Origin of the sequence: Paenibacillus sp. BGI2013 (assembly GCF_002843485.1) — a bacterium.
Classification (GTDB): Bacteria; Bacillota; Bacilli; order Paenibacillales; family Paenibacillaceae; genus Paenibacillus; species Paenibacillus amylolyticus.
The window spans coordinates 230,687-288,357 of the sequence record NZ_PJFA01000007.1; the positions used below are offsets into that span (position 1 = coordinate 230,687).

The following is a 57,671-nucleotide window of genomic DNA, read 5'->3' on the forward strand; positions in this document are numbered from 1 at the left end:
GTTGGCGACAGATTAGAGAGATCTGTAATAGCGTGTTCTCGGTCCGTTAGAACACATTTGAAGCGAACAAGGGGTGTCCTCAGTCATTCATATGACAGATGGGACACCCCTTGTTTGATATTTTCGGCATGTTATATGAAGACGGCATATCATCCGACGTCTCAATCTTTTGAATTCATGATTGCCATCGATGCAGGATCGGGAAATACATATCCTTTAGGCAGCTTCTTCATCAATTCATTCATTACAGCGTAGTCCACGTCGATGTGAGGTGTGGAAACTGGAGTCGAAAACCAGCGGTTGTATAGATCACTCGGTACAAGTAACGTCATATCGTATGTCCTCCTCTGTAGATGGCTTCTTGGTAGACTTGAAATGTACGAAATCCCATCACTTCCAGTGAACGATGTTGTTCAGCCCAAGCTTTCGCCGCCGCCCCCACTGTTCTTCGGGTAACATCATCCTCAAGTAGTGCATCCAACAGTTCACGGAGCGAGTCGACATCCTGCGGAGGAACAACCCATCCCGTACGTCCAGGTTCAACCATCTCGGGCATGCCGGCTGTGCCACTGACGATAACAGGTACACCCGCCAGTTGCGCTTCAGTAACGGAGAACGGCTGGGTGTCCTGCAGACTGGGCTGGACATAGATATCTGCATGGCGCAGGAAGGAAGGAATATTGTCCAGCTTGCCCCAGAACACAACATCAGCTCCAATCCCCGCTGACGCGGCCTGTGACCGCAATTCATCAGTTAAATTGCCTTCTCCTGCGATCCAGCAGACCCAATCGGAACGTTTATTTTTCAGACTGGCTAAGGCCTTGATTAACACATGAACGCCCTTGATGTATTCAAGTCGTCCGGTAAAGGCAATGACTTTCTTGCCCGCAGGTGGTCGCTGGCGGAACTTTACAGCTGCTGAGGCACGGTAGGCTGGGAGATCTACAGCATAGGGAATCTGTCTGAACTTTGATTCAGGAACGGCAAGCTCTGTAAGCGTACTCTTGATCCAGTGGCTTGACACGAGAATGAGCTCGGACTGTGCTGCACTTCGCTCTTCCAATGAGAGAAAATAACGTCCACGCTTGGATTGCAAATATGAAGGGAGAGTAAGTTGTGGGTTGGAATTTTGAGCATCGTAAAAGGCTTCGCGTGCAAGAGCGCCATGATAGCTTGTAACCAGTGGGATATTGCGGTTCAAGATGCGTTTTATGGCTACGGCAGCTACCGGATCTTGCGCATGAATAACGTCATAGTGGTCCACCCCCAGATAAGCGGCTGCCATCTCGAAGGCATATCTATTCAGTTCATAATAAGCGAGAAGAGGATCGGCAGTGAATTGTGGCAGATCAGTCGGATTGAGTTTGGCTTGCAGCATGGGCCACACCTTATCCTTGGAGAAAGCGCGGTTCAGATTACGAACATATACTTCGTTATTGGCACCATTTGTGCCCATGATATCAACCTCTACACCAAGTGCGATTAACCTGTCGGCCAGTTGTTTAACATATGTCCATATGCCTCCCATATGTGTAAGCTCCCAATACGTAACGAGCAGAACTTTCATAGCTACCTCCTTGTCACGGCCTGCACCGGCCGAGCTTCTATCCTTTTATTCTATGAAAAAAGAGGACCGGAAGGTCGGGCATTTCCGTGTAATTGGTCGAAAATGGGTGAATGCAAATGGCAATGGACGAGAGGAAGCATATCCTATGTACAGGAAGGTTCGTGTGCTCCGAAGGAGGGATCTACAGTGGCGGTATATTTACTTGAGATTCATGAGAATCTGTTACAGACATTTGTTCCCGTCAAGTACATGGATGTGGAGTTGGCCTATGTGGGCGGCGAGGAAGGGACGGATGTATTTGTTGGTGGAGCCAGTATTCACGGAGAACTGTATCGACACCTTTTTCACCTAACGTCAAATTCGGGGGGAGCGGGCGGTAATCAGGTCATTCATAATCTGGATGTGTCATCCGAGCCTTATGAACTGAGAATCATCAGCAACACTTCTTCACCGAAGCATCTGGTTATTCGAATATATTGCAGAAGTATTCACGGTCAGACATTGGGCATACTGTCAGAATATCAGATGATGAAGCTTGCAGATTGATATGGACATCATTGCATAATCATGATTAACCAACGTGTGGAGCAGGGAAGGTGCCTGTTCCATTTTTTTGTGGTGCATCCATAGTAGAATTGTCTGAAAAAATAGCTTGACAGCAAAGGTATTTTCATTAGAATTAGATCAGTATTAAACGAAAGTTTAAAACGACGATTTAAAACGATAGTTTGAAATTAGTCGTCAATATAGGCTGAGTGAGACGCATTGATAAGCCTGCGATCTACTGGCTGGAAAAGAGTGTGGAGAACGTGAAAGAACAAACAGCAGTACCCCAGGAGCCGGCAGAGTTTTCGCTTAAAGCCATTATACTGCCACTCCTGGCAATTATCGTCGGAATGATTATGGTTATTCTGGACAGCACGGTGGTGAACGTGGCCATTCCAAATCTGGTTCAATATTTTGAGACGGATCTTAAAACGATCCAATGGACGGTTACGGGTTACACTCTGGCTTTGTCTGCGGTTATTCCACTGGCTGGCTGGTTAACGGACCGCTTTGGTGCCAAAAGAGTATTTTTGTTCACGATTGCCATGTTTACCTTGGGTTCTGTATTATGCTCGATTGCCCAATCACCTGAGCAATTGATCATTTACCGTATCATTCAAGGCCTTGGTGGAGGCATGGTTGCTCCTATTGGTATGGCGATGGTCTTTCGTCTGGCTCCGCCTGAGCGAAGAGGTTCCATCATGGGGATGCTGGGAATTCCGATGTTGCTTGCCCCCGCATTGGGTCCGGTGTTGTCCGGGTGGTTTATTGAATCACTGAGCTGGCACTGGATCTTCCTGATTAACTTGCCCATTGGTATTGCAGCTTTCATTCTATGTATCAAGTTTTTGCCGGATACAGATCGTGGACGCACACCTGCACTGGATCTGCTCGGCATGATTCTGGCGCCAATTGCGTTCTCGATGCTCGCTTACGGTGTGAGTGAGGGTGGAACGAGCTGGACGTCTGCAACAACTTTGACGGGTGTCATTGTGGGTGGTGTAGCGCTCATTTTGTTCATTATTGTGGAGCTTCGTCATCAAAATCCATTGCTCGAACTCCGGGTATTCAAATCATCTGATTTCTCACGGGGAATTATTCTCGCATGGGTGTCACAAGTGGCGCTGTTCGGTGCGATGATCCTGATCCCGCTTTATTTGCAGCAGATTAAAGGGTATACTGCACTGGAAACAGGATTGATTCTACTGCCACAGGCGTTGGCTTCCGGAGTGGGTATGCCGCTTGGTGGTCGATTGTTTGATAAAATCGGTGCTAGACCTCTGGCCTTTGTGGGTCTGGGTATTATCTCGGGAGCATTGTTTATTCTGTCCTCCATTACGGCAGAGACAGGTCTTGGCCTGATTATAACGGCTCTGGTCATGATGGGTCTGGGTATGGGCTTGTCCATGATGCCACTCAATACGCATGTATTAAATGCTGCTCCGCGTAAGTTGGTTGGACGGGTGACACCGCTCACGGCCGCTGCACAGCAAGTGGTCGTGTCCTTTGCGGTTGCAGGGCTTACAGGCTTCCTGACTTCAAGAATCGCAGACAATACAACGAGTACAGAGCCGACCGCTATCGTTCATGGTTTGGTAGCTGGTTTCAATGATACGTTTTTCCTTGCCGCTTGTATTGCATTGTTCGGATGTTTGCTCAGTCTGATTCTGCGCAAACCTAAGCCGATGCCGGAAGAAGAACTTCAAAATGGCGATAAGCCTGATCCCGCGATGATGATGGGACACTAAGACTCTGTAAAAACCATACTAAGGCAGTTCAGAGAAATTTTGCTGAACTGCCTTTTTTGCTATGCTCAATGGAAAATTCGTAGTGCTGTCATCATTTCACGGAAAGAAATGGCATATCGATCTGGTGAAAAAGACAAGCTCATATGCTGTCTGCCCTGAATGCGAATATACTCACGCAGTTTCTTGTTATTCATAAGGTCCCTTGCTTCGGCTACAGCGGCCTCTACATTTCCAATTGGATAAAACTTACCAGTCTTATTATGTGTGATAAATGAACGCACACCATCCGAATCCGTGCTGAGCACCGGGCAGCCACAAGAGATGGCTTCAGCGACGGCATAACCGAATCCTTCAAGCAGGGAAGTGGATAACATGATGCCCCCTGAAGCGGCAATCATGGAATAATATGCAGGCATCTGAGAATGAGGAACATTGATAAAGATGCCAATCCGATCCTCTAGCCCGTATTCTGCCAGCATGTGCCGGAACATGACTTCATCTTCTGGATTAGCCAAAGTTGGATCGTGGAATAACCATAGTCTGGCTTCCGGATTTTTTTTGACGATTTCACTCGATATGATTAGATATTCACGCCAGTTTTTGTTGTGTTCAAGTCGTCCTACCCAAGCCAGCACCGGATAGGGTGGGGTATCCACCAAGATTGGTGCGAAGGTGTCTGTATCCAGCATATTGGGAATAACAAACCGATGAAGCCAGGGACAGATATGAATGAACATATCCAGCAGGTGGTCTGTGGGAGGTATAACGGCAGCATCACAATGAGCTTGGAGGTATGGGACACCCATCTGTATCGTTTCCAGAGCTTGATCGCGCGCTCCGAGTCCCTGCGCTTCAAAAATAATCCGTCCGGTATAACCAAGTCCTCTCAAGCGGCCGGGCATAGCGATGTCTGAAGTGGCAATGATGGCATCATAATGATGAGTATGGATGATATGATGGATATCCTCGTCACTGGACGCGGTGAAAATGGGTGTATCACTGTTGTTCTGCAATCCCGAGCCTGTGCTGAGATACAATAGGTGCGCTTCAATGCCATGGCGTTTCAGAACAGCGGTGCGCAGTCGATTTAACGTATCCACGCCACCGCTCGGAACATAAAACGTGAATAATACTTTCACACGATTCACCCTCTGACTTTTGGTCAGGAGCACATTCTCCTGTACTCTATGTTACGTTGGCTTTAAGCGCAGGGTGTGGGTGTTGGTCAGAATGTTCACATTTTGGACAAATATTTTTAAGCTGCCTTTTAAGTGTCATTAAGCTGAGGCTAGGATAGCTCACGTAATATACAAGGAACTTCCCGTGCCCATCATCTATTACATAAGTTCAACATAACATTTACACGATAACGGAGAGGGCAGAAATAACTTGAAGAAGCGAAGCGTTCACCTTTATCAGCGGATTTTTCCTTCTGAAATGAAGGAATCAAAAAAATCTGGGGATAACAGTGATCGGAAGGTTATTCTGTCATCGGAGTGCAAGTGTAATATTTTCAGTTGAATTTATATAACGAACGATGGTGCACGGGTATTTTAACGGGAAAGGATGAATGATGTGCTCGAAGTGAAACAGGTCAGCAAAGTCTACGAAGGACAACGCGGCGTACATCAACTGGATTTCACCATGGAACGTGGTGAGATTGTTGGCTTTCTGGGACCCAATGGTGCCGGAAAAACAACAACGATGCGTATGATTACGGGTTATGTGCATCCAACCGCGGGTTCCATTATGGTGGATGGAATGTCGGTGCATGAGCAGGGTCAGCGTGTTCGTTCCAAGATTGGGTATCTGCCTGAAACTCCGCCACTCTATCCGGATATGACCGTGCAGTCCTATCTTAAATTCGTAGCCAATTTGCGAGATGTCCCGGCACGTGAGGTTAAGCTACGGGTCAGTGAGATGGTTAGCAGACTTGGACTTCAGGGTCGGGAAAGGCAAATGGTACGTGGGTTATCCAAAGGATACAAGCAACGCCTCGGGCTAGCAGGAGCCATTATTCACAAGCCGGATCTGCTGGTTCTGGATGAGCCAACATCGGGCCTTGATCCAAATCAGATTATTGAGATCAGAGATCTGATTCGAGAACTGGGGGAGAACCATACGGTGCTGCTCAGTACGCATATTTTGCCTGAAGTGAGCACGCTCTGTAATCGAATGTTGATCATCAATCAGGGACAGCTCGTGCTGGATGGTTCACCTCAGCATTTCGGATCAGCAATGGGGGATCAGTTCAAAGTGTCGATTGAAGTGAAGGCCACTGCGGAGCAATTACATAATGTGCTGACACCATGGGAGAAGGTGCGGAGTGAAGTCATTCAAGCGTCGGATGCGAATATTGCCAAAGATACTTCACTTAATTCAGATTCGGCGAATACGGTTAAAATGCTGCTTACTGGAGAAAACTCGGAAGATTTCCGGGAGGAGCTGTTCTACCTTTTGTCAGGTGCAGGATTACCGATACTGGAGATGAAAAAGGAGAACCTGAGTTTGGAGCAAATCTTCCTGAAGCTGACCACAACCGAGGCAACAGACACAGACGCAAATTCGGCAGATGTGGATAAGGTTGTTGGGGCAGAGATGGATCAGGACGTAACTTCGGACATCGACTCTTCGAGTATATCGGGAACATCAGTTAGTACAGCAGCCGATGCTTCGCCCCAAGCTCGCAAAGGGGAGGACTCCAAATGAGACGAATGATGGCGGTATGTAATAAAGAGCTGCAAGCTTATTTTCTGTCACCAACGTCCTATTTTGCTTTTGCCGTATATGTACTGATGACCAGTCTGCTGTTCTATTCAAGCTTTGTATATTACCAGCCGAGTATTGTTGATTATCGTCTCGTGTTGGGCGATACGTTGTCCATGCTGCTATTTGTCGTGCCATTGTTAACGATGCGACTGGTTGCAGAGGAATTTAGACAAGGAACGGATGAATTGTTGCTGACTTCTCCGGCACGAGTAACAGAAATTATTTTTGGCAAATATCTTGCTTCTCTGGCCATTCTGGTCGTGCTCATCCTGTGCAGTCTCGTGTACCCTTTCATCATGTCGTTCTATGGGACATTGGATATGACGACGGTATGGATGTCTGCGCTGGGGTTATTTTTCCTGGGCGGAAGCATGATGGCGATTGGACTGTTCGCTTCTACATTATCCCAGCATCAGATGGTGTCTGCAGTGGCGGGTTTTATTATTTTGCTCGTTTTGTGGATGCTTGATTCATTCGCAGGCAATACAGGTTCTGTTTTACAGCAGTGGCTGGACCCGTTTGCTCTGACCAACCGGTTCGACAGCTTCATGAAAGGTGTGCTTAGTGGGCCGGATATCTTGTATTATGTCACCCTTTCGGGTGTGTTTCTGCTGTTAAGCATTCAAATTGTGGAACGGAAGCGGTGGAGGTGAGAAGATGAAAAAATGGTTAAGTCATACCAACAGTACCGTGCTGTCCGTAGCGGTGATTGGCATCTTTATTTTGCTAACACTGTTCCTGAATTCACTTGGCGGCTTCCAGCTGGATCTGACCTCGAACAAACAATACACGTTATCTGACCAGTCTCTTACTGCGATCAAAAATGTGAAGGATGACGTCAACATTCTGGTGTTAACGGTCGAAAATGCCAACAACACCGTCTTGAACCGTGAGGTCACGGATATGGTTGAGGAATACACGAAACGCAATAGCAAGTTGAAGCTAAAACAGTATAATCTGACGCAGGAACCTGCGCTTGCATCCAAATACGGCATAACAGGCAGCTCCATTGTGCTGGAGCAGGGAGATCAACACAAAGTGATTGATATCGCCAGTCTGTTCACCGCGACAGGGGACGGAAGTGACGGATCATATCAATTCACAGGTGAGGAAAAACTTACGCAGGCGCTCATGAATATGTCATCCACGGAGATGAACAAAATGGTCTTTTTGACTGGGCATGAAGAGCTGAGTCTCGCTCAGATGACTACGCTGCAGTCCTCCTTGGAACAAAATAATCTGCAGACGGAAGAGTTGCAGCTGAATCAAGCTGGTAAGGTTCCAGAAGATGCAGATGTGCTCGCCATTATTGGTCCACAACGTGATCTCAGTGATACGGAAATGAAAGCCATTCGCACATATCTGAGTAATGGAGGCAAGCTGTTATTATCCCTCGGATTTGTAGAAGATATGAAATCCAGTTGGAAAAACATCGATGCCCTCATGGCTGACTATGGTGTCGTTGATGAGCATGCGGTCATGGTGGATAATCAGCAAGCCAGTACGATGGGGCCACTCTGGGTGGTGCCGGAGTATGGTACACATGCAATTACGGACAAACTCGCTGCGAGCCAATTGTATCCGATGTTGTCGCTGTCGATTGCGTTGACCAGCAAAGAACAGGATAAATATACCCTTTCACCGTTAATTCATTCTTCGAATGACAGTTATGGGGAGACGAATATCGGCGGCTTATTGCAGAATGAAACAACCAATGATGCCGAAGAGGACATTCAGGGACCCGTTGAATTAGGATATGCAGCCGATACGACGGATGGTAAACCGAAGGCAGTTATTCTGGGTTCGTCCATTTTCATGCAGGATTCGGAAATTGCGAATGGTGGCAATCGGGACTTTATTTTGAATACGGTAAACTATTTGAGTGAGAAAGAAAATGGATTGACGATTCGTCCACGGGTGCAAGCCGGGTATGAGATGGCATACCTGAATGGCGAACAAGCCAGAACGATTTTCTTCGTGGCTATTGTAGCATTCCCACTCATCTTTGTTATCATTGGTGTACTCTTATGGTGGAGGCGCAGACGAGTATGAGAAAATGGGTCCCAACGATTCTGGTGGTCATCGTACTAATTGTGGGCTGGGTGTACGCGGCCAGTCAAAATTATTTTCGGGAAGAAGAAGCGGTTCAAGCCAAGTTGCTTGGTATTCAATCCGGGGATGTTCAATCTATTACAATACATGACACAACGGAGGAGACATCCGATGTAGCAGCAACTTCGACTTTAACGCTTGAAAATGGCGTATGGCAGATGGTTGAGCCAAAAGCCTATCCTCTGAACGGTTACAGTGTAAGCAGCTGGCTGGATGCTCTGAGTGATGCAAATCAGGAACTGGTGGTGGAAGAAGCGCCGAAGGATCTGAATAAGTACGGATTAGGAACAGATGCTAGACGTATGGATATCAAACTCAAAGATAATCGGGAGATCAAACTGGCTATTGGTGGCCAGCTTCCAGCAGATGATGCACGTTATGTGCGTGTTGATTCGGGCCCTGTGGTTGCAGTGCAGACAGAGGCGATTACCAGCATAGCTTTGTCTCGTCGTGATTTGTTGGACACTACACCTTTCAATATGGATGAGACAAATGTTGGGTCTCTGGAGTGGGAGGGTGAGGCAGCTACCTGGATGTTAAAAACGACATTGGAGAACGATGCGGCAGAACAGACCTGGACACTGAATGGAAAAACGATTGAAGCCACAGATGCCGTATCTCTTATCGGCAAAATCAAAAACCTTTCGACAGCAGATGATGTGCGCAAAGCGTCTGAGCTGAAGAATTCGGTTCCCCGATTCACCCTGTCTGTTGAACAGACGGTCAATGGGCAACAAGTTCGAGATGTGTATCGGGGACTTACGGTGCCATCCGAACCTGATCAGATCTGGGTCATTACACCGGATGGTCAATGGGCATATGGCATGGATGCGACAAGTCTAACGGAAGCCGAGAAATTCCCGGATACAATTAAAGCATCCACAACTTCTTCAGAAGAGTCATCGAGTTCTCCAAAGGACGAAACGACTTCCTCATCAACAGACGGGAAATGAGCGGGGCGGAGGATAAGTGATATTATTGCGTTGAGATGCAAATATTATTTCCAGGCAGTGCTGCGAACTAGCAGCACTGTTTTTTTTTTTTATTGGTGAAGCCCTTGAAGCCCTCACTGTCCAGAGATCAAAACCCAAAGATCAATAAATAAAGACCAAAACCAGAATACCTGAATCTACAGGGTAAGGTACCATATCCTTTCAGCATATCGGCACGTACAGAAGCGCATCCTATCTTTGTGACCAAAACCAACAAACATTGGAGGATGAGTACATGCCAGCAGTCAAAAAGGCAACAGCTATTACGTTATCATTATCTACTGCAATCTTTGTAATGGCCGGTTTGACAGGTTGTGGCACGAATCGGGATACCAACAATATGCATACGCAAAGTGTTCGTCAGCAAGCCAACGGCATTAACCGTTATGGTGTGGAAACAAATGGAATGGATGGCATCCGTGCGAAAAGTTATCGCATGCATAATGTCACTGACCTGAAATCCAGTGAAGAGCTGGCAAAACGCATCACGGAGATGAAGGAAGTAAAATCCGCCCGTGTCATGTTAACGGATCGTAATGCTTATGTGGCTGTTCGTTTGGCAGATGGTCATGCAGGCAAGTTGGAAAGCAAGTCCAATGGTCGTACGAGCATGCTGAATGGAACGATGCGTAATCATGCCAGTGATACCATGCGTGGAGGCAACATGAATCACGATATGGGTGGTATGCGTGTGAATGGTGGTACGGGCACAATGTCTCCGTACAGCACTAGTGGAATTGCTCCAGGACTGAACACAAATTCGGCAACGGATCGCAGCCATATGGGGAATGACCGCAGCATCTATGGAACCATGGGCACAGGCGCCGTTGGTATGATGCGTGGTCTGACAAACAGCGGCAAAGCACGTGGGACGGACGATGGGCATTATGGTATGAAAAGTGAAGGACAACGTGTAGATAGCACGGACGATAACACATCAGCTGAGATTAAGGGTAAGATTTCAGCCAAAATCAAACAGTTTGCACCGAACATCGAGAATGTATATGTATCAGCCAATCCGGATTTTGTGGAGCATGTCGAGAACTATGCCACAGATATTCGTAACGGTAAGCCCGTTAGTGGCATGATTGATACGTTCCAATCGATGGTGGAGCGCATTTTCCCAACGAACGGAACAGATACGAATAACCGTGATGGCATCCTTGACGATGGCCTGATGAACCGTAATCACAACGGTGGTGTCATGAATCGAATGAATCGGTAGTTTTTTGACATGAACAAGTGTGCCTTTGCGCAGATGGTAACATCTGCTGCAGGGGCATGTTTGTCTTACATAATCTCAAATATATAGACAACTGCTCACGTTCTCTTTGGACAATGAATCACATGTTTACTGCCCATTTTTCTTATAAAACTGAACCAACGCCCTTGACCTGACATAAGATGAGTTGACTGTATCCCCTTAACCTTGTTACACCAACACAACCCGAGCAAGGAGGGGTGAACATTGAAGGGTATCGATCATAAAAGCAAATTTTTGTTGACCCACCGTGAACGCGAAGTATTCGAATTACTGGTTCAAGACAAAACAACGCGTGACATCGCAGGGCAGTTATTCATCAGCGAGAAAACGGTGCGTAACCATATTTCGAATGTGATGCAGAAACTCAATGTTAAGGGTCGTTCGCAGGCAGTTGTCGAGCTGATTAAGCTTGGAGAACTGAAGATTTAGTTGCGAATTACAGTTAGGATTAAGTAGCAGCATGAAAGCCTTTCTCTATTCTTTGTTATGAAGAATGGGGCAAGGCTTTTTTGCTGCTGATTTATAGTTTATTACATCAGATGATCCGCTGCTCCGGGATTGAGTCACCCAACCATGGTGTACAAAAATAAGCCACGCAACGACAACCATCAAAGGTTATCATTACATGGCTTATGTTGAAAATTGGACATTCATTAATTCAAAGTCATTTTTGCATGAGGCTCCTGAGAAAAATTCTTCTACAACCTCAACATCGCTTCTGCTCGTATGAAATACATATAACTCGCGTGTCGGATGGAGCTTGTGCAGTTCTTTATAACCGCTCCAGGCTTCTTGAGGATTATCATAGTTTTGAATAACCGCTATATCCTCTAGTTGACGGACACGGTTGCTGGAACTTGCCTTGATTGCTTCCACAAGCACAAAACGATCTGGGTGTAATTCAGTAATCTCTCCCCATTTCATCGGTGTCACCTCGCTTGGATAGTCGTATTTTTATTATAGCATAGTTGTTTAAGGGTGTAAGAAGTAAGCACGTTATTTGTAATTATGTGGTACCTTGTAGTTATTGAGAGACCTATATAGCAACAGGGCGGGGATATGAATATCTCGTTAAAGTTTTTGGGCCCAATTAATTTATGGTTTGAACAGACAATTGAATCTTAAACTGTATTAGCATGAAAGGATGAGCTGAGTGGACCGTTTTTTAAATGAATTTGAAAACCAATTTCGAGCGGGGTTTCTACCCGATCTGGAACAAACGCTGTCTAAAGTGCAGGATGAGAAAGTATATGCTTGTGCCTTTGGAACAGACAGTGATTGGGTTACCCTGTTTTTGGCGGTAAATACAGAGGAATCCCTGGCTGGGCATATTTCGAGTATGAATGAGCAAGGGCTGTGTGATAGCGAGCAGGACGAGATCTATTACAGATGGGGCTGCTCCGAATATCAATATGGCGAGGAGACACACTTTAACCATATCAGTCGATTGTTGTATGCAACAGAGGATGTCCAGAAGTATAAAGATGAGATCATTCGAATCATTGCCAAAGTTGTGAATGAGACAGCAGATGAAGTTTTTGCCCGATATGGTCAAACCAAAGCAGACATTACGTTCTTCGTTTCTCTCACAGATGACGATTTGGCGGAGGAGATTGAGAATCAATCGGTTCATCACATGACTGTCCCCAGCTTAGCTAGCAAGTTCTTAAAACGATATGATGGCATCAATTAGAACGAGCTAACTTGAATCAAAATGAATTGAATCGTTGTACCCCGAAAGTCTTTCCTATTCTTTCATTCAAAGAAGGGAAGAGGCTTTTTTGTTTTACGTGAAAAAATGAAACAACCGCTCCATAATAGTTTATCACTTATAGATTCCTATTCATTTGAATGAACTTCCTCCATCTTTTCTTCGAAAATGGCTGATAAAATAGCTGCTCCAGCTGCTCAAACTGGGCTTCGTTTAGATGAAGATGGAGTGCTCTTTTCGCAATTTTGGCAGCAGGCTGGGAAGAAGATTTTCGGCCTCCGGCTTTTCGTTTGATCGGAATATGAAATTGCAGCATGTCTTCAAGTTGATTCCAGCCTTCCCAACTCAGCCGACCTCCGCGTTTCCAGTCAATAGCATAGAGGGTATAATAGGCGCGTCCTTCTGTTTGTTTGGTGGCAATAATCCAGGTGGAAGGAATGAACTTTCTCCGTTGTCTTCGATTCATTGAATTGCTCCTTCTTTTGATATTGCAAAAGCCATGGGAAATTCCTCTTGATTTGCAGGATCGTCTTGATTAGAATAAACTTATAAAAATGATTTTCTTAATTTATTAAAAATAAATAAAAATAATTTTCATAAAGTGAGGTCCTCATGGCAGCCATATTACGTGCGTTGCAGCAAGAACTGAATAACCTTCCGTCTCAGGAGCGACGTATTGCCGAAGTCATTATGCAATCTCCATCGGACATTCCAGGTTGGACGATTAGTCATCTGGCAGAGCAGAGTGGCACAAGTGCGGCGACGGTAACCCGCTTTTGCAAGTCGTTTCATTTCAAAGGTTTTCCCGATTTCAAAATGAAACTCGCCGCAGAATTGTCCCACGCATCTGATGAAACGGCGTATCAGGATATTGTAGCGGGCAATTCCCTATCCAAAATTGTTGAAGCTATCGAAGCCAACCACCTCGCGTCTATTGCAGATACCACCCGTTTGCTGGATTTGGGCAGATTGGAGCAAGCCGTTCAATTATTGTGCCAGGCTCGCCGCATCGACCTGTACGGTGTGGCCACCTCTTCGATTGTTACACAGGATTTCTATCAGAAACTTGTGCGGATCGGCAAGAGCTGTACGGCTTTCTCCGACTCACACATGCAGATTACATCCGCATCTTCGCTCGCCGAGGGAGATGTGGCGATGGCCGTATCCTATTCGGGCGAAACACCAGAAACCATCGATGCCCTGCATTGTGCCAAACAGGCCGGAGCTTCTACGATTTCACTGACTTCCTACGGAAGTAACACACTCGCAACGGTAGCGGATATCCCATTGTTCACCTCTTCTCTGGAAGAAGGCATGAGGCGTGGAGATATGGCTTCCCGTATTGCACTCCTGCATGTGGTCGATATTTTGTTCACAGGCATGGTAAGTGCCGACTTCGACCGTTTTATCCCCAGACTGGAACAATCCTATCACAATGTGCAATCTTATCGAGTCCAACACAACGGAGGTGCCTGACAGATGAAGATGAATATACGCATTTTTGAAAATGAAGAAGATTTGAACGCCACAGGTGCTGGCCTCATTGCCAGCTTGTTGCAGACCAAACCACGGGCTGTATTGGGGCTTGCTACAGGAAGTTCTCCTGTAGGCATATATAAACAGCTTATCACGTTATATCAGAAGGGGCTTGTCAGCTTTTCACAGGCTTCTTCTTTTAATCTCGATGAGTATGTTGGACTTCCAACAGAACATCGTGAAAGTTACCGTAGTTTCATGAACGAACAATTATTCAATCATATCGATGTAGATATTGCTAGAACGCAAGTGCCTGATGGTCAGGCTGCAGATCTGGAACAGGAATGTAATTCCTATGAACAACGGCTGGACGATCGTGGACCGGTAGACCTTCAACTGTTGGGTATTGGACATAATGGTCATATTGGCTTCAATGAACCGGGAACTGAACTTACAGGACGAACACATGTCGTGGATTTGAAAGAAGAGACGAGAAAGGCAAACGCACGCTTCTTTGACAGCATTGATGAAGTTCCGGCTCAGGCGATTACAATGGGTGTCGGTACCATTTTGAAAGCCAAACAGATTCTGCTCATTGCCCGTGGCGAGGAAAAAGCCGAGATTATTCGCGAAGCTTTTATGGGCCCAATCACAACGGCCTGTCCTGCATCGCTTTTGCAATGTCATCCAAATGTGGTGGTGTTGCTGGACCGTGCGGCAGGGAGGCTGGTGAGATGACCGAGGAGAATAGCCATGTTAGCTGGGGCCAGCGTGATGAAAATATTTCTCTTCTTCGGGGCAAGCTGCTCCTTGCAGATGAAATACTGGAAGACGGTGTAATAGCCTGGAGGGATGGGGAAATCCTTTATGCCGGGATACCGGAAGGTCTTCCTGAACGGATTCGAAGCGAGGCTTTTCCGCTGTCAGTACCGGAATGTGGTCTCATTGTGCCTGGATTCATTGATATCCATGTGCATGGTGGGAACGGAGAAGACTTTATGGACGCAAGCCCGGAGGTGCTGGACAAGATCTCTTCTTTTCATAGTACGCAGGGAACAACAGCGATGCTTGCAACTTCCATGACGGCTCCGAAAGAGCGACTGGATAACGTACTTGCTGAAGTGGACCGCTATCGTTCGAGTGAAATGCCCTATGCACAGCTTGAGGGTGTGCACCTGGAAGGTCCGTTTTTTAGTCCGAAATGGCCTGGAGCGCAAAATCCGGAACACATCATTCTGCCTGATGTATCTTGGCTCGAAGCATGGGAGAAGCAATATCCTGGCCTGATCCGTCAAGTTACGTTGGCACCGGAACGTGAAGGCGCGTTGGAAGTCATTTCATGGCTGCGAGAACAACGGATTACAGCGGCACTCGGCCATACAGATGCGACCTATGAAGAGGTGGAGCGGGCAGTGGAAGCCGGACTGCATCATGCGGTACATACATTCAATGCCATGACACCGTTGCATCATCGGCTACCCGGGGCTGCCGGAGCCGTGCTGAGTGATCCGCGCATCAGTGCTGAGGTGATTGCCGATGGTATTCACGTACACCCTGCGGCGATCTCGATCCTCGCTCAGCTGAAGCAACATGATGATCAACTCGTGTTGATTACAGATGCCATGTCTGCTACGGGATTGGATGATGGGGAGTACAAAATCGGCGACCTGCCCGTAATTGTGAAGCATGGCGAGGCCAGACTGAAGGACGGCGGCGCACTGGCGGGAAGTACGTTGACAATGATTCGCGGTTTCCGTTACCTGATACAGGAAGTGGGCTTGAGTCTGAACGCTGCATCACGTGCAGCAAGTCTGACCCCGGCACGCCTGCTGGGCATTGATCATCGGACAGGTTCCCTGGCTCAAGGCAAGCAGGCAGATATCGTTTTGCTGAATGCGGAGCTGGATATTGAGGGTGTGTGGGTGAAGGGAAGGTCAATAATATAACATTTATTGTGATATTATTTTGTTCTAGTGGTTTAGCAATAAAAAGTTAAGTACAAATAATATTAATAACATTTAAAAAAGAGACAGGAAGTCTCTTTTTTTTTTAACTTTTGTTCCAACTCTAGATGAATTTTCTGAATTCATCTTTTCTATTCCTGAAATAAAAATCCTGATAGGATAAATAAGTTGAATTAAAAATCTACATATAGTATATTCTTATTGTATTTTATACTATATTTAGATCGTGAGGGGAACTGATGTCAATATTCGAGGCGGTTTTTAGAGATGCATATGCAGATACAGAGGAACTAATATTTGTCGATTCGATTGAAAAACACAAAGAATTTAATAGAGTAAGAAGTAGTATTTTTTGTACATATGAGAACTGTGAAGCCCAGTTAGAATATGTGCCTCAGGGAAAACGCAAAGCTCATTTTAAGACATGGCCCAAGCAGGACCATACTCCAGATTGTATTGATTATTTTGAACGAGAGAAGAAAGCTAGAGGGCAAAAGAACTCAGCTACCACAACCATGGCGCTTTCAGATAAGCATATTGCCGATGTGCTTAATGATATGAAGCGTAAACGGAAAAGCCAAGAAGATGATTTCAATGGGCAAAGTAGAAAAACAAAGAAAAATAAAAAAAATAAAACTGTTGATCCATCACAACCTTCAACCAATGGAGTTAACATTGTGCCAACTACAGGATTAGGAGCAGATATGCAGGAAGGCGAAGTTAAGGGCAAGTCGCCATCTGTTAGGAGAAGAACTTTGTTACTCCTTAACGATGATGATATCGGGTTTACAAGGGCAATTCCTGATGGATTAATTGAGTCTATTGATATTAATACAGACAGGGTGGTTATCGCAATAAGTAGTGGTAGTAAATCTTGTAATATTTATTTTGAAGAGTTTTTCTTTTCATCGGCTCCTGCTAATTTTATCGAAAGATTCAAAGATCTGGAGAAGATAGTTGATTTGAATATAAAATTAAATTTAAGTTGTGTTGGTGAAGTAGTTCGAAGAAATAATGAATTACATTTACTTGTAAACAAGCATATAGCTTTTAGAGTAGAAGATTTATATTTAACAATTTTTTTAGATAATTATAATCGCGGTCAATAATGGTAAACTTCGAGTTTAGGATCTTTTGAGGATATTCAGTAGTAAGCTGAGTTCCAACAATTACTGTCCCACAGGCAACACCCTGCACAATATGTTAAAATAGATCTCAAAAAGACGGGATCTGCGGATCACGCATAACGGAGGCGTGAAACATGGAACGTAACGCTATGCTCGAACATGATCCGTTCATCACAGTGTTGGCGGAGAAGTTGCACATACACGGATATTATGCCTTTTATGGCGAGCATTACAATGAGACCGATATGGAGCTGTACCGCAGGCATCTGTTCACATCATTCAGCAACATCGTATGGGTAGAGCTGGATTCACGCAAAAAGTATATGATTGTCGATCATCGTGGACGCAACACAGTCATGAAACTGATCGAGGGTATGCTGAATACACGTAGAACGCTGCGAGCAAATCAGGCAATGGCAGGTACGGACACCTCTGGAGTCCAGCAGGAGATCGCACATTTATCCAAGCTAGTGCACATGCTGAAGTTCACAACATTCCGCACTTAAGCGAAGTGTGATATGTAGGCTGTAATAAGCAGCGTGAGTAGTGCTAACGAATCTGTGAAGCCTTATTCCAATGATTTGGCAGTCATAGAAAATGTAACGAATCTCAGACACGCTATTTAATGCAATTTAACGATATTTCGTTACTTAAACATGTCTAAAGCGCAAATAAGATGTCTACGATTCGTTAGATTTTCAAACCTGCGAAATTTCAAGTAATAAGGTTTGTGAGGTTCTTTAGACGACAGTTGGCAATCTCGATGAAAGCTATGGGTTGGACTTAGATAGTACACGAGTAAACGAAAGAGAGAGTCCTGTCATAGCTGACGGAACTCTCTCTATTTTCTTTATACAACGACTAATCAGTTCAGCAACAACCATATTCACTCATTATCTCGTTCAACGGGGATGCAAGCTTCTGAAGCTAACTCATGTAGTAACTCATATCTTACTAACTTGGCACAATCCATAGAATTAAGATAACAAAGCTTCCTAAAGATCACAAAGTTACTCACCGAATTCTATAGATATCTCCAAAGATCTATCCCCATCCACAGATCCATCCAACATTTTTCATTCATCTAATGTCTGAATCCTCTTTGAAGTGGTCATCTAAACGAAGTCACAAAACTACTGAACAGCGTCCGAACATCATACTGATACTTATTGATCGGCTCAATTGGCCGGTTCTCTCCGAGAAGAGTGTAGACGGCGATCCGTGCTGCCCGGACCGAATATTCTTCTGTGAATACCACGTCATCGGGAATTTCGCAGAATTGGCTGATAAAGGCCAGATTGGTGGAGCCTTCAGGTACAACCTTCGGTCTGTCGCTGTTTAGTCTAGGCATGAATTGCGCTGTAATGTATGGCATCATGCAAGGAATGCAGTTGGCGGTAGCCATGATGTCCTCTTGATGTTCCTGAAAATGAAGATGGCCGATCAACTCCTGCATAATCTCTTCCCCTGTACAGTCGCACATTCTTTTCTTCACGTAATCGCCCACGTTATCCGGGTATAATCCGTATCCCCAGAATACGTTGACATGCTCTGGCTGACCGCGGAAGTGCGGTTGAAAGGCTAGAACGACAGACATGAACCAGCTGGAGTCCTTGAAAGTAATCAGAGCACCAGTACCTGCCCGGTTACGTGTTAATTTCTCCATCAGATCGAAGAAGACCGAATCCTGGAAGGTGACCGTAAACGATTCCCATTTGGACTCATCCACATGATCATTAAAAGAAGAAGGGTTGCCCAGCAGTGGTTTCTTGGCGGCAATGTTCTCCCACAGCTTCCATGAGCTGCCCTTGCCGTTCAGTTTCGGTGCGGAAGTCATGGAGCCGATATCAGCCCCTTCGGTCATCGAACCATTTGTGACAATGACCAGATCACCTTCGAGGATGTCAATGACTTCCTCTTCACCTCCCCTGAGCACATGCATCCGACTTACCGTAATGCCGTCTCCGTCTTTGAAATCCAGATCGGTAACCGTACATTTCAGCGTGAAATCTACGCCAAACGGCTCCAGGTAGTTATGCAATGGCAGGATAATCGAGTCATATTGGTTGAACGGTGTGCGGGTGACACCTTCCAGCGTTTGAATTCTTGGGAATTCGTGAAAAAAGCGAAGCATGTATCTTTTGAATTCCACGGCGCTATGCCAAGGCTGGAAAGCGAAGGTGGTCGCCCACATATACCAGAAGTTTGTTTTGAAAAAATGAGGGCCAAACCAGTCGTTGATTCGCAATTTACCCAGTGTGTCTTCAGGAGTAATAATCAGTTTGCCCATCGACAAACGGTCCGCCATATCAAAACCCATGGAGAGCACATCTTCGATCTTGCCGTCACGGTTGATGAGCCGCGCATTGGAATGTGTGGGATTGGCATCGTCAAATTCAGTGATTTCCTGTCGGACAGATATGCCCGGACGGTCGATGGAAGGGATGGAAGCCAGCAACTCCCACAGATTCTCATAGGCCTCGTCATTGAGCATCCGTCCGCCGCGGATGATATATCCTTGATCGGGATTACCAGCACCGTCATTGCTGCCGCCGAGAATCGGCATTTCTTCGATAATGTGAATATGTTCTCCGGGAAAGTCACAATCTCTAACCAGATAAGCTGCACCCGCCAAAGATGCAATGCCGCCGCCTACAAAATAGACCTGTTTATTACCATGTTCTTTCTTCACGATCATTCGCCTCCAAAAGTTACTGTAATCACATCCCTAATGTAAACCTTGCAGGTTCCGTAAGGTATGATCAAAAGAACGGTGGTGTCCAATTTTTAGTCACTTTTGGAAAAGTGTCTAAAAATCAGGCTTAGATCACATGTGAAAAAAGCCGCGCATCCTTAAGTGGATGGCAGCTTATTCTCATACCTGTGCAGTGCTCTCAGGACATTGCCTTCGATTAGCTTACTGAGCTTCTCAATAATCTGTTTTGGCGGTTCTTGCATGTTGCCCCTCATCCATTGAATGATCAGCCCAGTGAAAGCCAGGGTATAGAAGTTGGCAACGAACTCTTTGTCTTCACCGCAGACCTTAATCCCGCAGGCCAGCTCATCAATAACACCCATGATCAGATCATGGGTTACTTCATAGAGGTATACATCCAGGTGGGTACGCCCGAGCGAGTTGAGTGTGTTGCAGCAGAACGTTTTGTTGTTCTCGATGTAACAAAAGATTTTATAGAATCCGTCCGTCCATGTGCTGTAGCTTCGGTACTCCGTAAGACTCTCCACCGCTTCAGTCTGATAGATCCACCCAAGCAGCGCGTAAATATCCTGAAAATGATAATAAAAGGTTTGCCTGTTCACTCCGCAATTCTCCACCAGATGTTTGACCGTAATCTTGTTCAATGGAGTATGCTCCATCAGTGATTTGAGCGAGTGAGCCAGCGCATTTTTGGTCAGGTGAGAAGCAGACACAACATTCACCTCATCATTTTGGATTAGCTTGCCGGGGCGCAACAGCACGTAAACACTCATGGCAAAAGCCCCGCGCCGAAGTCGCTAAGCACAAACAAGTCAAAATGCAGGAATCCCGAAAGACCCTCCCATCCACAAAACCCCTTTAGCTATCAACATCTTCGTTACCCGATCCACATCATACTCCATAAGGTTCATTCTAAGTACTGAATATCAATCGATTCAAACAAAACTCCAAAGGCCAACGCTTGAGTTATCTCTATCAAAACCCTTAAAAGTTAGCCGTCGTCTAAAACCAGTCACAATAAAGTAGCCCAGTCAGGGTAAAAGCTGAAACCTAGTGAAGGATACCGATCAATCTAAAAAAACGGCCGATAAGCCGTCGCGTATGTTATCTCCCATACACTAAACCATTAAAACTGAGACTACGTCTATAAAATCAGTCATAGGAACAACGATAACGAAATGATCGAGAAAAAAATCGAAAAAGTGTTCAGTAGCCCATCGTTAAGGTAATCTATCACACTAACCCATCAAAGTGAGACCCAATCCTTCGAAGCAGCCGCGATAAGGCTACAACGTAACGATCGCGACAAAATCCAAAGAAACGGCCTATAAGGTCACCATGTTGTTAGCTCTAATACACTAACCCATTTAAAAGTAAGTCTTCATCGTCTCCATAATAAAAAGCAGCCATAAAAAAAACTACAATTTCACCAAAGAAACAAGAAACAAGAAACAAGAACCAAAGAACCAAAGAACCAAGAACCAAAGAACCAAGAAACAAAATCAAAAAAACAAAAAAACAAAATAAATCAAAAAAACGACCCGAAGGCCGTCCTTTTGTTCTCCTAATTACACTAACCAATCAATAGTTAGCTCAATCTTAAAATCAGTCATGCGAGAAGCTGCAACGTAGTGGAGGGGACGAAATCGATTCTGAAGAAGCGGAGCGTTCGCCTTTATCGTCGGATTTTACCCTTTGAGAAGGGGAATCCAAAAAAATCCGACGATAACAGCGATCTAAAGAACGATTCGGCCCCGGAACGTCCACTCAGCACGCCCTCATGAACTGGTTTTAACACGATGAGCCCTAACTATTACAAACTCTTCAAAAACTGAACAATCGTCAACAACCCTTTATCAAAGTTCTCCAGGTTGAAGTGCTCGTTTGGTGCATGCAGGTTCTCATCCGGCAAGCCAAAGCCCATCATAACAGCAGGGATTTCGAGTACACGTGAGAGTTTCTCAACAATCGGAATGGAGCCGCCATCTTTGGTAAAGAGGGCACGAACGCCATACACGTGCTCATACGCATCTGCTGCTTTTTGCAGAATTGGATTGGAAGGATCGGTATTGAAAGCAAAAGCTTTCTCGATCTGTTTCACATGCAATGTTGCACCCGGTTGAACGTTAGCGCGCAGATGTGCTTCGATACGATCCAATACATGTTGTGGATCTTGATCCGCAACGAGGCGGCATGTAATTTTGGCATGAGCTTCCTTCGGAATAACCGTTTTGCTGCCTTCGCCCTGGAAACCACCCCATACGCCGTTGAGTTCCAATGTTGGACGAGCGCCTACACGTTCCACGAACGAGTAACCTTCTTCGCCGTACAATTGCTCCAGCCCAAGGTCTTGACGAAGCTGTTCTTCATTGAAGCCTTGTTTCACAAATTCTTCTCTCATCTCAGGAGACAGTGGCAGTACGCCGTCGTAGAAACCATCTACACTTACACGGCCTTGCTCATCATGCAACGAAGCGAGCAGGGATACGAGTGCGTGCAGTGCGTTAGGTACACCACCACCAAATGAACCGGAGTGCAAGTCGGTATTGGCTGTGTTCAGATCCACGTGAAGCGAGCAAAGGCCTCGCAGGCCAGTGGAGATAGCCGGTTTACCTTTTTCAAGCAGGGACGTATCCGAGATCAGTACCATGTCTGCACGCAGCTTGTCTGTATGTTCATTCAGATAGATGGGCAAGTTCGGGCTGGAGATTTCCTCTTCGCCTTCGATACAGAACTTGATATTAACTGGCAGTTCTTTGTTTTCGGCGAGAATGGCTTCAACTGCCTTGATATGTAGGAAAATCTGTCCTTTGTCATCCGTTGCACCACGGGCATACAGCTTGCCATCACGAACGGTAGGTTCAAAAGGAGGTGTCTCCCACAGGTTAAGCGGATCAACAGGTTGTACATCATAGTGTCCATAGATCAGAGCCGTCGGTTTGCCGGGTGCATGCAGGTGATCTGCATAGACAATCGGATGTCCAGCCGTTTGAATGACCTCTACGTTTTCCATACCTGCACGTGTGAGCGCATCTGCTGCCCATTGTGCTGCACGATTAATATCCTCTTTATGCTCTGAAATGGCAGAGATACTTGGAATGGACAACCATTCATTCAGTTCTGCCAGGTGTTTTTCTCTATTTTGTTCAAAATAAGTCTGTTCTTTCATTAAAAAGGCCTCCTTCATGTTTGCTATATCTCATTGTAATCCATTTTGTCATGTTAATAAAACATTGGTTAAAAAAATGATCGGTTACAGATCGTTTCATTCACCTGAAGATTGTGCGTATAATACAAGAAAAGGATTTCATCCATATATTCTCAGGGGAGTTGAGGAAGTTTCCATGACAGTCAGACCCGATGCAAGCAGGCAGGTGAGCAGCGATGGAACCGACTAGGAGCGATCGAATATTTGGCAGATTCAAGCGGTTATCCGATTTGAAGGCTGGAAGGCATAAAGGACGATTTTATCGTAACAGCCTGATGCTTATTTTACTCATTGCCAGCATTCCCGGACTAATCACAGGTATCGTCATGTATCAACAGGTTGTTGGCCGGATGGAAACCGAGTTCAATCAGATGCATCAGAACCAGATAGAGAACCGGGCACGCAATGTGGATGACCAGCTGGCTTATCTGGAGATGAACTTATCCCATTGGGCTTTTGAACCGAGGTTTGGCAATGCATTGCGTACACTGGATTTTGTATATTATTTTAATGAAACGCAGGAGATTGTGACTACCTTATACGTATTACAAGGTTCTCATCCACTGATCAAGTCAGCACAGCTGTATTTGCAGGAACCGAAGCCAATCTTGTTTAATCGGGATTATACCGAATTGAACGATGAAGCCAAAGTACAAGCATATGATCGATACCTTTCCATGGGTAACCACGTGTACTGGACAGACTGGGTTTCCAGCATCAACAGAGATACCGAACCTTCGACCAACGATAGTCCACTGCATACGGATGCAGGCAATGCACTTGTTCTAGTACATAAGATACCGGGGGAGAGCATTAATCCGTTTGGTGCACTGATCATCACGCTGGATAACGAGAAAGTAGCTAGCTTATTGAAAACGCTTACTCCTTATGACGAAGGTTTGACGTTCCTCATGGATCAGGAAGGAAACACACTGGTTACCGGGGATCCGGGAACGGCGGGAGAGACTTCTGCTTTTGAGCAGCAGCTAAAAGAAGAAGTAGCCCTGCATGCGGGCAGCCGCTCATTCCTGTTCCGATATGAGGATCAGACCTATTCTGTCTCATACGGTTCATTGAGTCGGATCGATTCAGACTGGACTTATGTCTCCGCAGCACCTTTGACCTCAGTCACTTCGCCAGTCAAACTGGTATCCAAAATCATCGTCATTGCGAGTGCAGGCAGCCTCATCCTGGGATTATTGTTATCTTGGTTTGCTTCCCGCCGCATCTATTCGCCTGTAGCACGGATGCTGCATCTGCTTACGCCTGGCAGAAACGAAACAACACCAACGGATGCCAAGCTGGACGAGTTTAAGCTGCTGGAGCAACAGTGGAACGAACTGACCTCCCGCAATGTCACGGCACATCGCCAATTGCAGGAGCAGCTTCCCCATCTGCGCGACAGTTTTGTCTTACAACTTGTACAGGGGCATCTATATGCTTATAACGAGAAGGATCTCCAGCAGCGCATGCGTAATCTCGGCTTTGAACTGGAGGGCCAGCAGTTTTTGCTGGTGCAGATGTATTTTACGGGGTACGAGCAGCTGCAAGGCAGATTTGGAAGCCAGGACACGGGATTAGTCACCTTTGCAGCAGTGAATATTACACAGGAAGTTGCGAAAAATTATTTCAGGCAGATCAGTGTCATGAACTTTCATGACTTGTCTTCCGCCATGCTTGTGATTGCTCCCCAGGACGAACCTGTGAAATCACAAGCGCTGTTATGGGGACAGGAACTGGTGGAGGTCATTGGACGTACGCTCAAAATGAAGGTGACCTTGATGGTCAGTCGCCCAGCAGCTTCACTTCAGGAACTGCCCGGACGATTCGTCGAGATGGAACAGGCCGTGGCTTATCGCAGTGTGGAGGAAGGAAGTCAGATTCTCGATTTGGAGGATGAGGCGTGTTTCCACAAAAATGAAGCAGCTTCCTATCCGCTTGGGCTGGAACGGGAGTTGTTACAGGCGGTCAGGCTGGGCAAACAAACCGAAGCGGAACGTGTGCTGGAACAATTCATGAGTGAAATTACGCGGACGGGCAGTACCGAATTCCAAGTTCAGCAAATGATGCTTCAATTGCTCGGCAGTATTCAGCACATGATGCTGCAAACGGGTGTCACACCTTATAAGCTGTTTGGTGGTTACAACATGTATGAGCAACTATCCGGTATTCGTGAACCTGTACAGATGAAGCAATGGATGATGAATGAGGTACTCATACCTTATATACAAGAGGTTGAGGTACGATCGCAGGAACCGCTGAAACTGGTGGTGGAACGAACGATGTTGTATATCGATACACATTACCGCAGCGACATTTCGTTGGAAAACTGTGCTGACGAGGAGCAGATGACACCTTATGCACTGAGCAAGGCATTCAAACAGGTATCGGGTATCAATTTTATTGATTATCTGACACGTGTGAGAATGGATGCGGCGAAGCAGTTGTTACGGGAGACAACGATGAAAATTAATGATGTTGCGGCGGCTGTAGGATATCAGCACAGTTATTTTAATCGGATCTTCAAGAAACAGGAGGGAGTTACCCCGAGTCAGTATCGCGATCAATGGTTTGGACAATAACCGTTTATATCTTTGTCATTTCAGACCGGCATTCGGCTTTAGCGGATGCCGGTTTTTTCTTTTTTTTACCGTGATACAAAGAAGGATAAACCCGCAAAAATGTGCAATTCTACCCGCTACGTTATGTGCAATTTCTTGTGAAAATGGCGTTATAGCGGGCTTTTCGGCCATCATGCCGTAGTGATGCAAAAAATGAAGGTTGCCGGAAAAAGATCGGCTGTATAGTCTGAGTATCAGGTTGATTGATAACGCTTACATCATTGAGGAAGGGGAGACATGATGAACGGGAAGACGGACTGGAATACCAACGGCACTGCAACCACCCAAGCGGATAGGGCCACAAGGCCCATGAGACGAGAGTCTAACTGGAAAAGGCAGATCAAACGAAACAAGTGGTTATATGTGCTTGTGCTTCCCGGCTTTTTGTACTTTGTCATCTTTAAATACTTGCCCATGTGGGGGATCATCATTGCCTTTCAGGACTACCAGCCTTTCCTGGGCATCCGGGAGAGTAACTGGGTGGGGTTAGAGAACTTTACGAACTTTTTCTCCAATCCAGACTTCTTCCGACTATTACGTAATACGCTGGTCCTTGCCCTGTATGATCTCATCTTCTTTTTCCCGGCACCAATCATTATCGCTTTGTTATTAAATGAAATTCGGGTCGCTTTCTTCAAAAGAACGATTCAAACGCTGGTCTATGTACCCCATTTTGTATCGATGGTTATTATCGCCAGTATCACGTACGTGTTCCTGACCCCGCAGGGCGGAGTGTTATACGACCTGATCGCCTGGATTACAGGCAAGCCCATTGATGTACTCTCCAGTCCGGGTTCGTTCCGTCCGCTCATTATTGTTCAGATGATGTGGAAGGAGATGGGTTGGGGCACAATCATTTTCTTGGCAGCCCTCGCAGGTGTCGATACGGAACAATATGAAGCCTCCATTGTGGATGGCGCTGGACGATTACGGCGGATGTGGCATATCACACTTCCAGCCATTCGTACGACTATAGTCATTTTGCTCATTCTCAGACTGGGGAACTTCCTCGATACCGGATTTGAGCAGATCTATCTGATGACCAACTCCCTCAACCGGGATGTGGCGGACGTATTTGATACGTATGTGTACACGGTAGGGATTACACAAGGTGCATTCAGTTACAGTACCGCTGTGGGACTATTCAAGTCTGTGGTGGGGATTATTCTGGTGCTTGGCAGTAATAAACTTGCGAAAAAATTCGGCCATCCCGGAATTTATTAAGGAGGAGCGCCCATGAACAGCCGTCTATACAACAGCCCTGCCGGCAAGGTATTTGATATCTTCAATTACGTCATGCTGGGGATTCTGGGCATATTAACCGTCCTTCCGTTCCTGTATATTATAGGGAATTCTTTCGCAACGGAAGCCGAGATCACCGAACGCAGTTTTTTTCTCATTCCGAAGGTGTTTTCCTTCAGCGCGTATGAGTATATTTTCTCCTCGTCCACGATCTTTCGCAGCATTGGTGTTTCCATTTTCATCACGGTGGCAGGTACACTGGTCAATCTGTTCTTCACACTAACGATGGCCTATCCACTATCCAGAAGTGACTTCTGGGGCCGTAACGTCATGATGAACATGGTGATTTTCTCGATGTTATTTGGTGGTGGCATGATTCCAACGTATCTCGTCATTCGTGGATTGGGACTGCTCGATTCTTACTGGGCCCTTATGCTTCCTGGCGCGATCAGCGCTTTTAACTTAATAGTTGTCAAAAACTTTTTTCAGCAAATGCCGCCCGGGCTGGAGGAAGCGGCCCGCATCGACGGCTGTTCAGATCTCGGGGTGCTGTGGCGAATCGTTCTGCCTTTATCCAAACCGGTCATTGCCACGTTTGCTTTGTTCTACGCCGTAGGCCACTGGAACAATTTTTTCTCGGCACTCCTGTACATTTCCGACAGTGACAAATGGCCGTTACAAGTCATGCTGAGACAGATCGTGTTACTTTCGCAAGCCAGTGTCGGCGATATGGCGAACATGGACCCCAATTTTGTACAGCCACCAGAGCAGTCAATCAAAATGGCGGTGATCGTTGTAGGTACCATTCCGATTTTGCTGGTGTATCCGTTTTTGCAGAAGCATTTTGCCAAAGGTGTCATGTTAGGTTCAATCAAAGGCTAAAGCCAAGGGGGAGAACGTATGGGACAAAAAACGGGATTCAAAAAAGGTGCACTGTTACTCTCTGCGTCACTGGTATTGAGTACAATTCTGGGAGCATGCTCCACGGATAAAACAGGTTCAGGGAGCGCTGCCGGTGGAACCGACGAAATTACCATTATGCTTCCGAACTTCGAAGCGGAGAATCCGCCGGAGAACAGCCCTGTCATCCAGAAGCTTGAAGAACTGACCAAGGTGGATGTGAACCTGCAGTGGGTGCCAAGCAGCTCGTATGAAGACAAATTCAACATCACACTGGCCTCGGGAAAGCTACCTCAGATTATGGTGGTGTTAGGGAAGTCTCCAAGTTTCATTAATGCGGCCCGAACCGGAGCATTCTGGGAGCTTGGTCCTTATCTGAAAGATTATCCGAATCTGAGTCAACTGAATGAAATCATCACCAACAATGCATCCATCGATGGCAAAACCTATGGGATCTACCGGGCACGGGCCCTGGGACGTAACGGGGTTACAATCCGCAAAGATTGGCTGGAGAATATGGGGCTGGAAGAGCCGAAGACGATTGATGAATTTTACAATGTGTTGAAAGCGTTCACGAAGGATGATCCAGACGGTAACGGCAAGGATGATACGTACGGTCTGGTTGCCAGCAAATTCACGGGCCCGTGGGATAACATGCAGGTATGGTTTGGTGCACCCAACAAGTGGGGAGATGATGGCAGTGGAGGTCTGATCCCGGCGCATGAGACACCAGAATACATGGAAGCCCTGAAATTTTTCCGGCAAATTTATAGTGAGGGTCTGGTCAACAAGGACTTTGCCGTGATGGATGCAACGAAACTGCCTGATCCATTTGTGAATGGGCAAGCCGGTGTCATGGTGGATGTAGCAGATAATGCACAGCGGATGGATCAGAAAATACTCGATAAAGACCCAAATGCGACAGGACGTGTGGATGTGCTGCAAGCGATGGAAGGTCCAAAGGGATTGCGTGATATGCCAACGTCTGGCTACTCCGGCCTGATTGCGATCTCCAAAAGCAGTGTCAAAACGGAAGAAGACCTGAAGAAGGTACTGAGCTTTCTGGATCAGCTGAATGAACCGGAATTGCAGGCATTGTTGTACAACGGACTGGAAGGCAAGCAATACGAGCAAAAAGAAGACTACATCATACCGAGCACTGACAAGCTGGCACTGCGTGACCTGCAGGGTTTAAATCAGATTTTGATGTTTGTGCCTGAAGACAGAACGCTTCGTGTCCAACAGACACCTGTCCGTGAAAAGGTTGCACAGGTGCAGAAAGCCAACGAAGAGATTGTCATTGCCAATCCTGGCGAACCGCTGATCTCTGATGTTTACGCTCAGAAAGGACCGCAGCTGGACAATATCATTAACGATGCGCGGATCAAATATATCGTAGGTCAGATTGATGAGAAAGGATTCGAAGATGCTGTTGCCCTGTGGAAGAATAACGGCGGAGACGATTATGTCAAAGAAGTTAATGAACTGTACGCTGCACTGAAGTAGTCGTATAAGCCAAAGCCCGGTAGCCGTACTTTCAGCGTAACGGAAATAGCCGGGCTTTTCTTATCGCTGTGATGGCTTGATCCATGAACCAAATTTCATCCAACTTTCTGGAAATTATGACTTCCTGAATATGGTTTTTGATGTATAATCAAATCAAAAAAACCTATTTGAACTGAAATGAACGTTATTGGTAAAGCTGGATATCATACACTCTTGAACAGGCAGGGAGGAAGGCAACATGTGGAACGGGGATGCTTTTGAAAATCCCGAGGCGCAGTACAGGGTCCATCCCTTTTGGTTCTGGAACGGGGATATGGAAGAAGAACAGGTTAAGCGGCAAGTGGCTGAGATGGCGGCGCAAGGTGTAGGTGGATTCTTCATCTGTCCGCGTCAGGGACTACAGATTCCCTATCTCTCTGAAGCATGGTTCGATAAGGTGCGGGTTGCAGTGCAGGCAGCTGCCGACCATGGCATGCAGGTATGGTTATATGACGAATATCCATATCCAAGCGGGATGGCTGGTGGGGAAGTGACCCTTGATTTTCCTGAAGCGAAGCAGCGACAGCTCGTGCATCATCAGTTGGTGGTTCAGGGGGGAGAAGCTGTGGATCTGGAGTTGCCGTGGGGACGAGTCTTGGTTGCCAAGGCGATTCCCAAGGATGCACAGGGCAAACGGTTGTGGCATGAATCCATTGACTTGCGCAGCAAAATCGGTAATATCCAGACCGATCAGGTGTATCAGGAGACCGGACTCACATCGTATAACCGCAAGCGGTTCTTCACCTACCGAACAGCGTTCCGCTTGTTGTGGGATGTTCCCCCGGGTGATTGGGAGTTGATTATATTTCAAGAAATGGAGATCGATGATTTCAAATATTACGGCAACTTTGTTGATCCTTGCCACAAGGAAGCGATGAGTAGATTTATTGAACTGACACATGAGCGTTATAAGTCAGCGGTTGGAGATCAATTTGAAAGCGTAATCAAAGGCATGTTCTCGGATGAGATTGCACCGCTGGGTCGTATCCCCTGGTCGCAACAGCTTCCCCGTTATTTCAGCGAGCGTTGTGGTTATAGTCTGATCGATTCGCTACCGGCGCTGTTATATGGTGATGTTCCGGACGCGCATCGTATTCGGTATGACTATTACCAGTCACTGCACCTGCTTCTCAGGGAGTCCTATCACAAACAGGTGCATGATTGGTGTGAGGAAGCAGGAATCCAGTACGCGGCAGAGGTGCCTGGCGTACGGATGACCACCCAGTTGTTCAGTCATATGCCAGGTGGTGATTCGGCCCATGAGAAAATTGGACGATCCTTATCGTGGATTCTGGAACGATATGGTCAAAAGATGCGTGACAATCCCAAGATGGTCAGTTCGCTTGCCCGGCAATTGGGCCGAAGCCGCAATCTGATTGAATGTTTTCATAGTGTAGGCTGGTCGATGACGCTACAGGATGCGAAATGGATGATTGATCGAATGGCCGCCATGGGCACTAATTTCTATAACTTTCACGCCTTTTTCTATACGATTGGTGGGCTTGCGAAGCATGACGCACCACCGTCTCAATTTTTGCAGAATCCCTACTGGAAGCATTTCCGGCAGTTAGGGGATTACACCGGACGGTTGAGCTATCTCATGAGCACCGGAACAGCAGACATTCGTATTGCCGTGCTTGACCCAACGACGACATTCTGGAGTCTGATGGGTAATCCGCTGCATGGATTTGAGTATAGCGGCGAGGACGAATCAGAACGGGTGCAACTGGAGCGCCTGACGAAGGACTGGATGAGGATCACGACACATCTGCTCGAAAACAGACGTGACTATGATCACCTTGATCCCGAATTGTTGGCGGAAGCTGACTTAACGGATGGTATCATTCAGATCGGCGTTGCCCGTTATGACGTATTAATTCTGCCACCGATGCTGAATCTGGAGGCCGTGGCCTGGGAACAGGTGAAGCGATTTGTTCGGCAGGGAGGAACTGTCATCTCTGTTGGGATGCCTCCGCATATCGCAATTCAACAGGGAAGTCCAGAGGGAGATGAAGCTGCCCAGTTCTTTGGTGCGGGCGAGCAGCCGCAAGAGGTGTACTGGGGCCGTAGCGTGACAACAGATCACGATAACCGTGAAACCATGTGGCATCAGGGTGAGGGGAGTGCTTATTTTCTACCCGCAGGAACAGGACAAGGAGATGACTTTTCGCTGGAGCTAATCTCTCTCCTGCTCGATCAGGTATTGCCGGAACCCATCTGCTGGATCATGGAGGAGGAAAGTGCCTCCCTGCTGATGCACACCCGTCAATTGTCGGCTGGAGAGCACATGGTTTTTTTGACCAATCAGGAGGGTCAGGACCTGAAGGGTCAATTGAAGCTGGTCGCCAGACAGCTGTGGGAAGGAGCGGATCTGACAGAGGGCGCTTGTCTGGTGGCAGAACGACTTGATCTGGAGACAGGGCAGCTTCAGACATTGCCGTATACGAGTAGTGGTGGGGAATGGTGCATTTCACTAACACTGGCGCCTTATGAAGCGCATGCTGTTCGTCTTACTTTACAACCTGCGAAGGAAGAGGCATTAACAACGAAGGTGGATGTAGCAGACAAAACGGGTTCGGCGTTCGTAACGGATGTATTGGCAGGAGCTAATCAAGCCTGTAAGATCATGGCCCCTTCGGAAGGGCCATGGCGACTCGAAACGGTGCAGCCTAACATTTTGCGAATGGGACAATTCCATCTTCAGGCTTCCAATGTTAATGGTGTGATTCTGGAAAGCCAGCATGTAGCTGTAAAACCGTTTATTGATCAGGCGGCAGAATTATCGGAGCAGCAGCATCTGTCAGTCCAGTTTAATCAGGTATTTGGCACACCGAAAAAAGCATCCTTAGCCTATCCCATCGAATGTCGATATACGACTACATTTGAGCTAAGAACGGCATTGCCTGCATGTTTGTTATTTATGGATAGAGCGGCGATCTCGGGCAGTTGGTCCATGGAGATTAATGGGCAACCACTTGAAAAGGAACAATTCGATCCAATCGAAATAACCGACCACAATAACATTGCTTGTGAGATTACGGAGTTGCTGCACAGCGGTCTCAACGAAATGACGGTCATCGTACAGGTAACGAAAGATGAGGATGGCATTGTGGATCCCTTGTATCTACAGGGAAGATTCGGCGTGGAGTTCCATCATGAAGGCATGGCTTCGCTCGTGCGGGAGTCGGACACGGCCCTTTGTATCGGACCAGAACCGCAGCCGCTGTATCCCCATTTTGCCGGGGAAATGAGTTATAAACGCACGTTCTGGCTGGATGAGCCAGGGGAAGATATTACCTCGTTTGAACTGGAATTTAGCGATTGGCGGGTGCAGGATGTGACGGAAGTGCGGGTGAACGGACATAGTCTGGGTGTGAAATGCTGGTCTCCGTATCGTTGGAAAGGAGAGGCCTCCTGGTTGCGTCCGGGAGACAACGACATTGAAGTACGGATCACGAACACATTAATTGGCCTGCTGGAAGGTACGTATTTTGATTCAGAACATCATCGATTACAGGATGCAGGTCTTGTACCTGTTGAAGAATTGGGATAAAGGAGTGGAAGTAAGGAATGGGACATCGTATTCAGTTTGACCGCTATCCAGGTGGTGTGATGAAAGCGTTAACGCTCAGTTATGACGATGGAGTGGTGCATGATCGCAGACTGGTGGAAATCTGTAATCGGTATGGTCTGCGGGGAACCTTTAATCTGAACTCCGGTACCCTGGGTAATCCAGGCCGCATTGAGGCTGGGGAAGTCGCTGAACTTTATACGGGGCATGAAGTAGCCGTTCACACGGTTACTCACCCTACGCTGCCTTATGTTCCGAATGAACTATTGACCGAAGAGATTATCGAAGACCGAGAAGCATTGGAGCAGCTCGTCGGTTATCCGGTACGAGGCATGGCTTATCCCAACGGAGGGTACGACCGTGCGTTAAGTACCAAGCTGGAGTGGCTTGGCATTGATTATGCCCGTACCGTTGAATCACATGGCAGATACACGTTGCCAGATCGGCCGCTTGAATGGCATCCGACGTGTCATCATAACCATGATCTGGCGGGGCAAACCAAACGTTTTATCCAACATTCCAAAACAGGTACGCCACTATTACTCTACGTCTGGGGTCACAGTTATGAGTTCAATGACAACGACAATTGGGAGATCATCGAACAGTTCGGTGAGCAGATTGGCGGCAGGGACGATATCTGGTATGCCACGAACATCGAAGTGATTGCCTATTGGAAAGCGGTGCAACGACTGGAGTGTTCAGCAGATCGCTCCATCATCCATAATCCGTCTGCCATCCCGGTTTGGTTCACAGCGAATCAGCAGGTTGTTGAAGTGCAGGGCGGAGAGACATTGCGGCTAAGCGAACGAATCAAGGTATAAGGAAGGGAGCTGACGATCATTCGTTATTTTCATGAGAACGAGGCGATTGCAGGCAAGGTGTACGATTCAATTCCGGATATATTGACTACGGTGGCTCAGCGTTATATTGGCGATCATCCGAAACATTCCTTTTTGTTCAGAGCTTATCATCAGGGAGGTTTTCGCAGGCTAGGGGACTATCGTTACAACCTGAATCTGAATGAGAAATGCGTTGGGGCGCATGCAGGGCAGTACGTGTATGTATGGGGCAAGTTATGGAGCGAGCAGAATACAACGTTAAATACGGGCTTGAACTGTTATAGTCCGGTGACGATTTACGTGAACGGTGAAGAGGTATTCAAGTCTGAGCTGTTGCAGGAATTATTTCCCGAGCGAAGAACCCAGATTCCGATTTCCGTGAACTATGGCTGGAATGATGTATTGCTGTGTTTTGTCAAAACAGAAGTGGGATTCGGCGGTATCTACGGAACAGCCTCGTTCAAAAATTTCCCGCTGCACTTCCTCACTCCTGGGGCAGATCGTCAGGGTCAGGAGGGCTGGTTATATTCGGAATCCGTCGATGAACCTGTAGTATCTCTTCCTCGTGACGGCATGACGGAAGAAGAAACGGGTCTTACCTGGTATCCGCGCAGGGGCTGGACAGATGAGGAGCAGAGCATGGGTTCTTTTGCCCGCATCTTTGGTACAGAAAAGCCCGCTGTTGCCTACGCCTGGTCCAGATTGGATGTAACTTTGCCAGGAACATCACCAGTTATTTTAAAAGGTCGTCATGATGGAGCTTTGACCCTGTATGTGGATGGCACGGAAGTATACTCTGCTGGAAGCAGCGGTAATTTCCGCGTTGAACTTCCTCGCCGTTACGGTACATCCGATCTGGTGGCGAAAGGTGAAATTCAGGCAGTCGGCGGCTCATGGGGATTCACGTTGGAATATGCCGAGCGTTCGGATTCCAAAGGCTGGAGACTGAAATCGCCTCATCCGGTTGCGGGATGTTCTAACCCCTGGCTGTACACGGGTGTGTTTGCTCCCGGTGCTGAACCATCGCATGCCGACATCGTGCGAACCGATACCGTATTTGATGATGGCGCACAAGGTGTGTATTGGCGGGTAGATCTTCCCGACACCCATGTCCGTCCTTACCTGGAGAATACACATTACGGAAAGTGGAATTATCCGCTTGGCGTTACCCTGCTTGGACTGCTACAGACGGGACAGGAATTGGGACGGGATGATTACATTCAGTATGTGCGGCAACATATTGAACTGAGCACTTCATTTGACCGCTATGGTCTGTGGGATCGGGAAGGGTACGGTGCGGCAGGGATTAATAATCAACTGTCTGCCATCGACAGCCTGGATGATTGCGGTTCGTTTGGGTCCACTTTGCTTGCTGCGATGGAGTTCGGTGATATTCGTGGGGGAAGAGATACTGCGGATCGGATTGCAGGCTACATTACGGATGAGCAAGAACGTCTGGAGGATGGCGCCTTTTACCGGGTTCGCGGCAGTGGGGAGATGCGTCAGGAGACGATGTGGTGTGATGACTTGTACATGAGTACACCTTTTCTGATGCGTTATGGTCAGTTGACAGGAGATGCGACGTATTGGGATGATGCGGTCAATCAGTTCCTGATGTTCCGTAAATACCTCTACCTTCCCGAACAACAGATCATGTCCCATGTGTATGATTTTGTGCGTGGTCGGGCGACAGGTATTCCATGGGGACGAGGGAACGGCTGGGTGCTATTTTCATTAACCGAATTGTTATCCATCCTGCCACATGATCATGTGAAACGGTCGGAACTATTACAGTTCTATCGTGATTTAAGTGAAGGTTATTTGGCGCTGCAAGGGGAAAATGGACTATGGCATCAGGTGCTGAACCGCCCGGATTCATATGAAGAAACCTCCTGCACATCGATGTTCATCTACGCTTATGCCCGTGGTATTCGGGAAGGCTGGCTGGAACAGCCTGAGCCTTATCTGGAGGCAGTGCGCAAAGGATGGGAAGGTATGACACGTTTGTCGATTGACTATAAAGGCAATATATACGGGGTATGCCGCGGTTCCGGGTACTCGTTTACCGCCTTGTATTATCGCGATGATCTGGGATGGAATCTGAACGATACCCATGGGATCGGCATTGTGCTGTTGGCTGGCATTGAAGCGCATAAAATGAACCAGAAGCTCCGTGAGGCGCATATCGATTCTTCAGTTACAGCCGCGCATCGCTGATGATTGACGCAACGGAACGGATATTTGTGGATAGCCTTCTATAGGTAGATTACCAGCTAAAGAAAGCGGCAAAGCCCCCGGGCTTGCCGCTTTTAGTTTGTTTCCAATTTCGAATTCGCTCTGCATAATAGCAATGATAAATACACTTACCTTCACCCAATAATATGAATAACTCCGTTTATAGCACGTATTAAAATAGCTCCAGCTGCTCCGGTCCTTCTTCCTTCTCCGGTTCAGAACGGTCAGGGAAAGGTTTCACCGGCTGATCCAGCAGGTCCATCATCATCTGGGCATTCGCCGCTGCATCTCCACCGGAGTTGTTGTTGAAAATAACATAGACATCCTTGCTCTGCTCCTGCAATTGCTCCAGATATCCTTTCCACTCCAACAATTCTTCCTTGTTGTAACGGTATAAATAACGGGTCTCGCGCCAATTAGGCGCACCATTCTGATGCCACCCGGATACATTGCGTCCGTGCATGCGCACCAGCGTCATCTCGGAATCCGTCGCCTGTGGCACGATGGGGATAGAACCTGGACCTGCCTGAGGTTCGTCACAGACGCTGTGAATCCAGCCTTGCTCTTTCAGGAACGAAAGCGTCCGCTCGCGCATGTCACCTTCATACCAACTTCGATGACGGAATTCCAGGGCACAAGGAATGCCTTCCATTCGAAGTTTCACTTCACGAAGCTCTTTCACGTTGTCCTTATTGCACTCAAACCAGGGCGGATATTGAAACAAGGCTGCCTGCATCTTGCCGGCTTCAATGACCGGTTCCAGTGATTCCCGAAAAGCCTTATACATCTCCGACGTGCTGGTGAAGTATGGTTTGCCTCGCAGATGTCCGGTCATTCCCTGATAGGCTTTGATGATAAAAGCAAAGGATTCGGGCGTCTCGGCAGCCCACCGTGCCATTCGATCCCGCGGCTGAACGGCGTAGAAAGAACTATCCACCTCCACAGTGGAGAAGTACTGTCCGTATAGACTAAGCTTGTCTTTGGCTTTGGTACGGTTTGGATAGAGATCTTCCTGATCCCCCCATCCGGTAAGTCCGATGTGAATCATAAGAACACCTCCTGTTGCTTTTTGAACAACCTCTTATAATTAACCGATTTGCAGGCATATGTCTAACATTATATCGTGTGCATTTTGGCTCTTCAATGTTGGAGCAGCTTTATAATTGATTTTATGAATACGGCATTGATGTCCATGAATTGATAAATTAATTTGTATAAACGATAATATAATAATACCTTTAAATTATAAGGAGGATACTTAGAGTGGATCATGTTGATAACCAAATCCTTTTACACCTTCAAAATCAAGCTAGGATTTCCATGACTGAACTCGGTAGATTGGTGGGGCTATCCCAACCTGCTGTAACGGAAAGAGTCAAACGGATGGAGGAAAAGGGAATTATTCAGGAATATCGCACAATCATTTCTCCGCAAAAAACCGGAAAAAATGTTGCCGCCTATTTCCTGTTTAGTACTAGAAACTGTAATGTTTTTCTCGATTTTGTTCGGTCGTCACCCTTTGTTGTCGAGTGTCATCGTATAAGCGGAGAACACAATTTTTTAATGAAAGTCATTGCCGACTCTACATACGCACTTGAAGAGTTCGGCAATGACTGTGATAAATATGGAACGTATACGATTCTAATTGTTATGTCTTCACCCATTGATTATAAACCCATCATTCCATCTCTCGAAGAGTTGAAAAATGAATCTATCCACTCTTTGTTGTGAATCCATGTTCTTTCGCTTTCCATACTACGAGTAGCGCAATGAGTACGAGAATAAGCATAACCCATGGAAATGAGAGGACATCAACTGTTACAAGAAGGGCCGCACCAATTAACCCGCCAGCGCTTACAGCCAAATTCCATGCTGTTACCAGCATAGACTGAGCCACGTCCACATTATCACCAGAAGCTTCAGCTACAGCCGTTTGAAGCAGTGAAGCGGCTCCGCCAAAAGTCAGCCCCCACAATGCAGCAGCCAAAAAGATCCCTACTGGCTGACTGCTACTTATCCCAAACATCATAGATGCTAGAGCGAAACCCGCAAGGCTGCATAGAATCAATGGACGAAGCATGCGGTCAATCCATATTCCTGTAATCCAGAGCCCCACAACCGATGCAATACCAAAAACAAATAGTATAATGTCAACACGTTGACCAAGCCCAACTTGAGCGAGGTAAGGCGTAATATATGTGTATAGAATATTGTGAGCTAGTACCCATATTAGTACGACAAACAAGATAGGGCGAATCCCCGGTTTAACGAAAACTTTATGAAGGGGAAGTCTCTTATTCGTTGATTGACCAGCAAAGTCTGGAACTTTTAAGAGTATCCAAACGATTAACAAGACAGTAAACACTGACATGATTCCAAAAACTGTACGCCAGCCTACAAGAGTGCCGAGTATTGTTCCCGCGGGAACACCAAGCGCCATAGCCAAAGGTGTACCTATTCCTGCTACCGCCATAGCTCGACCTTTGAGCGAATCAGGCACCATGCGGCTAGCATAACCTGCTAACATTCCCCACAAAACACCTCCGGCTGCACCTGCCAAGAATCGGGCAACAAGAGTTATTGTGTAACTGGAAGATAGAGCTGTAACACTGTTAAACAAGAAAAAACAAATCAAGCTTAGCAACAACAGTGGCCGCCTCCGCCAACCGCGTGTAGCTGTAGTTAGTGGAATTGCTGCCAAGACAGAGCCAAGGGCATACAACGTTATGAATTGCCCAGCTAATGCCTCTGAGATTCCAAGTCCTTCGCTTATCTGTGGCAATAAACCAGCCGGAATGATTTCAGTTAAGAGACTTATAAATCCAGCTAAGGCAAGCGGAATTAGCCCTACCCATGGGAGGCGGACAGAAGATGCAGCATCCGCAGTGTTACTATGTGTGGTTTTAAGTTTTTTCAATTTATGCCCTCTCCTTTTGAAAATCTTGTACTTACAAAAATATTGCTCAATTGGCATATATAAGCTTATCAAATCAAATAGCAACCTTACATAATCGAATTAAAGTAAATGTATTTTTAAACCTATATATTATATTTATAATGAGGATATTTCCTTTGATTTTAATGTAAGCGTTGTTGCCACTTAAAAATTCATAAATCAGATCCATAACCGATTAACTGTTACAGACAATATTTGAGACTTATAAATAGATACCTCTACAGATTATGTTAAACAACCTCTCTAAGAAGGGAAAAACTTCTATTCCTCGAATTTTTTTGATTATGTATTTAAAATTAATGAACAGAATACGATTCAAAAATAAGCTATAAGTTAATTGAAATAAAGATAGGAAAAGAAGGTAGTCCAGAATAAAATTCTGGCTACCTTCTTTATTCAAACGGTTCTTTCTATTAAATCTGGGTTTTTATTAACGTTGATTTGTGTAAATATTATTCATTTATGTACATGTTTTAAGTGCTCAAGGTTAATGATGTACATTTTAATAATGTTGTACATTCAATAAACAGAGTATTCCCTCGTGTGCATTTTGGCTCTTTAATGTTGGAAAATTACTGGAATTTTTTGAGTTTGCAGAATAAAGACGTTACAATACATTAAAGCTAGTGGAAATGATCAGGCCTGTACATAGCGTACTACAGATAGAGAGCCAGTGACCAAGTGGAGGGCGAGAATGGATGACGGAATGGTATGAAAAGAGTTTTGGAGAAGATTATCTTCTCGTATACAAGCACCGGGATGTGCAGGGTGCCCATCAGGAAGTACATAAAATGATTAATTGGTTGAAGCTTGAGCCCAATTCTGAAGTATTGGATCTATGCTGCGGTATGGGACGGCACTCCATGGCACTTGCTGACGCAGGATTGCGAGTGACCGGAGTTGATCTGTCCGATGTGCTTCTACGTGAAGCGCGCCTAATGGACACTGAACACCGAGTATCTTGGTGTCACGCAGACATGCGTGAACTGCCGCTGAAAGGTGGCTTTGACGCTGTAGTTAATCTGTTCACATCGTTTGGTTATTTCCTGGAGGACGGAGAACAACTGAAAGTATTACGTGCCATTCATCGTATGCTTCGCCCGGGTGGCAGCTTTATAATTGATTTTATGAATACGGCTTATGTGACTCGGCATCTGGTGCAGCACTCCGTTCGAGAGGATGAGGGGCAGCGGATTGAGGAGTATCGCAAGATTGAGGAAGGGTTTGTGCAAAAGGAAATTCGCATTACGGATACCACATCCGGACATGAACCGCGGGTATATCAGGAACGTGTGAAGTTGTACACACGTGAACAACTGAGTCAGATGTTAAGTGCCGCCGGACTCCGGGTAGATCAGGTACATGGCGGCTATGACGAAGAGAAATATGACGAGCAGACTTCTCCGCGCATGATTTTTGTTGGTCGTCGTCCTGTGGAGTGAACAGAGACAGTCTGGAAGGGGGATAACATGAAGCGCACAGAAGAGATGCCCATGACAGAGGGCATACACCGGGTCAAGATCAGCATGTCATTTCCCTTACGATGGGTGAACAGTTATGTGTTATCAGAATCGGATGGGAAGATAACCATTATAGATCCGGGACCGCGTAATTCGGAAACAGAACAGGAGTGGAGTGAAGCACTGGCAGATCTCGGCCTGACCTTTAGCGATATTCGTCAAATTGTACTGACCCACCATCACCCCGATCATCTTGGGTTGTCGGGTTGGATGCAACAGATGACGGGGGCACCCGTTCGAATGTCCACACGCTCCCGCCAAGAGGCCGACTATATGTGGGGACCTGATTCACGCATCAATACAATATTACCTGATTATTATGGTCGTCATGGTATGCCGGAAGACAAGACTGAGCAGATACATGAACATATGAAGGCATTTACTTCGCAGATCACACCACTTCCGAAGGTGACACCCATTGAAGATGGCGAGTGGCTTGATATGGGCGGGAAACGTTGGGTTGCTGTGGAGACGGGTGGACATGCCCCAGGCCATTTATCCTTTTATGCGCCGGAGTCCATGGAGATTCTGTGCGGAGATGCAGTTTTGCCACAGATTTCACCGAATATCAGTCTGCAACCCGGCAGTGACCCTCAGCCATTATTGTCTTATATGGAAGGATTGCAACGTCTTGGGGAGCTGAATGTCAAGCAGGCGTATCCGGGGCATCGGAATCCTTTTGCCCAGTTCAACGAACGGACAGTTCAATTGCTGGCTCATCACGAGGAACGTCTTCAGAAGATGACGGAGCGAATTCAGGAGTCACCGGCGAATGCTTATGACATCTGTGTGCACATGTTTGGCAATCGGCTGGGTACCCATCAACTGCGGTTTGCCATGAGTGAGACGTTAGCCCATTTGCAGGAGTTAATTCGACGCGAACTAGTGAAACAAGAGCAGCAACCGGATGGCACGTTCTATTTTCAAATCTAAACGGAATGATGATATCGATATGAAATGATAATACGATCTTATATAGAGGCTCGGGACAGGAAATTCACCTGTTCTGGGCCTTTTTAGCCTCTCTTAACGGTTCATTCATCTATTTTTAAGCCAGCGCGCCTATGATACATCTATGAACTTCGCTAGGGCATGTCTTGAGACACACCCTAAAGAAAGCAGGGAAGAGCGATGACCAGAAGAAAACGGAATCAATGGAGAAAATGGCAAGCTTCAGCGGCAGCAACGTTGACTGTGGCTGCACTTTTTCAATATGTAAGAACTTCGGATGCCTTTGATGTGGCCTATGCAGCAGCAAATGGCACAGATACAAGCGTTACTGCTTCAAGCCAAGTGGATACGCATGATGATGTGATGGATGAATGGATCAACAGTACAACGGACAGCAACAACTGGAACACGCAGGACAATGACAATAATGATAGTCAATATAATGGAACATCCGATAGCACACAAGCAGCTCGGCCAGATCAGAGCTCGAGTAACGAGGGGAATTATTCAGATTCTCAGCGTATCGGGCAAAATAACCAGGGTACAGACTCCGGATACAGCAGTGGCAACTATCAGTCACGTACAGGTGCATCATGAGCCGCACGGAGCAAGTTGCTCGTCCGCTCCGATTTCAATTCCGTGCGATGAACACGGATGTTGAAGTGCAACTGTCAGCTGGGCGGGAAGAAGCTGAACATGCAGCAACCGTGGTGAAGAATTGGTTTGAGACGCAGGAGCAGCGCTTCAGCCGATTTGTTGCAGACAGTGAACTGAATCGTTTGAATGCTTCAACCGGATGGATGCCCATCTCCGCTGCGATGGATGAAGTTTTGAGTTTGGCCTATGGATATATTGGCCTGACCGAAGGGATTTTTCAACCGGGTATCTCGCAGGCTCTTCAGGCTTCGGGATATGATCTAAGCTTCGAGAAGGTGCAACAACGACAATTGAAACGTCCATTAATTGAACGTGTATTGCGAACGAGAACACCTGAATCATCAGGCTGGATGGAAGATCGATATGACCACAGCCGTCCGAGCTGGATCCAGCGGGAAGGTAGCCGGATGGTTCATCTGGACCCCGGAGCTGAGTTGGACTTGGGAGGCATTGTTAAGGGCTGGGCAGTAGAGCGTATCGCAGACTGGTTGCAGCGAACATTGCATATTCCAGCGGGTTTGATTAACGCGGGTGGAGATATTCAAGTATGGGGTTCACCAGACCATTCCCAATGGACCTTGCAAGTAGCAGATCCTTTGCAGAATCAGGGTGCTATGTCGGGAGCGATCCGTTTACAGCGAGGAGCTGTTGCCACTTCGGGTATTTCCCGCAGACAATGGCAGAATACGGATGGAAGCTTTGCACACCACCTCATTGACCCCCGGACGATGGAGCCTGCAGATACGGACGTATTGCAGTGTACCGTTATGGGACAGCATGCTTCGCAATGCGAGATCATTGCCAAGACGGTATGCATTCTGGGGAGTGCCGAAGCCGTGGGCTGGTTAAACCGACATTACGATCGGCATGACGTCCTGTGGATGACACGGGATGGGAGTAATTATTTCAGAGGGAATACGGATACGCTTGCTGAGCATTGGTCCGGTTTTGATCCGGATCATCGCTTCAGTCTGATCTAGGACAAGTCTAACAGATATGGGGGAGCCGGTTATGGCACAATGGATTGTAGATTACCTGCCAACGTGGAATATCATTCGAATTAGTGGAATTGCTGCTTATGTGTTGCTCTTTGCCGGTGTGTTTCTGGGTATTGCGCAAGGGATGCCTATGGCCAAAGGCAAACCAAAAGCAGCCATGTTCAAATGGCATACTCGAACGACCTGGCTCGCCTTCGGACTTGGACTCGTGCACGCATTAACGTTATATATTGATCATTACAGCCCATTTACCTGGGGCGAACTTCTGATTCCTTTTACCGCCTCCGTACATCCGATCGGCAGTGGTCTGGGAACGTTAGCCTTCTACGGATTAGTGATTGTCCTGGTATCCAGTGATCTGCGGAACAAGCTGGGCCGTAAATGGTGGTTCATGTTCCACATGTTGTCCTATCCGGTGTTCATTGGTCTGCTGGTTCACGGCATGGTTACCGGAACGGATTCTGGCAATATTATCATGCGGATGATATATGTATTTACCGGACTGAGCATTCTCGGTATTACGGTGTTGCGTGGGATGTTGAGAGAACGCAAAGGCCCGGAAATCACAATTGGACCGAAACGGGCAACATCTGGTTCACCTTCCGAGCAGAATTGGGTTGAAGGTTTTGGTTTGGTGGGAACGGTACGACCTAAACATCTGAAATAATAACATATGGATGATCGAAAAGTATCTTACACATGCAAAAAAGCGGCCAACTGGCCGCTTTTTCCATAATAGTTATTTCCTCAAACAATTCTTTCACGAAGCATCCACACACAGTCCAATGTTCTACATAGCTTCAGGTATGAAACGAGTTACGGATTATACAGCGTCATCACTAACAGGTTTTTCTCCCAGTGCTTCTTCAAGCTCGGATTGTTTGCGATGGGCGATCCGACTGCTCGCTGCTGATGCAATCGCACCAACAATATCATCGAAGAACGTGTGGACAGGGCCCAGGCTCTTGTCATTCAGTCGTTCAAGCACCCCCGGTTTCAGCTTGTCCACATAACCATAATTAGTAAATCCAATGCTGCCATATACATTGACGATGGAGAATGCCAAAATCTCATCCACGCCATACAGTCCTTCATCGTTCTCAATCATCTCCTGCAAAGGAGATATGAGCTGCCCCTGTTCTGCCAGAATATCAAGCTGAATCCCGGTCAGAACAGCATTCTGTACCTCACGTTTACGGAGAACCATCTCCACATTTTCGATACATTCTTCCATCGTAAGACCTGGATAATATTTTTGTTGCAATAACATGACCAGCTCTGCGATCTCAGGGATCGTGACGCCCCGCTTATGCAGCCATTCCCTTGTTGCCTCCGCCACCTTGCGGCTATTCAGGCTGTAAGGGATTTTTTCTTGCTCAGGATGTTCCATGGGCGATTCCTCCTCTGAAGTTAGCAATGTCCCTACTCTTGCTTCCTAATACGTTATTAACCTGGTTTACGTTTCTTTAAGATAATAAAAATATAAGTTTCAGTGAAGTTGAGCAATTCGATTACTACATGGAAAATTTCAGCTAAACACGGTCTGTCTTCCGTGAAAGTGCGTTGATAGACATTTTTCTTATTATCTTTTAGTTATTTTTTGGACAAAGGCTCGTATACATGGTAGTACAAACTGTAAAAATGATGAGGGGGAACGTGATCATGAGAAAGATCCATTCTTTGCGTACGGTATCGGCAGCAGCGCTGCTGAGTATTCCTATGGTATTGTCAGGCTGCGGCATGTTTGGAGCACAGTCTTCCGAAGCTGTTGATCCACCACCGCCCATCCAGGAAGCGGCTATGATTCAAGCGGCCGAAGGGAATGGAGCACTCGCAATGCTCCCGTTAACGACGGTATATCTGCAAGACCAGCAGGGGCTGCTCGCTCCGGTATCCCTGACACTTCCTTCTGGAACAGACGCAAGCAGTCCAAAGACAGCTCTGGATACACTTGTAACAGGCGGGGCCTATGCGGGTATGCTGCCTGAAGGATTCCAGGGCGTTCTCCCGCAGGGTACGGTTGTGCAGAATGTAACGATTCACGCGGATGACAAGCTGGCGGTTGTTGAGTTCTCGGGTAATTTTGCCAAGTATGATGCAAAGGAAGAACGGAAAATGCTAGAAGCTGTCACGTGGACATTGACGGGAACGCCTGATGTGGAGAATGTGCAGATCTGGGTGGATGGCAAAAAGTTAACACAAATGCCTGTGAACAGCACGCCGTTGCCTGAACCGCTGAATCGGGCTGTGGGAATCAATCTGGATCTGGGTGATACGTTTGTGACCAACAGCAGCCCGGTAACGGTCTATTTCTCCGCTGCTTCGCCAGCAGGCATCCAATATTATGTTCCGGTTACACGTCTGGTTACACCTGGTGAAGATCGGGTGCAGGCAGCATTGAACGAACTGATCAAAGGACCTGACAAAGGTGGAGAACTGGAAGAGGTTATGACAGGCGGAACCGAGCTGCAATCGGTCAAAACGGCAGAGGATGGCACGGTCACGGTTGCCTTGAAAGATGATATGTTTGCCGAAGGGGATATCGTGCCAAGCGAGCTGTTACAATCTGTCGTATTAACCACTGCGGAGAACACAGCCAGCAAGGATGCCAAAGTACAGATCGAGTGGAACGGCCAAAAAACGGTCATGGGTGACGACAACAGGGATTACAGTGCGCCGGTTTCCAAGCCTGAATATATCAACGAAATTCCGATTTAATGAACGCAGAATGCTTAAGGATGCTTTTAACCGAACTCTTTGGTAAAATATAAGGGATTCGTAAAAATACGTGTTCAAAAAGATCGGTTTTCAGTACTGAGAAGATGGGATGAAGCTAGAAATGGAGTAGCGGAGCGTAGGCAAACTACGTGAGCAACTACAATGTTTCCGAAGGAAACAACCTTCGTAAGCTTATGCTTATTCGGCTGAATTCCATATTCGATGCTGATGATGCCTTAAGGCATTTTTCGTAATCAAAAGCGAGCTTTTTGAACAATCTCTAAAAGTGTGAATAAGTTCAACATTACAGGATGCTTAAGTCGTAGGAGGCAGAAAATATGAGATCAAACGGACGAACCAGCGAACAGCTGCGCCCGCTGAATTTAACAGTGAACACGAATAAATACGCCGAGGGCTCTGTACTGATTGAAGTTGGAGATACAAAGGTGATCTGTACAGCTACAGTAGAGGAACGTGTACCACCCTTTATGAAAGGGCAGGGTAAAGGCTGGGTAACAGCTGAATATTCCATGTTGCCACGTGCAACACATACCCGGAACCAACGTGAAGCCAATCGTGGCAAATTAACTGGACGCACCATGGAAATCCAGCGTCTGATTGGTCGGGCACTGCGCTCGGTAGTTAATCTGCAGGCTCTTGGTGAGCGTACGATTACCTTGGACTGTGATGTTATTCAAGCTGACGGAGGCACACGCACAACGTCCATTACCGGTGCGTTTGTAGCGCTGGCGCTTGCCGTGAACAAGATCTCCCAACAGCACAAACTGCAAGTGTTCCCGATTACGGATTTCATTGCCGCAGTAAGTGTGGGTGTTGTGGGTGAACAGCCTGTACTGGATCTGAACTATGATGAAGATTCCAAAGCCAAGGTAGACATGAACCTGGTGATGACAGGTGGCGGTAAATACGTCGAGCTTCAGGGAACAGGTGAGGAAGCACCATTTGATCGCCGTGAGCTGAACGCCATGTTGGAACTGGGCGAGCAGGGGATTTTGGAGATGATTGAGCGTCAAAAAGAAGTGCTTGGACCGATTGCGCTCAAGATCGGCGCGCGTGGATTAGGGGAAGCCTAAGATGAGTTTGGACAGCCCAATCCTCATTGTCGCAACCCGCAATGCGGGGAAAGTCCGTGAATTCGCTCATGCTTTCGCACCACTTGGCAAAGAGGTTAAGAGTATGTTTGACTATCCGGAGCTGCCCGATGTCGTAGAAGATGGCGTAACGTTTGCGGAGAATGCCTGGAAGAAAGCCAAAGCGGTTGGTGATGCGCTTGGTTTGCCGGTTCTGGCAGATGATTCAGGTTTATGTGTAGACCTGTTGGATGGTGAGCCGGGAGTATATTCAGCGAGATATGCAGGCGAAGGAGCAACGGATGCACAGAATAATGCGAAGTTGCTGGAGACGCTGGAATCGTTGAAATCCGGTGAGGACACCGAGCAGCCGCTACTAAGTCCGGCTCGTTTCGTTTGTGCGCTGGTCCTGTACGATCCGACAACAGGTGATAAGTATGAATCAGAAGGCACTGCGGAAGGCTGGATTACGGCTCAAGCTGCAGGTGCTGGCGGTTTTGGATATGACCCACTCTTCTATGTCCCTGAATACGAGATGACGATGGCAGAGCTGACGCTTGAGCAAAAACAGGCGATTAGTCACCGTGGTCATGCGCTGAGAGCGCTTGTATCCAGACTTGAAGGCTGAGACTAAACGAAACATTTTGATTTAACTTCATGATATGTGAACATCAAAGCGTTAATGGAAGGACAGAAGCATTCCGATGGGATGCTTCATCCGCCATTAACGCTTTTTCTATGAAATGAAGTATTGATCGGGTTTAGTGAAGGTCCATCCATATACCTAATTGAAGATAGCTATTTCTGCGACTACACATAAGAACGTATGTTCTTGTACCTACATGAGAAATGGTTTACATTGCACGATTGGGAATCTCATTGGGACTGGAGTTGGAAGAAGTTGCAAGCCTTGTGTGGTATGGGTTAACATTCAAACTAACGAATCATATATGAACCTTAAACGGAGGGATCTACTCATGCAAGAAGTGAAGCTTGTTGTATCTTACGATGATTATGAGGACGGCATTCGTATGGAAAAGTTAATTAAGGAACTGGCAGCTAAACCGGAGGCTAGCTCATTGGAAAGTCTGGTCATCGGAGATTGGGGACAGGCTTATGAAAATTCGCCTGACGAGTTCATAGGTTCGCTTGTCGAGTCTGCTCCAAGCTTTCCGTCATTGAAGAAACTGTTTATTGGAGATATGGGATTCGAAGAATGTGAAGTATCGTGGATTATCCAGACAAATCTCACACCACTGTTAGGTGCCTTTCCAGAATTAAAATCATTCTCTGTAATGGGCAGTAGCGGCCTCAGTCTGGAACCACTCCAGCATGCCAAGCTTGAAGAATTGATTATTATTTGTGGTGGTCTCCCGAAAGAAGTGTTATCTTCAATCACCCATGCCAAGTTGCCTGAATTGCGTAAACTGGAACTGTACCTGGGTGTGGATAATTATGGTTTCAATGGATCACTTGAAGATGTGCTTCCTTTGCTAGAAAAAGGATTGTTTCCAAAGCTGGTTTACTTGGGTCTGAAAGACAGTGAAATTCAGGATGAGATTGCCAAAGTAGCAGCTGAAGCACCTATTCTGGATCAACTTGAAGTACTGGATCTATCGCAAGGAACGTTGTCCGATGAAGGGGCTGAGGCGTTGCTTGCCAGTGACAAGATCAAGAAACTGAAACATCTTGATCTAAGTTACCATTACATGACCAATGAAATGATCAGTCGATGGAACCGATCGGGTATATCTGTAGACGTTAGCGACCAGCAACAGAGTGATGAGGATGACTGGCGCTATCCATCGTTAACGGAATAGTCGATGTCAGGTGTAAAGGAAATGAATGAGAGTTTGCATCAACCAATAGATGTACCTGATCTAACGCAAGATCAGCCCTTTTTATTGATCGGAAACCCTGATAACCGACGAACACAAGGGCTGCAAGAGGCTAGGCATAGATTGGGTCTGAAACCTGCGGTTGTACTGCCATATGCTCAATTGCTGCAGAATTGGAGACACGGACGAACCATCGCTGATACAGTAGATTTCAATCTGCCTGTACCCCTGATTCGGATTGATGCTCCTGGTGAGGATTGGGACGTGGAGCGTGAACTACTGTTCCTTGGAGCTATGAATGATTCGTCAACATTAACGGCTGGGATGGGTACAGAAGCATTTTCCGCAGAACAGGCACTTGCGCTGGAACAGGAGTGGGGAAGAATCTACGCTCCCGCCCAGTGGTTTCGTGGCTGGAAAGCATGCTTGGATCGAATCGGCCGTGAGTCTCGGGAGATATGGTCTGAAGTCCGATTCATGAATGATCCCGCCGATATCCAATTGATGTTTGACAAGAGAACTTGTCAGCAACATCTATCTTCACATGGAGTTGATGTACCTCCGGCGCTGCAATTTTCGCGGCCAATCCGTAATTATATGGACCTGCGTAGCTCAATGAAGTCTGCCGAGATGCATCGTGTGTTTGTGAAGCTTGCGTGCGGCTCCGGGGCTTCAGGAGTTGTTGCCTATCAAGTCAATCCTCGAACGGGTGATGAAATCGCTGTAACAACGATGGGGATGGAACAGAGACAGGGCAAGACGATTTTCTTCAATGAAGGACGTCTACGCAAGTATACCCGCAGTGAAGAGATTGCTACGCTGATGAACTGGTTATGTGCAGAAGGTGCACAGATTGAACGATGGATGCCAAAAGCCACGCTTGATCAGCGGGCCTATGATATTCGCCAACTGGTTGCAGGTGGACAGGCAGGTCACGCGATTATACGGCTGAGCCGTACCCCGATTACCAATCTGCATCTGCGCAATGAGCGTATGCTGCCTGCTGAAGCAGGCCTGGATGAACAGCGGATGGCGCTGGTACGGTTGGCAGCGCAAGCAGCCATGTCTGCATTTCCCAACTCGTGGTCAGCTGGGATTGATGTGATGCTTACTAGTGGTTCGAATCCGCGTGCCTATGTGCTGGATGTGAATCCATTTGGAGATCTGTTATACAGGGTCGAGCATCATGGCCTCGGAACCTATGAGTGGGAAATGGAACTTTTACGAAAGGAGCCTATTCAACATGCCTGATATGAACACCATTGTGGGCTCCCATGATCTGTTAATGATTACGCTGGATACGTTACGCTATGACGTAGCCAAGCTGGAAGAGGAGAATTGTCCTAATCTGTGTGGTTCGGGTCCGTGGGAGAAGCGTCATACCCCAGGCAGTTTTACATATGCGGCACACCATGCTTTTTTTGGTGGTTTTATGCCGACTCCTGCCAATACAGATAAGGCATCTCATGTAAGGCTATTTCATTCCCGGAATACCGGACTCAAAACACATCCGCACACCTGGCTGTTTGATACACCGGATATCGTATCCGGGTTCGCAGCTGAAGGTTACCGTACCATCTGTATTGGCGGCGTCATCTTTTTTACGAAAAAAAATCCGCTTGCAAAAGTATTGCCCGGTTATTTCCAACAGAGCTACTGGAGAATGAACTTTGGGGTAACCAACCCCAAATCAACAGAGCATCAGGTACAGCATGCATTAAAGTTGCTTGAACAGACAGCGCCGGATGAAAAGATATTTATGTTTTTGAACGTGTCTGCCATTCATGGACCCAATCGTTACTTTGTAGAAGGAGCGAAGGAGGATTCGGTGGAGACTCAGAGAGCTGCACTTCGATATGTAGATGAGGCTCTTGGACCATTGTTCGAGGCGGTGCGAAAACGCGCCCGGCCTGCGTATTGCCTAGCTTTTTCCGATCATGGTACAGCTTACGGTGAAGACGGGTATCAAGGACACCGGCTTGCACATGATGTCGTCTGGACGGTGCCTTACCGTGAATTTTTAGTATAGAATGTATTGATCTTATGAGGACAACAACCGGAGACAGGAGGAAACCGATGGAGAAACATATACAACATACAACAACAGGCCATTCCACACAGTCCGGATCCAATATAGCTACAAGTCTCAGTGAAGTACTGGCATTCCCTTATCGTTCTTACTTATACTCGTACCCACACAAGACAGCCTATCGGGAGCTTGACCCACCACTGCCGTTAGGGCCACTGTGGGAACGAGAAAATACCGATACGTATTTTTTATATATGCATATTCCCTTTTGTGCTGCTCGTTGCGGATTCTGTAATCTGTTCACACTGCCGGATCGACGGGATGATACGCATGAACGCTATGTAGATGCGCTGGAACGTCAGGCGAAGCAGTGGGCACCTATTACATCTCGAAGACCGTATTCGCGGTTCGCGATTGGTGGGGGAACGCCTACATTATTAAATGAGGTTCAGTTGAATCGTCTGTTTGATATTGCTGAACATGTGATGGGGCTGGACCCTGCGCAAGCATCGATTTCGGTGGAAACGTCGCCGGATACCGTTACGGAAGCCAAGCTGGCCATCATGAAGGAACGAAGTGTGGATCGTGTCAGTATGGGCATCCAGAGTTTTATTGAAGCTGAAGCATCTGCCATCTATCGTCCACAAAAACCGCAGGAAGTTGAACGAGCGCTTGAGAAGCTTACTCGGTATGATTTCCCATTGTTAAATCTGGATCTGATCTATGGTTTGCCGGGTCAAACGGTGGAATCGTGGATATATTCACTGGAAAGAGTTCTGGCCTACGAACCGGGCGAAATCTTCATCTATCCCTTGTATACACGGGAAAATACAATCGTGAAACCTGATGATATTCGACGTCAGGGACCTGACATTCGGATGGAGCTGTATAAAGCTGCACGTGAGACTTTGAAAAGTAAAGGTTATGTTCAATATTCGATGCGCAGATTTGCCAAAGAACAGTCGTCCTCCAAAGTGCTTCTGCCTTATAGTTGTCAGGAGGAGGGTATGGTTGGTCTGGGGTGTGGCGCACGCTCTTATACGAGTGAAGTACATTATGCTTCGAAGTATGGCGTGAGTTACAAGGCCACACAGAGCATCATTGCCGATTATGTAGCGACCGAGCGCTACGATGTGGCGGATTATGGCATCGTGTTAAGCCGTGAGGAACAGAGACGTCGCTTTATTCTGAAAGCCTTGCTGCATCGGGAGGGATTGACGTTGTCTGACTACCAACAGCGCTTTGGTACCGATGTGATGTCCGACTATGCCTGGTTGGCTGAACTGTTGACAGAGGGCATGGCGGAGTTGCAGAGTGATGAGGGCAAGCGGGTGTTGCGTCTGACAGAGGAAGGACTGGGTTACTCCGATGCGATTGGAGATTGGCTTATATCTGCCGAAATTCGTGAACAGATGGAAGGGTTTGTTTTCTCATGAGAGCGACTTTGTATTATCGGGGGAAGTTGTCTTCCTGTAATTACGACTGTCCATACTGCCCGTTTAGCAAAACCGTAGATTCCAAAGAGACGTTGGAAGTGGATGAACAACAATTGCGTCAATTTGTGAATTGGGTGAGGGAGCAGGAAGTTGAGGGACACCAATTTTCGATTTTCTTCAATCCCTACGGTGAAGCTTTGGTGCGTCGTTGGTACCGGGAAGCGATGGTTGAGCTGTCACATATGCCACATGTGGATAAAGTTGCAATTCAAACCAACCTGTCCGTCAAGCTGGATTGGGCGAGGGAGCTGGATGCGAGCAAAGCAGCCTTTTGGGCGACGTATCATCCTCGTGAGACAAAAGAGGCTTCTTTTGTTAAACAATGTCTGACCTTGCGTCAGATGGGACTTGCTTTTAGTGTCGGTACTGTCGGACTCCGTAGTGCTTTCCCCTCAATTGAGTCCATGAGACAGGCTTTGCCGGATGATGTGTATATGTGGGTTAATGCCTTCAAAGATCGGCCCAAGTATTACACTCCAGAGGAAATTCAGTTTTTACGTGGGCTTGATCCGCTTTTTGAAGGTAATCTGCAGGATTATGAGAGCTTGGGCAAACGATGTGCTGCCGGTTCGGAAGTGTTTTATGTACAGGGGTCCGGGCATGTGAAGAGATGTTACAAGGATCGTCGAATCATTGGACATCTATATCGCGATGGTTTGCAGGCTTTGTCTGAGGATCGGCCCTGTCGCATGAAAAAATGTGGCTGTTACATCGGTTATATCCATATGGAGGATTCCCCGTTCAGAGAAACGTTTGGCAGCGGGCTGCTTGAACGTAATCCGGTATTGATTCGTTGACCGGCATTTCATATTTAGCTATTCCACTGGGGAGCTGGAATAGGTTTATCCGTTTCTAAACCACATATCAGCGTAACTTCAAACGCATCTTTTAGTATAGGCAGGATCAGACCTTTGGTTTGGACTTGCCTTCTGGAAGGTGTTTTTTTGTTTTACCGGACTAAAGTTAGTGTTTGTGTTCTTTATTAAAAGGGCCTTGACAATTTTGAAAAATAATATTTTTAAGTTTATGATTCAAATTTTATATTTTATGGGTTAGTATGAATAGGAAAAAAGACCCTGTTATGAATAGTATTTGTACATATAATCGCGAATTATATTTTTAATTGGGTCTAAAGTCTCAATTTAATTGAAAGGAGGGTGGATGTAGGAAGTATCATGCACGTTATCTGAACTTTCGGGGGAGTACACATGAAAAAAATCTCAATTAGCCGTAAATTACTTATGGGTTTCTCATCTGTGCTGTTATTATTGGTGGCTATAACGGTTATAACATATACGCAGTTTATAGCCGTTGAGAAAACGTATACAGAATTAATTAATGATAGAACAAGCAAACTATTACTCATTAAAAATATGTCGATTGATCTTAAATCACAGCAGATTGCTTTGAGAAATTATATTCTGGAAGACAGTGCGGAGAACGAACAGGCATTTAATAAAGCTTATGAAGATTACATAGCATTAAATGAAGAATTAAAATCATCAGTTTCAAGTTCAACGATGAAAGATTACCTTTCACGATCGGATGAAGCGATGAGCCAATATTATGAACTTGCGCAGCAGATTATGACATTGACAAGACAGGGGAATAACAGTGAAATCTCAAGATTACTGAAGGATACAGCCCCAAGTCTGATTTCTGAATTTGAAGGCATTGTGGAAGGTATGGAAACGCATCAACAAGATGCCATGAACTCAGGCGTTGTGGAGGCTAATCTTCAGATTGTGCAGGTCCTTAGGTGGATTGCAATTATTGGAGTGGTTTCTCTTCTAATCGGGGCACTTGTGGCGTATGTCATTGGCAGAATGATATCCTTGCCTGTTGCTGCTATTGCCCAATCCGCGAGCCGGATTGCAGACGGAGATCTGACTGGTGAGCCTATTGTGGTCCGTAACAAGGATGAGATTGGTGATCTCGCCCAAGCCTTTAACATCATGTCTGCAAATTTGCGTACACTCATTCATCAGGTAGGAGACAGTGCAGAACGGGTAGCTGCCTCTTCAGAGGAGTTGACGGCAAGCACCGAACAGACAGCAACCGCCACAGAGCAAGTGGCCATCACAATGGGTGAGATTGCAACAGGTATGGATACACAGGTTCGAATGGCGAGTGATGGATTCCAAACGATGAATGAGTTAACGACAGGCTTTCAACAAGTTACGGAGAACACACTCCATATGTCTGAAGAAGCTACCAAAGTCTCCGTAAAAACAATATCGGGTAGCGAGTCAGTTCAGTCTGCGATAGGTCAAATGAATTCTATACAAGGGACGGTGTCGAATCTGTCGGTCGTGATCCAGGAACTGAGCAGACACTCTCAGGATATTGTGAAAATGGTGGACAGCATCTCGGAAATATCAGCACAGACGAATCTCCTATCCCTTAATGCTGCTATTGAGGCTGCACGAGCTGGCGAACAGGGAAGAGGGTTTCAGGTTGTTGCTACAGAGGTTCGGAAGCTGTCTGAGCAGTCTGCGCTTTCTGCTAATCAAATTGTTCCATTGGTGGCATCGATTGAGAAGGGAATGCGAAATGCTGCTGAATCTATGGTGGTTGTATCCGCAGAGGTTCAAGAGGGGATTACACTTGTTCACCAGGCGGGAGCCACATTTGATGAAATTCGTGAGGCGGTTGGGGGCGTAGCGGGGCAAACACAGGAAGTCTCTGCTTCAATTGAGCAAATGTCAACAGGGGTAGAACAGATTAATAGGTCTATGAAAACAATCATGGAAGTGACCGAAACGGGGGCCGCTGGAACAGAAGAAGTGAGTGCATCTTCAGAGGAGCAGTTGTCTGCGATGCAGGAGATTGCTTCCGCAGCCAATGATCTCTCCTTGATGGCAGAACAGTTGCAACAGACCGTCAGTCGTTTCAAAGTGCAATAAATCGAACTGAGTGGAATGTGGATGAAGAACGAGCGCATACGACAGAGATTCTTATAAAAAAGTAATAAAAGGGTGTCCAAACACAGTAGTTACTGTTTGGGCACCCTTAAATAATTCATCATGCTGAATCAATGCATAACTTGATCTTAACGAATAGCGACTTTATATGTCCGCAACCAGGTATTGATCTGAGTCAGATATGCAAATAACTGTGGCCCAGACATTAACTGTCCGAACCAGGGAAGATTGGAAGCTGCATCTGGTGAAGACGCAAGATTGCGGATCTGAGTTTTGTCGATCAAAGGCAAAATCGGCGAAGTGGGATCATCCAGGATATCAAGTACCTGCTGTTTGACCGCGGCCAGATATTGCGGATTATGTGTTTTCGGATACGGACTCTTTTTGCGATATAACACATCGTCAGGCAGGACACCTTCGAGTGCTTTACGCAGAATACCTTTTTCCCGTCCGCCCGTTATTTTCATTTCCCAAGGGATGTTAAACACATACTGGATCAGACGATGGTCACAGTAAGGTACCCGCACTTCCAGTCCTGCCCCCATGCTCATCCGGTCTTTGCGATCCAGAAGTGTAGGCATGAAACGTGTAATATTCAGGTAGGACATCACCCGCATTTGTGCAGCTTTACCTGTTTCCCCATCCAACAGAGGCACTTCAGCCACTGCATCCGAATAGCGGTCTGCCAAATAATCGAGTGGCCGAATCCATTCCCGAATATCCGGGGATAACAACGCTGCTCGCATATCAGGTGCTACAGACCACGGAAACGTACCGGAGTTCAGCATATCTTCGCGATGGAACCAGGGGTAACCGCCAAACACTTCATCCGCTGCTTCGCCTGAAATGGCAACGGTGGCCCCTTTTTTGATTTCTTTACAGAACAAATAGAGCGAGGAGTCTACATCTGCCATACCTGGCAGATCCCTGACTAACATGGCCTGTGTCAGTGCATGAATCAGTTCTCCGTTCTCAATCTCAATCCAGTGATGGTCGGTCTTGAGTTCATCCACCATTCGCTTAATCCAGGGTCCATCTGCACCCGGCTGAAAGGAATGCGCCTGGAAATGCTTGGCGTTATCCACATAATCGACAGAATACGTACTGATTTGGCCTTGCCCGGTTCGCTTGTAATAATCAACGGCTAATGCAGACAAGGCGCTGGAGTCCAGTCCTCCTGATAAAAGAGAGCATACTGGAACATCCGAAGCCAACTGGCGCTCCAGTGTATCTTGCAAGAGAGAGCGTACCTCTGCTGCCGTCTCTTCCAGGTTATGTTCGTGGTTCTGGCTTTCCAGTTTCCAGTAGGCATAGGTTCGGATACCGTTTCGGTTATAGATCAGCGCGTGCGCAGGCTTGAGTTCGCTTAGTGAAGAGTATACGCCGTGTCCTGGTGTCCGTGCAGGCCCTACGATAAACACTTCGGCCAATCCTTCCGGGCCAACAGCGGCTTCCACATCAGGGTGAATAAGCAGAGCTTTGGGCTCTGAACCAAATACGAGAGTGTCTTTGTTATTACTGTAGAACAGAGGTTTCACGCCAAGGCGATCTCTTGCGATAAAAACCTGTTCGCGTCCCCCATCCCATATGGCAAAAGCAAAAATACCGTTAAACCGGTCAACACATGCCGGTCCCCACTCAATATAAGAGGCGAGCAACACTTCCGTATCACATTGCGTGCGGAACTGATGCCCCCGCTGGAGCAATTCCTTTTTCAACTCGGGTGCATTGTATAGTTCTCCGTTATACACGACGGTATAGGAGGTATCTCCCTGTAACGCATGCATGGGCTGTGCGCCGTTCTCGGGGTCCATTACACTAAGACGCCGATGTCCAAAGGCACAAGGATTGGAGATCCATGTACCTGAAGCGTCGGGCCCCCGGTTCGACAAGCTATCCGTCATACGGACCAGCAGCTCTGATTCCTGGGTCAAATCCCGATTCCACTGTATGAAGCCGGTAATACCGCACATGGTTTGTTCATCCTTTCTTGGTCGAGTCATTCATCCGTATGGCTGCTTAGTTACTGGCAACCAGCAAATGTTGTCTTTTCGTCAGAGGTCGTAACAAATATATGCCGAAAGCAGGCATAAAATGTCTGTCCTCTTCGGAAACTAGTTCTAGGGACAACGGCCTCAACATGCCTGTGAAGGAGAGAACATGCAATGGACAGTATGAAGTATTATGTGTCTGTCATGGGCCGCTCCGTTATTCCGGATCCGTCGGTAACATCATATGAATGGATCATTCAGGCAACGCCGCAGGAAGCGGAGCAATTACTGGGACTGCTGAGCCTCATGCAGGAAAAGGAGGAAGAGGCCTTTCCTGGCATGGTATTCC

Annotated in this window: 50 protein-coding genes (2 of these 50 running past the window's edge); 38 read left to right on the forward strand and 12 right to left on the reverse strand. The window is 46.8% G+C overall.

Annotation, left to right across the window (positions count from 1 at the left end):
* Positions 1-16 carry the 3' portion of a GNAT family N-acetyltransferase gene (locus CXK86_RS19040; RefSeq protein ID WP_101314263.1) on the forward strand. The gene continues 515 nt to the left of window position 1, outside the view, so the window shows 16 of its 531 coding nt (coding positions 516-531); its start codon lies off the left edge, out of view; the stop codon is at positions 14-16.
* A 145-nt stretch (positions 17-161) separates the two neighbouring features.
* On the opposite strand, the gene CXK86_RS32135 is transcribed toward CXK86_RS19040, so the two are convergent.
* Both CXK86_RS32135 and CXK86_RS19045 read right to left on the reverse strand, forming a co-directional pair.
* A complete protein-coding gene (locus CXK86_RS32135; protein ID WP_167483784.1) occupies positions 162-332 on the reverse strand; it encodes a hypothetical protein in 171 nt (56 codons plus the stop codon).
* Entirely contained in the window at positions 329-1,567 is a 1,239-nt protein-coding gene (locus CXK86_RS19045; protein WP_101314264.1) for a glycosyltransferase family 4 protein, read from the reverse strand. Before CXK86_RS19045 ends, CXK86_RS32135 begins: the two co-directional genes overlap by 4 nt.
* 186 nt (positions 1,568-1,753) lie before the next feature.
* Between CXK86_RS19045 and CXK86_RS19050 the strand changes: the two genes are divergently transcribed.
* Positions 1,754-2,113, forward strand: a complete 360-nt coding sequence (locus CXK86_RS19050; RefSeq protein ID WP_101314265.1) for a hypothetical protein — start codon at positions 1,754-1,756, stop codon at positions 2,111-2,113.
* A 263-nt stretch (positions 2,114-2,376) separates the two neighbouring features.
* Positions 2,377-3,861, forward strand: coding sequence for a DHA2 family efflux MFS transporter permease subunit (locus CXK86_RS19055; protein WP_036673588.1), 1,485 nt, complete (start codon positions 2,377-2,379; stop codon positions 3,859-3,861).
* Between the two features lie 65 nt (positions 3,862-3,926).
* Here the strand turns inward: CXK86_RS19055 and CXK86_RS19060 are convergent, their stop codons facing one another.
* Complete coding sequence (locus tag CXK86_RS19060) at positions 3,927-5,000, reverse strand: glycosyltransferase family 4 protein (RefSeq protein WP_235193923.1); 1,074 nt, start codon at positions 4,998-5,000, stop codon at positions 3,927-3,929.
* Between the two features lie 436 nt (positions 5,001-5,436).
* Between CXK86_RS19060 and CXK86_RS19065 the strand changes: the two genes are divergently transcribed.
* The 6 genes from CXK86_RS19065 to CXK86_RS19090 all read left to right on the forward strand — a co-directional run bounded on the left by CXK86_RS19065 (position 5,437) and on the right by CXK86_RS19090 (position 11,427).
* Positions 5,437-6,570 (forward strand): ABC transporter ATP-binding protein, encoded by a 1,134-nt coding sequence (locus CXK86_RS19065; RefSeq protein WP_101314266.1) that lies wholly within the window; start codon positions 5,437-5,439, stop codon positions 6,568-6,570.
* Positions 6,567-7,283 (forward strand): ABC transporter permease subunit, encoded by a 717-nt coding sequence (locus CXK86_RS19070; protein ID WP_047841224.1) that lies wholly within the window; start codon positions 6,567-6,569, stop codon positions 7,281-7,283. The genes CXK86_RS19065 and CXK86_RS19070 overlap by 4 nt, the downstream gene beginning before the upstream one ends.
* 4 nt (positions 7,284-7,287) lie before the next feature.
* A complete protein-coding gene (locus tag CXK86_RS19075; RefSeq protein ID WP_101314267.1) occupies positions 7,288-8,682 on the forward strand; it encodes a GldG family protein in 1,395 nt (464 codons plus the stop codon).
* The gene (locus tag CXK86_RS19080) at positions 8,679-9,695 is read left to right on the forward strand and encodes a DUF4340 domain-containing protein (RefSeq protein WP_180361796.1); all 1,017 of its coding nucleotides are present in this window, start codon (positions 8,679-8,681) and stop codon (positions 9,693-9,695) included. Before CXK86_RS19075 ends, CXK86_RS19080 begins: the two co-directional genes overlap by 4 nt.
* A gap of 274 nt (positions 9,696-9,969) precedes the next feature.
* The gene (locus tag CXK86_RS19085) at positions 9,970-10,959 is read left to right on the forward strand and encodes a YhcN/YlaJ family sporulation lipoprotein (protein ID WP_051449926.1); all 990 of its coding nucleotides are present in this window, start codon (positions 9,970-9,972) and stop codon (positions 10,957-10,959) included.
* Between the two features lie 243 nt (positions 10,960-11,202).
* Positions 11,203-11,427, forward strand: coding sequence for a helix-turn-helix domain-containing protein (locus tag CXK86_RS19090; protein WP_017692532.1), 225 nt, complete (start codon positions 11,203-11,205; stop codon positions 11,425-11,427).
* Positions 11,428-11,628: 201 nt separating this feature from the next.
* Here the strand turns inward: CXK86_RS19090 and CXK86_RS19095 are convergent, their stop codons facing one another.
* The gene (locus CXK86_RS19095) at positions 11,629-11,922 is read right to left on the reverse strand and encodes a hypothetical protein (RefSeq protein ID WP_051449941.1); all 294 of its coding nucleotides are present in this window, start codon (positions 11,920-11,922) and stop codon (positions 11,629-11,631) included.
* Between the two features lie 229 nt (positions 11,923-12,151).
* Here CXK86_RS19095 and CXK86_RS19100 point away from each other — a divergent pair, with 229 nt between their 5' ends.
* On the forward strand, positions 12,152-12,691 hold the full coding sequence (locus tag CXK86_RS19100; protein ID WP_101314269.1) for a DUF4303 domain-containing protein: 540 nt from the start codon (positions 12,152-12,154) through the stop codon (positions 12,689-12,691).
* A 136-nt stretch (positions 12,692-12,827) separates the two neighbouring features.
* On the opposite strand, the gene CXK86_RS19105 is transcribed toward CXK86_RS19100, so the two are convergent.
* Complete coding sequence (locus CXK86_RS19105; protein WP_101314270.1) at positions 12,828-13,175, reverse strand: hypothetical protein; 348 nt, start codon at positions 13,173-13,175, stop codon at positions 12,828-12,830.
* 146 nt (positions 13,176-13,321) lie between these two features.
* Between CXK86_RS19105 and CXK86_RS19110 the strand changes: the two genes are divergently transcribed.
* The 5 genes from CXK86_RS19110 (at position 13,322) to CXK86_RS19130 (ending at position 17,782) form a co-directional block, all read left to right on the forward strand.
* Positions 13,322-14,185, forward strand: a complete 864-nt coding sequence (locus CXK86_RS19110; protein WP_101314271.1) for a MurR/RpiR family transcriptional regulator — start codon at positions 13,322-13,324, stop codon at positions 14,183-14,185.
* Between the two features lie 9 nt (positions 14,186-14,194).
* Positions 14,195-14,923 (forward strand): glucosamine-6-phosphate deaminase, encoded by a 729-nt coding sequence (gene nagB / locus CXK86_RS19115; RefSeq protein ID WP_076319846.1) that lies wholly within the window; start codon positions 14,195-14,197, stop codon positions 14,921-14,923.
* A complete protein-coding gene (gene nagA / locus CXK86_RS19120) occupies positions 14,920-16,131 on the forward strand; it encodes an N-acetylglucosamine-6-phosphate deacetylase (protein ID WP_101314272.1) in 1,212 nt (403 codons plus the stop codon). The genes nagB and nagA overlap by 4 nt, the downstream gene beginning before the upstream one ends.
* A gap of 257 nt (positions 16,132-16,388) precedes the next feature.
* The gene (locus tag CXK86_RS19125; RefSeq protein WP_101314273.1) at positions 16,389-17,258 is read left to right on the forward strand and encodes a hypothetical protein; all 870 of its coding nucleotides are present in this window, start codon (positions 16,389-16,391) and stop codon (positions 17,256-17,258) included.
* 152 nt (positions 17,259-17,410) lie between these two features.
* Positions 17,411-17,782, forward strand: a complete 372-nt coding sequence (locus tag CXK86_RS19130; protein ID WP_101314274.1) for a hypothetical protein — start codon at positions 17,411-17,413, stop codon at positions 17,780-17,782.
* A gap of 605 nt (positions 17,783-18,387) precedes the next feature.
* On the opposite strand, the gene CXK86_RS19135 is transcribed toward CXK86_RS19130, so the two are convergent.
* From CXK86_RS19135 to CXK86_RS19145, 3 genes are all read right to left on the reverse strand, one after another.
* Entirely contained in the window at positions 18,388-19,974 is a 1,587-nt protein-coding gene (locus tag CXK86_RS19135; RefSeq protein ID WP_101314275.1) for an oleate hydratase, read from the reverse strand.
* Positions 19,975-20,129: 155 nt separating this feature from the next.
* Positions 20,130-20,765 carry a TetR-like C-terminal domain-containing protein gene (locus tag CXK86_RS19140; RefSeq protein WP_257467908.1) on the reverse strand — a complete coding sequence of 212 codons (636 nt, stop codon included), beginning with the start codon at positions 20,763-20,765 and terminating at the stop codon, positions 20,130-20,132.
* Positions 20,766-21,805: 1,040 nt separating this feature from the next.
* Positions 21,806-23,161: a dipeptidase gene (locus tag CXK86_RS19145; RefSeq protein WP_101314276.1), complete on the reverse strand. Its 1,356-nt coding sequence runs from the start codon at positions 23,159-23,161 to the stop codon at positions 21,806-21,808.
* Between the two features lie 215 nt (positions 23,162-23,376).
* On the opposite strand from CXK86_RS19145, the gene CXK86_RS19150 reads away from it, so the two are divergent.
* The 7 genes from CXK86_RS19150 (at position 23,377) to CXK86_RS19180 (ending at position 36,135) form a co-directional block, all read left to right on the forward strand.
* The gene (locus CXK86_RS19150; protein WP_101314277.1) at positions 23,377-25,782 is read left to right on the forward strand and encodes an AraC family transcriptional regulator; all 2,406 of its coding nucleotides are present in this window, start codon (positions 23,377-23,379) and stop codon (positions 25,780-25,782) included.
* Positions 25,783-26,130: 348 nt separating this feature from the next.
* Positions 26,131-27,045, forward strand: coding sequence for an ABC transporter permease (locus CXK86_RS19155; RefSeq protein WP_074097016.1), 915 nt, complete (start codon positions 26,131-26,133; stop codon positions 27,043-27,045).
* A gap of 12 nt (positions 27,046-27,057) precedes the next feature.
* The gene (locus tag CXK86_RS19160; RefSeq protein WP_017692544.1) at positions 27,058-27,945 is read left to right on the forward strand and encodes a carbohydrate ABC transporter permease; all 888 of its coding nucleotides are present in this window, start codon (positions 27,058-27,060) and stop codon (positions 27,943-27,945) included.
* Between the two features lie 18 nt (positions 27,946-27,963).
* Positions 27,964-29,469 (forward strand): extracellular solute-binding protein, encoded by a 1,506-nt coding sequence (locus tag CXK86_RS19165; protein WP_101314278.1) that lies wholly within the window; start codon positions 27,964-27,966, stop codon positions 29,467-29,469.
* 238 nt (positions 29,470-29,707) lie between these two features.
* Positions 29,708-33,061, forward strand: a complete 3,354-nt coding sequence (locus CXK86_RS19170; RefSeq protein ID WP_101314279.1) for a glycosyl hydrolase — start codon at positions 29,708-29,710, stop codon at positions 33,059-33,061.
* A gap of 17 nt (positions 33,062-33,078) precedes the next feature.
* Positions 33,079-33,900 carry a polysaccharide deacetylase family protein gene (locus tag CXK86_RS19175; protein WP_101314280.1) on the forward strand — a complete coding sequence of 274 codons (822 nt, stop codon included), beginning with the start codon at positions 33,079-33,081 and terminating at the stop codon, positions 33,898-33,900.
* Between the two features lie 57 nt (positions 33,901-33,957).
* Positions 33,958-36,135, forward strand: coding sequence for a glycoside hydrolase family 88/105 protein (locus CXK86_RS19180; RefSeq protein ID WP_257467909.1), 2,178 nt, complete (start codon positions 33,958-33,960; stop codon positions 36,133-36,135).
* A 190-nt stretch (positions 36,136-36,325) separates the two neighbouring features.
* Here CXK86_RS19180 and CXK86_RS19185 read toward each other — a convergent pair whose 3' ends face one another.
* The gene (locus tag CXK86_RS19185) at positions 36,326-37,201 is read right to left on the reverse strand and encodes a DUF72 domain-containing protein (protein ID WP_101314282.1); all 876 of its coding nucleotides are present in this window, start codon (positions 37,199-37,201) and stop codon (positions 36,326-36,328) included.
* Between the two features lie 215 nt (positions 37,202-37,416).
* Between CXK86_RS19185 and CXK86_RS19190 the strand changes: the two genes are divergently transcribed.
* Entirely contained in the window at positions 37,417-37,884 is a 468-nt protein-coding gene (locus CXK86_RS19190; RefSeq protein WP_076253304.1) for an Lrp/AsnC family transcriptional regulator, read from the forward strand.
* Here CXK86_RS19190 and CXK86_RS19195 read toward each other — a convergent pair.
* Positions 37,865-39,070: an MFS transporter gene (locus CXK86_RS19195; RefSeq protein WP_076253305.1), complete on the reverse strand. Its 1,206-nt coding sequence runs from the start codon at positions 39,068-39,070 to the stop codon at positions 37,865-37,867. The genes CXK86_RS19190 and CXK86_RS19195 overlap by 20 nt on opposite strands.
* Positions 39,071-39,807: 737 nt before the next feature.
* Here CXK86_RS19195 and CXK86_RS19200 point away from each other — a divergent pair.
* The 5 genes from CXK86_RS19200 (at position 39,808) to CXK86_RS19220 (ending at position 43,902) form a co-directional block, all read left to right on the forward strand.
* The gene (locus CXK86_RS19200) at positions 39,808-40,551 is read left to right on the forward strand and encodes a class I SAM-dependent methyltransferase (RefSeq protein WP_076253306.1); all 744 of its coding nucleotides are present in this window, start codon (positions 39,808-39,810) and stop codon (positions 40,549-40,551) included.
* A gap of 27 nt (positions 40,552-40,578) precedes the next feature.
* Positions 40,579-41,562: an MBL fold metallo-hydrolase gene (locus CXK86_RS19205; RefSeq protein ID WP_076253307.1), complete on the forward strand. Its 984-nt coding sequence runs from the start codon at positions 40,579-40,581 to the stop codon at positions 41,560-41,562.
* 198 nt (positions 41,563-41,760) lie between these two features.
* Positions 41,761-42,177 (forward strand): hypothetical protein, encoded by a 417-nt coding sequence (locus CXK86_RS19210; RefSeq protein WP_036605873.1) that lies wholly within the window; start codon positions 41,761-41,763, stop codon positions 42,175-42,177.
* A complete protein-coding gene (locus CXK86_RS19215) occupies positions 42,174-43,217 on the forward strand; it encodes an FAD:protein FMN transferase (RefSeq protein WP_076253308.1) in 1,044 nt (347 codons plus the stop codon). The genes CXK86_RS19210 and CXK86_RS19215 overlap by 4 nt, the downstream gene beginning before the upstream one ends.
* Positions 43,218-43,248: 31 nt before the next feature.
* Entirely contained in the window at positions 43,249-43,902 is a 654-nt protein-coding gene (locus CXK86_RS19220) for a ferric reductase-like transmembrane domain-containing protein (RefSeq protein ID WP_076253309.1), read from the forward strand.
* Positions 43,903-44,058: 156 nt separating this feature from the next.
* On the opposite strand, the gene CXK86_RS19225 is transcribed toward CXK86_RS19220, so the two are convergent.
* Entirely contained in the window at positions 44,059-44,625 is a 567-nt protein-coding gene (locus CXK86_RS19225; protein ID WP_017692570.1) for a phosphatidylglycerophosphatase A family protein, read from the reverse strand.
* A gap of 272 nt (positions 44,626-44,897) precedes the next feature.
* Between CXK86_RS19225 and CXK86_RS19230 the strand changes: the two genes are divergently transcribed.
* The 9 genes from CXK86_RS19230 to CXK86_RS19270 all read left to right on the forward strand — a co-directional run bounded on the left by CXK86_RS19230 (position 44,898) and on the right by CXK86_RS19270 (position 55,313).
* Positions 44,898-45,953 carry a GerMN domain-containing protein gene (locus CXK86_RS19230; RefSeq protein WP_047841205.1) on the forward strand — a complete coding sequence of 352 codons (1,056 nt, stop codon included), beginning with the start codon at positions 44,898-44,900 and terminating at the stop codon, positions 45,951-45,953.
* Positions 45,954-46,291: 338 nt separating this feature from the next.
* Positions 46,292-47,047 (forward strand): ribonuclease PH, encoded by a 756-nt coding sequence (gene rph / locus CXK86_RS19235; protein ID WP_017692572.1) that lies wholly within the window; start codon positions 46,292-46,294, stop codon positions 47,045-47,047.
* Between the two features lies 1 nt (position 47,048).
* Positions 47,049-47,672, forward strand: a complete 624-nt coding sequence (locus CXK86_RS19240; protein WP_017692573.1) for an XTP/dITP diphosphatase — start codon at positions 47,049-47,051, stop codon at positions 47,670-47,672.
* 349 nt (positions 47,673-48,021) lie between these two features.
* Positions 48,022-48,864: an STM4015 family protein gene (locus tag CXK86_RS19245; protein WP_076253310.1), complete on the forward strand. Its 843-nt coding sequence runs from the start codon at positions 48,022-48,024 to the stop codon at positions 48,862-48,864.
* A gap of 21 nt (positions 48,865-48,885) precedes the next feature.
* On the forward strand, positions 48,886-50,133 hold the full coding sequence (locus CXK86_RS19250; RefSeq protein WP_076253311.1) for an STM4014 family protein: 1,248 nt from the start codon (positions 48,886-48,888) through the stop codon (positions 50,131-50,133).
* On the forward strand, positions 50,126-50,911 hold the full coding sequence (locus tag CXK86_RS19255) for an STM4013/SEN3800 family hydrolase (protein WP_036673514.1): 786 nt from the start codon (positions 50,126-50,128) through the stop codon (positions 50,909-50,911). The genes CXK86_RS19250 and CXK86_RS19255 overlap by 8 nt, the downstream gene beginning before the upstream one ends.
* A gap of 47 nt (positions 50,912-50,958) precedes the next feature.
* Positions 50,959-52,347 carry an STM4012 family radical SAM protein gene (locus CXK86_RS19260; RefSeq protein WP_076253312.1) on the forward strand — a complete coding sequence of 463 codons (1,389 nt, stop codon included), beginning with the start codon at positions 50,959-50,961 and terminating at the stop codon, positions 52,345-52,347.
* A complete protein-coding gene (locus tag CXK86_RS19265) occupies positions 52,344-53,204 on the forward strand; it encodes an STM4011 family radical SAM protein (RefSeq protein ID WP_076253313.1) in 861 nt (286 codons plus the stop codon). Before CXK86_RS19260 ends, CXK86_RS19265 begins: the two co-directional genes overlap by 4 nt.
* Before the next feature lie 411 nt (positions 53,205-53,615).
* Positions 53,616-55,313: a methyl-accepting chemotaxis protein gene (locus CXK86_RS19270; RefSeq protein ID WP_076253314.1), complete on the forward strand. Its 1,698-nt coding sequence runs from the start codon at positions 53,616-53,618 to the stop codon at positions 55,311-55,313.
* 146 nt (positions 55,314-55,459) lie between these two features.
* Here CXK86_RS19270 and asnB read toward each other — a convergent pair whose 3' ends face one another.
* Positions 55,460-57,304, reverse strand: coding sequence for an asparagine synthase (glutamine-hydrolyzing) (gene asnB, locus CXK86_RS19275; protein ID WP_036673522.1), 1,845 nt, complete (start codon positions 57,302-57,304; stop codon positions 55,460-55,462).
* A 192-nt stretch (positions 57,305-57,496) separates the two neighbouring features.
* On the opposite strand from asnB, the gene CXK86_RS19280 reads away from it, so the two are divergent.
* Positions 57,497-57,671 carry the 5' portion of a hypothetical protein gene (locus CXK86_RS19280; RefSeq protein ID WP_017692581.1) on the forward strand. 125 nt of this gene lie beyond the right edge of the window, so only the first 175 of its 300 coding nucleotides appear in the window; its start codon is at positions 57,497-57,499; its stop codon lies off the right edge, out of view.

Excerpts from the sequence above, each read along its gene's own strand:
- nagB (WP_076319846.1), top strand. The coding sequence starts at position 14,195 with ATGAATATACGCATTTTTGAAAATGAAGAAGATTTGAACGCCACAGGT.
- CXK86_RS19070 (WP_047841224.1), top strand. The coding sequence starts at position 6,567 with ATGAGACGAATGATGGCGGTATGTAATAAAGAGCTGCAAGCTTATTTT.
- CXK86_RS19245 (WP_076253310.1), top strand. The coding sequence starts at position 48,022 with ATGCAAGAAGTGAAGCTTGTTGTATCTTACGATGATTATGAGGACGGC.
- rph (WP_017692572.1), top strand. The coding sequence starts at position 46,292 with ATGAGATCAAACGGACGAACCAGCGAACAGCTGCGCCCGCTGAATTTA.
- CXK86_RS19200 (WP_076253306.1), top strand. The coding sequence starts at position 39,808 with ATGACGGAATGGTATGAAAAGAGTTTTGGAGAAGATTATCTTCTCGTA.
- CXK86_RS19095 (WP_051449941.1), bottom strand. The coding sequence starts at position 11,922 with ATGAAATGGGGAGAGATTACTGAATTACACCCAGATCGTTTTGTGCTT.
- CXK86_RS19135 (WP_101314275.1), bottom strand. The coding sequence starts at position 19,974 with ATGATCGTGAAGAAAGAACATGGTAATAAACAGGTCTATTTTGTAGGC.
- CXK86_RS19080 (WP_180361796.1), top strand. The coding sequence starts at position 8,679 with ATGAGAAAATGGGTCCCAACGATTCTGGTGGTCATCGTACTAATTGTG.
- CXK86_RS19270 (WP_076253314.1), top strand. The coding sequence starts at position 53,616 with ATGAAAAAAATCTCAATTAGCCGTAAATTACTTATGGGTTTCTCATCT.
- CXK86_RS19230 (WP_047841205.1), top strand. The coding sequence starts at position 44,898 with ATGAGAAAGATCCATTCTTTGCGTACGGTATCGGCAGCAGCGCTGCTG.
- CXK86_RS19185 (WP_101314282.1), bottom strand. The coding sequence starts at position 37,201 with ATGATTCACATCGGACTTACCGGATGGGGGGATCAGGAAGATCTCTAT.
- CXK86_RS19225 (WP_017692570.1), bottom strand. The coding sequence starts at position 44,625 with ATGGAACATCCTGAGCAAGAAAAAATCCCTTACAGCCTGAATAGCCGC.
- CXK86_RS19175 (WP_101314280.1), top strand. The coding sequence starts at position 33,079 with ATGGGACATCGTATTCAGTTTGACCGCTATCCAGGTGGTGTGATGAAA.
- CXK86_RS19150 (WP_101314277.1), top strand. The coding sequence starts at position 23,377 with ATGGAACCGACTAGGAGCGATCGAATATTTGGCAGATTCAAGCGGTTA.
- CXK86_RS19045 (WP_101314264.1), bottom strand. The coding sequence starts at position 1,567 with ATGAAAGTTCTGCTCGTTACGTATTGGGAGCTTACACATATGGGAGGC.
- CXK86_RS19220 (WP_076253309.1), top strand. The coding sequence starts at position 43,249 with ATGGCACAATGGATTGTAGATTACCTGCCAACGTGGAATATCATTCGA.
- CXK86_RS19260 (WP_076253312.1), top strand. The coding sequence starts at position 50,959 with ATGGAGAAACATATACAACATACAACAACAGGCCATTCCACACAGTCC.
- CXK86_RS19075 (WP_101314267.1), top strand. The coding sequence starts at position 7,288 with ATGAAAAAATGGTTAAGTCATACCAACAGTACCGTGCTGTCCGTAGCG.
- CXK86_RS19160 (WP_017692544.1), top strand. The coding sequence starts at position 27,058 with ATGAACAGCCGTCTATACAACAGCCCTGCCGGCAAGGTATTTGATATC.
- nagA (WP_101314272.1), top strand. The coding sequence starts at position 14,920 with ATGACCGAGGAGAATAGCCATGTTAGCTGGGGCCAGCGTGATGAAAAT.
- CXK86_RS19165 (WP_101314278.1), top strand. The coding sequence starts at position 27,964 with ATGGGACAAAAAACGGGATTCAAAAAAGGTGCACTGTTACTCTCTGCG.
- CXK86_RS19140 (WP_257467908.1), bottom strand. The coding sequence starts at position 20,765 with ATGAGTGTTTACGTGCTGTTGCGCCCCGGCAAGCTAATCCAAAATGAT.
- CXK86_RS19265 (WP_076253313.1), top strand. The coding sequence starts at position 52,344 with ATGAGAGCGACTTTGTATTATCGGGGGAAGTTGTCTTCCTGTAATTAC.
- CXK86_RS19130 (WP_101314274.1), top strand. The coding sequence starts at position 17,411 with ATGGAACGTAACGCTATGCTCGAACATGATCCGTTCATCACAGTGTTG.
- CXK86_RS19155 (WP_074097016.1), top strand. The coding sequence starts at position 26,131 with ATGAGACGAGAGTCTAACTGGAAAAGGCAGATCAAACGAAACAAGTGG.
- CXK86_RS32135 (WP_167483784.1), bottom strand. The coding sequence starts at position 332 with ATGACGTTACTTGTACCGAGTGATCTATACAACCGCTGGTTTTCGACT.
- CXK86_RS19085 (WP_051449926.1), top strand. The coding sequence starts at position 9,970 with ATGCCAGCAGTCAAAAAGGCAACAGCTATTACGTTATCATTATCTACT.
- CXK86_RS19125 (WP_101314273.1), top strand. The coding sequence starts at position 16,389 with ATGTCAATATTCGAGGCGGTTTTTAGAGATGCATATGCAGATACAGAG.
- CXK86_RS19240 (WP_017692573.1), top strand. The coding sequence starts at position 47,049 with ATGAGTTTGGACAGCCCAATCCTCATTGTCGCAACCCGCAATGCGGGG.
- CXK86_RS19170 (WP_101314279.1), top strand. The coding sequence starts at position 29,708 with ATGTGGAACGGGGATGCTTTTGAAAATCCCGAGGCGCAGTACAGGGTC.
- CXK86_RS19210 (WP_036605873.1), top strand. The coding sequence starts at position 41,761 with ATGACCAGAAGAAAACGGAATCAATGGAGAAAATGGCAAGCTTCAGCG.
- CXK86_RS19105 (WP_101314270.1), bottom strand. The coding sequence starts at position 13,175 with ATGAATCGAAGACAACGGAGAAAGTTCATTCCTTCCACCTGGATTATT.
- CXK86_RS19110 (WP_101314271.1), top strand. The coding sequence starts at position 13,322 with ATGGCAGCCATATTACGTGCGTTGCAGCAAGAACTGAATAACCTTCCG.
- CXK86_RS19145 (WP_101314276.1), bottom strand. The coding sequence starts at position 23,161 with ATGAAAGAACAGACTTATTTTGAACAAAATAGAGAAAAACACCTGGCA.
- CXK86_RS19250 (WP_076253311.1), top strand. The coding sequence starts at position 48,886 with ATGAATGAGAGTTTGCATCAACCAATAGATGTACCTGATCTAACGCAA.
- asnB (WP_036673522.1), bottom strand. The coding sequence starts at position 57,304 with ATGTGCGGTATTACCGGCTTCATACAGTGGAATCGGGATTTGACCCAG.
- CXK86_RS19215 (WP_076253308.1), top strand. The coding sequence starts at position 42,174 with ATGAGCCGCACGGAGCAAGTTGCTCGTCCGCTCCGATTTCAATTCCGT.
- CXK86_RS19205 (WP_076253307.1), top strand. The coding sequence starts at position 40,579 with ATGAAGCGCACAGAAGAGATGCCCATGACAGAGGGCATACACCGGGTC.
- CXK86_RS19255 (WP_036673514.1), top strand. The coding sequence starts at position 50,126 with ATGCCTGATATGAACACCATTGTGGGCTCCCATGATCTGTTAATGATT.